Source organism: Bordetella muralis (assembly GCF_965139205.1).
GTDB classification, from domain to species: domain Bacteria; phylum Pseudomonadota; class Gammaproteobacteria; order Burkholderiales; family Burkholderiaceae_B; genus Bordetella_A; species Bordetella_A muralis.
In genome coordinates, this window is record NZ_CBCSIU010000008.1 from 41859 (window position 1) to 98622 (window position 56764).

At 59.4% G+C, this 56764-nt stretch carries 53 protein-coding genes, 2 tRNA genes and 3 pseudogenes (1 of these 58 running past the window's edge); 39 read left to right on the forward strand and 19 right to left on the reverse strand.

Annotated features, from left to right (window positions below; translation table 11 throughout):
* The 10 genes and pseudogenes from hflK to ACNA0I_RS13420 form a co-directional block, all read left to right on the forward strand.
* Positions 1–1184, forward strand: a pseudogene (hflK, locus tag ACNA0I_RS13375) (FtsH protease activity modulator HflK); the annotation flags it as partial.
* 19 nt (positions 1185–1203) lie between these two features.
* Positions 1204–2091, forward strand: a complete 888-nt coding sequence (hflC, locus tag ACNA0I_RS13380) for a protease modulator HflC (RefSeq protein WP_415806502.1) — start codon at positions 1204–1206, stop codon at positions 2089–2091.
* 1118 nt (positions 2092–3209) lie between these two features.
* Positions 3210–4913 carry a group II intron reverse transcriptase/maturase gene (gene ltrA, locus ACNA0I_RS13385; protein ID WP_415806503.1) on the forward strand — a complete coding sequence of 568 codons (1704 nt, stop codon included), beginning with the start codon at positions 3210–3212 and terminating at the stop codon, positions 4911–4913.
* A gap of 240 nt (positions 4914–5153) precedes the next feature.
* Positions 5154–6311, forward strand: coding sequence for an ATP phosphoribosyltransferase regulatory subunit (locus ACNA0I_RS13390; RefSeq protein ID WP_415806504.1), 1158 nt, complete (start codon positions 5154–5156; stop codon positions 6309–6311).
* 78 nt (positions 6312–6389) lie between these two features.
* Complete coding sequence (locus ACNA0I_RS13395) at positions 6390–7685, forward strand: adenylosuccinate synthase (protein ID WP_415806505.1); 1296 nt, start codon at positions 6390–6392, stop codon at positions 7683–7685.
* A gap of 143 nt (positions 7686–7828) precedes the next feature.
* On the forward strand, positions 7829–8374 hold the full coding sequence (locus ACNA0I_RS13400; protein ID WP_415806506.1) for a phosphoribosyltransferase: 546 nt from the start codon (positions 7829–7831) through the stop codon (positions 8372–8374).
* Positions 8375–8694: 320 nt separating this feature from the next.
* Positions 8695–8907, forward strand: a complete 213-nt coding sequence (rpsU, locus tag ACNA0I_RS13405) for a 30S ribosomal protein S21 (RefSeq protein ID WP_012417992.1) — start codon at positions 8695–8697, stop codon at positions 8905–8907.
* Positions 8908–8926: 19 nt separating this feature from the next.
* Positions 8927–11011, forward strand: a complete 2085-nt coding sequence (dnaG, locus tag ACNA0I_RS13410) for a DNA primase (protein WP_415806507.1) — start codon at positions 8927–8929, stop codon at positions 11009–11011.
* Between the two features lie 482 nt (positions 11012–11493).
* Entirely contained in the window at positions 11494–13752 is a 2259-nt protein-coding gene (rpoD, locus tag ACNA0I_RS13415) for an RNA polymerase sigma factor RpoD (RefSeq protein ID WP_415806508.1), read from the forward strand.
* Positions 13753–13767: 15 nt separating this feature from the next.
* A tRNA-Ile gene (locus tag ACNA0I_RS13420) sits at positions 13768–13846 on the forward strand.
* 185 nt (positions 13847–14031) lie between these two features.
* Here the strand turns inward: ACNA0I_RS13420 and ACNA0I_RS13425 are convergent.
* The 4 genes from ACNA0I_RS13425 to ACNA0I_RS13440 all read right to left on the reverse strand — a co-directional run bounded on the left by ACNA0I_RS13425 (position 14032) and on the right by ACNA0I_RS13440 (position 17454).
* Positions 14032–14751, reverse strand: a complete 720-nt coding sequence (locus tag ACNA0I_RS13425) for an SDR family NAD(P)-dependent oxidoreductase (RefSeq protein WP_415806509.1) — start codon at positions 14749–14751, stop codon at positions 14032–14034.
* A 107-nt stretch (positions 14752–14858) separates the two neighbouring features.
* Positions 14859–15617 carry an SDR family NAD(P)-dependent oxidoreductase gene (locus ACNA0I_RS13430; protein WP_415806510.1) on the reverse strand — a complete coding sequence of 253 codons (759 nt, stop codon included), beginning with the start codon at positions 15615–15617 and terminating at the stop codon, positions 14859–14861.
* Positions 15595–16122, reverse strand: a complete 528-nt coding sequence (locus ACNA0I_RS13435) for a 2,4'-dihydroxyacetophenone dioxygenase family protein (protein WP_094820548.1) — start codon at positions 16120–16122, stop codon at positions 15595–15597. Before ACNA0I_RS13435 ends, ACNA0I_RS13430 begins: the two co-directional genes overlap by 23 nt.
* A gap of 126 nt (positions 16123–16248) precedes the next feature.
* Positions 16249–17454 carry an MFS transporter gene (locus ACNA0I_RS13440; protein ID WP_415806511.1) on the reverse strand — a complete coding sequence of 402 codons (1206 nt, stop codon included), beginning with the start codon at positions 17452–17454 and terminating at the stop codon, positions 16249–16251.
* Positions 17455–17647: 193 nt separating this feature from the next.
* Here ACNA0I_RS13440 and ACNA0I_RS13445 point away from each other — a divergent pair, with 193 nt between their 5' ends.
* Both ACNA0I_RS13445 and ACNA0I_RS13450 read left to right on the forward strand, forming a co-directional pair.
* On the forward strand, positions 17648–18241 hold the full coding sequence (locus tag ACNA0I_RS13445; RefSeq protein ID WP_415806512.1) for a BPSL1445 family SYLF domain-containing lipoprotein: 594 nt from the start codon (positions 17648–17650) through the stop codon (positions 18239–18241).
* Between the two features lie 277 nt (positions 18242–18518).
* Complete coding sequence (locus ACNA0I_RS13450; RefSeq protein WP_415806513.1) at positions 18519–19799, forward strand: glycosyltransferase family 2 protein; 1281 nt, start codon at positions 18519–18521, stop codon at positions 19797–19799.
* Between the two features lie 48 nt (positions 19800–19847).
* Here ACNA0I_RS13450 and ACNA0I_RS13455 read toward each other — a convergent pair whose 3' ends face one another.
* The gene (locus ACNA0I_RS13455; RefSeq protein WP_415806514.1) at positions 19848–20168 is read right to left on the reverse strand and encodes a hypothetical protein; all 321 of its coding nucleotides are present in this window, start codon (positions 20166–20168) and stop codon (positions 19848–19850) included.
* Positions 20169–20290: 122 nt separating this feature from the next.
* Between ACNA0I_RS13455 and ACNA0I_RS13460 the strand changes: the two genes are divergently transcribed.
* Positions 20291–20536, forward strand: coding sequence for a hypothetical protein (locus ACNA0I_RS13460; protein WP_094837680.1), 246 nt, complete (start codon positions 20291–20293; stop codon positions 20534–20536).
* A 169-nt stretch (positions 20537–20705) separates the two neighbouring features.
* On the opposite strand, the gene ACNA0I_RS13465 is transcribed toward ACNA0I_RS13460, so the two are convergent.
* Together ACNA0I_RS13465 and ACNA0I_RS13470 are read right to left on the reverse strand one after the other, a co-directional pair.
* Positions 20706–22166, reverse strand: a complete 1461-nt coding sequence (locus ACNA0I_RS13465; protein WP_415806516.1) for an aminotransferase-like domain-containing protein — start codon at positions 22164–22166, stop codon at positions 20706–20708.
* A gap of 329 nt (positions 22167–22495) precedes the next feature.
* Positions 22496–22648, reverse strand: coding sequence for a hypothetical protein (locus ACNA0I_RS13470; protein ID WP_415806517.1), 153 nt, complete (start codon positions 22646–22648; stop codon positions 22496–22498).
* 223 nt (positions 22649–22871) lie between these two features.
* On the opposite strand from ACNA0I_RS13470, the gene ACNA0I_RS13475 reads away from it, so the two are divergent.
* The 3 genes from ACNA0I_RS13475 (at position 22872) to ACNA0I_RS13485 (ending at position 25603) form a co-directional block, all read left to right on the forward strand.
* Positions 22872–22948: transfer RNA gene (locus ACNA0I_RS13475), tRNA-Met, on the forward strand.
* 193 nt (positions 22949–23141) lie between these two features.
* On the forward strand, positions 23142–25151 hold the full coding sequence (locus ACNA0I_RS13480) for a DUF4139 domain-containing protein (RefSeq protein ID WP_415806518.1): 2010 nt from the start codon (positions 23142–23144) through the stop codon (positions 25149–25151).
* Between the two features lie 110 nt (positions 25152–25261).
* On the forward strand, positions 25262–25603 hold the full coding sequence (locus tag ACNA0I_RS13485; protein WP_415806519.1) for a hypothetical protein: 342 nt from the start codon (positions 25262–25264) through the stop codon (positions 25601–25603).
* An 89-nt stretch (positions 25604–25692) separates the two neighbouring features.
* On the opposite strand, the gene ACNA0I_RS13490 is transcribed toward ACNA0I_RS13485, so the two are convergent.
* Positions 25693–26052 (reverse strand): hypothetical protein, encoded by a 360-nt coding sequence (locus ACNA0I_RS13490; protein WP_415806520.1) that lies wholly within the window; start codon positions 26050–26052, stop codon positions 25693–25695.
* Positions 26053–26228: 176 nt separating this feature from the next.
* On the opposite strand from ACNA0I_RS13490, the gene ACNA0I_RS13495 reads away from it, so the two are divergent.
* The 3 genes from ACNA0I_RS13495 to ACNA0I_RS13505 all read left to right on the forward strand — a co-directional run bounded on the left by ACNA0I_RS13495 (position 26229) and on the right by ACNA0I_RS13505 (position 28286).
* A complete protein-coding gene (locus ACNA0I_RS13495; RefSeq protein ID WP_415806521.1) occupies positions 26229–26357 on the forward strand; it encodes an entericidin A/B family lipoprotein in 129 nt (42 codons plus the stop codon).
* Positions 26358–26460: 103 nt separating this feature from the next.
* On the forward strand, positions 26461–26901 hold the full coding sequence (locus ACNA0I_RS13500; RefSeq protein ID WP_415806522.1) for a BPTD_2524 family lipoprotein: 441 nt from the start codon (positions 26461–26463) through the stop codon (positions 26899–26901).
* A gap of 92 nt (positions 26902–26993) precedes the next feature.
* Positions 26994–28286: an aspartate carbamoyltransferase gene (locus ACNA0I_RS13505; RefSeq protein ID WP_415806523.1), complete on the forward strand. Its 1293-nt coding sequence runs from the start codon at positions 26994–26996 to the stop codon at positions 28284–28286.
* Between the two features lie 82 nt (positions 28287–28368).
* Here ACNA0I_RS13505 and ACNA0I_RS13510 read toward each other — a convergent pair whose 3' ends face one another.
* From ACNA0I_RS13510 to ACNA0I_RS13530, 5 genes and pseudogenes are all read right to left on the reverse strand, one after another.
* Positions 28369–29268, reverse strand: a complete 900-nt coding sequence (locus tag ACNA0I_RS13510; protein ID WP_415806524.1) for a recombination-associated protein RdgC — start codon at positions 29266–29268, stop codon at positions 28369–28371.
* Between the two features lie 161 nt (positions 29269–29429).
* On the reverse strand, positions 29430–30389 hold the full coding sequence (locus tag ACNA0I_RS13515; protein WP_415806525.1) for a Bug family tripartite tricarboxylate transporter substrate binding protein: 960 nt from the start codon (positions 30387–30389) through the stop codon (positions 29430–29432).
* Between the two features lie 33 nt (positions 30390–30422).
* The coding region (locus ACNA0I_RS13520) for an alpha/beta hydrolase (RefSeq protein WP_462935937.1) at positions 30423–30818 on the reverse strand (396 nt) is incomplete at its 5' end.
* A gap of 1 nt (position 30819) precedes the next feature.
* Positions 30820–31190: pseudogene (locus ACNA0I_RS13525) on the reverse strand (alpha/beta fold hydrolase); the annotation flags it as partial.
* Positions 31187–31780: an amino acid synthesis family protein gene (locus ACNA0I_RS13530; RefSeq protein WP_415806670.1), complete on the reverse strand. Its 594-nt coding sequence runs from the start codon at positions 31778–31780 to the stop codon at positions 31187–31189. The gene ACNA0I_RS13530 and the pseudogene ACNA0I_RS13525, both read right to left, overlap by 4 nt.
* A gap of 112 nt (positions 31781–31892) precedes the next feature.
* Between ACNA0I_RS13530 and ACNA0I_RS13535 the strand changes: the two genes are divergently transcribed.
* The gene (locus ACNA0I_RS13535; protein WP_415806526.1) at positions 31893–32798 is read left to right on the forward strand and encodes a LysR family transcriptional regulator; all 906 of its coding nucleotides are present in this window, start codon (positions 31893–31895) and stop codon (positions 32796–32798) included.
* A gap of 137 nt (positions 32799–32935) precedes the next feature.
* Positions 32936–33154 carry a hypothetical protein gene (locus tag ACNA0I_RS13540; RefSeq protein ID WP_415806527.1) on the forward strand — a complete coding sequence of 73 codons (219 nt, stop codon included), beginning with the start codon at positions 32936–32938 and terminating at the stop codon, positions 33152–33154.
* Positions 33155–33536: 382 nt separating this feature from the next.
* Here the strand turns inward: ACNA0I_RS13540 and ACNA0I_RS13545 are convergent.
* The 4 genes and pseudogenes from ACNA0I_RS13545 to ACNA0I_RS13560 form a co-directional block, all read right to left on the reverse strand.
* The coding region (locus tag ACNA0I_RS13545; RefSeq protein ID WP_415806528.1) for an MFS transporter at positions 33537–35023 on the reverse strand (1487 nt) is incomplete at its 5' end.
* A 1-nt stretch (position 35024) separates the two neighbouring features.
* Positions 35025–35198 (reverse strand): annotated as a pseudogene (locus tag ACNA0I_RS13550) (MFS transporter); the annotation flags it as partial.
* 225 nt (positions 35199–35423) lie between these two features.
* Positions 35424–36800: a sensor histidine kinase gene (locus ACNA0I_RS13555; protein ID WP_415806671.1), complete on the reverse strand. Its 1377-nt coding sequence runs from the start codon at positions 36798–36800 to the stop codon at positions 35424–35426.
* 115 nt (positions 36801–36915) lie between these two features.
* Entirely contained in the window at positions 36916–37608 is a 693-nt protein-coding gene (locus ACNA0I_RS13560) for a response regulator transcription factor (protein WP_094820762.1), read from the reverse strand.
* 233 nt (positions 37609–37841) lie between these two features.
* On the opposite strand from ACNA0I_RS13560, the gene recA reads away from it, so the two are divergent.
* A complete protein-coding gene (gene recA, locus ACNA0I_RS13565) occupies positions 37842–38909 on the forward strand; it encodes a recombinase RecA (protein ID WP_415806529.1) in 1068 nt (355 codons plus the stop codon).
* A 74-nt stretch (positions 38910–38983) separates the two neighbouring features.
* Positions 38984–39598 (forward strand): recombination regulator RecX, encoded by a 615-nt coding sequence (gene recX / locus ACNA0I_RS13570; protein WP_415806530.1) that lies wholly within the window; start codon positions 38984–38986, stop codon positions 39596–39598.
* Positions 39599–39609: 11 nt separating this feature from the next.
* Here the strand turns inward: recX and ACNA0I_RS13575 are convergent, their stop codons facing one another.
* Positions 39610–40530, reverse strand: a complete 921-nt coding sequence (locus ACNA0I_RS13575) for a LysR family transcriptional regulator (RefSeq protein WP_415806531.1) — start codon at positions 40528–40530, stop codon at positions 39610–39612.
* Positions 40531–40726: 196 nt separating this feature from the next.
* Between ACNA0I_RS13575 and metE the strand changes: the two genes are divergently transcribed.
* From metE to ppa, 11 genes are all read left to right on the forward strand, one after another.
* Entirely contained in the window at positions 40727–43021 is a 2295-nt protein-coding gene (metE, locus tag ACNA0I_RS13580) for a 5-methyltetrahydropteroyltriglutamate--homocysteine S-methyltransferase (RefSeq protein WP_415806532.1), read from the forward strand.
* Positions 43022–43176: 155 nt separating this feature from the next.
* Complete coding sequence (locus ACNA0I_RS13585) at positions 43177–43779, forward strand: DUF2889 domain-containing protein (RefSeq protein WP_415806533.1); 603 nt, start codon at positions 43177–43179, stop codon at positions 43777–43779.
* Between the two features lie 10 nt (positions 43780–43789).
* On the forward strand, positions 43790–44950 hold the full coding sequence (gene sucC / locus ACNA0I_RS13590; RefSeq protein ID WP_415806534.1) for an ADP-forming succinate--CoA ligase subunit beta: 1161 nt from the start codon (positions 43790–43792) through the stop codon (positions 44948–44950).
* Positions 44951–44968: 18 nt separating this feature from the next.
* Positions 44969–45850, forward strand: a complete 882-nt coding sequence (gene sucD, locus ACNA0I_RS13595; protein ID WP_415806536.1) for a succinate--CoA ligase subunit alpha — start codon at positions 44969–44971, stop codon at positions 45848–45850.
* 269 nt (positions 45851–46119) lie between these two features.
* A complete protein-coding gene (locus ACNA0I_RS13600) occupies positions 46120–46827 on the forward strand; it encodes a TerC family protein (protein ID WP_415806537.1) in 708 nt (235 codons plus the stop codon).
* A 272-nt stretch (positions 46828–47099) separates the two neighbouring features.
* The gene (locus ACNA0I_RS13605) at positions 47100–47819 is read left to right on the forward strand and encodes a TerC family protein (protein ID WP_415806538.1); all 720 of its coding nucleotides are present in this window, start codon (positions 47100–47102) and stop codon (positions 47817–47819) included.
* Positions 47820–47930: 111 nt separating this feature from the next.
* A complete protein-coding gene (gene hemC, locus ACNA0I_RS13610; protein ID WP_415806539.1) occupies positions 47931–48872 on the forward strand; it encodes a hydroxymethylbilane synthase in 942 nt (313 codons plus the stop codon).
* Positions 48873–48985: 113 nt separating this feature from the next.
* Positions 48986–49777, forward strand: a complete 792-nt coding sequence (locus ACNA0I_RS13615) for a uroporphyrinogen-III synthase (RefSeq protein ID WP_415806540.1) — start codon at positions 48986–48988, stop codon at positions 49775–49777.
* Between the two features lie 37 nt (positions 49778–49814).
* Positions 49815–51011, forward strand: a complete 1197-nt coding sequence (locus ACNA0I_RS13620) for a uroporphyrinogen-III C-methyltransferase (protein WP_415806541.1) — start codon at positions 49815–49817, stop codon at positions 51009–51011.
* Between the two features lie 3 nt (positions 51012–51014).
* Positions 51015–52631 (forward strand): heme biosynthesis HemY N-terminal domain-containing protein, encoded by a 1617-nt coding sequence (locus tag ACNA0I_RS13625; protein WP_415806542.1) that lies wholly within the window; start codon positions 51015–51017, stop codon positions 52629–52631.
* A gap of 3 nt (positions 52632–52634) precedes the next feature.
* A complete protein-coding gene (gene ppa, locus ACNA0I_RS13630; RefSeq protein ID WP_415806543.1) occupies positions 52635–53165 on the forward strand; it encodes an inorganic diphosphatase in 531 nt (176 codons plus the stop codon).
* Positions 53166–53302: 137 nt separating this feature from the next.
* On the opposite strand, the gene ACNA0I_RS13635 is transcribed toward ppa, so the two are convergent.
* Positions 53303–54235, reverse strand: coding sequence for a LysR family transcriptional regulator (locus ACNA0I_RS13635; RefSeq protein WP_415806544.1), 933 nt, complete (start codon positions 54233–54235; stop codon positions 53303–53305).
* A 124-nt stretch (positions 54236–54359) separates the two neighbouring features.
* Between ACNA0I_RS13635 and ACNA0I_RS13640 the strand changes: the two genes are divergently transcribed.
* The 5 genes from ACNA0I_RS13640 to ACNA0I_RS13660 all read left to right on the forward strand — a co-directional run.
* On the forward strand, positions 54360–55076 hold the full coding sequence (locus ACNA0I_RS13640) for an SDR family oxidoreductase (RefSeq protein WP_415806672.1): 717 nt from the start codon (positions 54360–54362) through the stop codon (positions 55074–55076).
* 239 nt (positions 55077–55315) lie between these two features.
* Positions 55316–56011 carry a fumarylacetoacetate hydrolase family protein gene (locus ACNA0I_RS13645; protein WP_415806545.1) on the forward strand — a complete coding sequence of 232 codons (696 nt, stop codon included), beginning with the start codon at positions 55316–55318 and terminating at the stop codon, positions 56009–56011.
* A 104-nt stretch (positions 56012–56115) separates the two neighbouring features.
* Positions 56116–56247, forward strand: coding sequence for an entericidin A/B family lipoprotein (locus ACNA0I_RS13650; RefSeq protein WP_094820576.1), 132 nt, complete (start codon positions 56116–56118; stop codon positions 56245–56247).
* Positions 56248–56435: 188 nt separating this feature from the next.
* Complete coding sequence (locus ACNA0I_RS13655; protein ID WP_415806546.1) at positions 56436–56693, forward strand: hypothetical protein; 258 nt, start codon at positions 56436–56438, stop codon at positions 56691–56693.
* Positions 56690–56764, forward strand: partial view of a hypothetical protein gene (locus ACNA0I_RS13660; RefSeq protein ID WP_415806547.1) — the 5' portion only. It continues 1323 nt past the right edge of the window; 75 of the gene's 1398 nt are visible here — the first part of the coding sequence; it begins with the start codon at positions 56690–56692; the stop codon falls past the right edge of the window. Before ACNA0I_RS13655 ends, ACNA0I_RS13660 begins: the two co-directional genes overlap by 4 nt.

Sequence of the window (56764 nt, forward strand, 5' to 3'; positions counted from 1 at the left end):
CCCGCGACTTCAACAACCGGGTCGGGTCCTTGTTCGGCCGCAAGGGCGGCGGTGGCAATCGCCCCGGCGGCGGCCGTGGCGGCATCACGCCGCCTTCTCCACGTGGAGCCAAAGTCGGTTTGGGCATCGTCGCGGGGGTCGCGGTGCTGCTATGGTTGGCCAGCGGCTTCTATATTGTCCAAGAAGGCCAGGTCGCCGTTGTAACCCAGTTTGGCAAGTACAAGAGCACGGCCCCGGCGGGGTTCCAGTGGCGCTTGCCGTATCCCATCCAGAGCGCCGAGACGGTCAATATTTCCCAGCTCCGTACGTTTGAGGTGGGATTCCGCGGCGGTTCGCGCAACAAAGTGTTGCCCGAGGCCCTGATGTTGACCACCGACGAAAACATCGTCGACATGCAATTCGTGGTGCAGTATCGCCTGCGGGCCGATGGCGCACCCGACTATCTGTTCAAAATGCGTGACCCGGACGAGTCGGTGCGTCAGGCCTCCGAGACCGCGATGCGCGAGATCGTGGGCAAGAAGCCCATGGATTTCGTCCTGTACGAGGGCCGTACCGAAGTGGCTGTCGAGGTCCAGAATCTGATGCAGCAGATTCTCGATCGTTACCAGTCCGGTATCCAGATCAGTACCGTGGCCATCCAGAACGTACAGCCGCCCGAGCAGGTTCAGGCGGCATTTGACGATGCCGTCAAGGCCGGTCAGGACCGCGAGCGCCAAATCAACGAAGGTCAGGCCTATGCCAACCAGGTGATCCCGCTGGCGGGTGGTCAGGCTTCGCGTATGCTCGAGCAGGCCGAAGGTTATCGTGCCAAGGTCATCGGCGATGCGCGAGGTGATGCCGCGCGCTTTACCAGCATTTTGACCGAGTACCAAAAGGCGCCCAAGATCATGCGTGAACGCATGTATCTGGAAACCATGCAGCAGATCTTCTCGCGCGCCAGCAAGGTCATGGTCGACACCAAGAACGGCAACAACATGCTGTACTTGCCCATCGACAAGATCATCCAGCAAACAGCTCGCGATGCGTCCGGCCAACAGCAGCCGACCGCGTTGCCTGGCGCCAGCCAGCCCAGCGTTCCTCAGCCGCCGACGCGCAGTACCGGCTCGGCAAGTTCGTCCGGCAATCCGGGTAGCAACACTGGCAGCGGTAACAACACGCTGTCTCGCGATCGTCTGACGCGTTAATCCGGAGGAGCCCAAGATCATGCAACGTTTAATGCCTATCCTGGTCGGCCTCGTGCTGGTGCTGGCCGCCTTGTCCTCTTGCGTGTTTGTCGTGCGCGAGCGCGATTACGCTTTGGTGTTCTCGCTCGGTGAAGTACGTACCGTCATCAGCGAGCCGGGCCTTTATTTCAAGGCGCCTCCGCCATTCCAGAACGTCGTGACGCTGGACAAGCGTATCTTGACGATCGAGTCCGACGATGCCGAGCGTATCCAGACCTCTGAAAAGAAAAACCTGCTCATCGACTCGTACGTGAAATGGCGCATCGCCGATCCGCGTCTTTACTACGTGACGTTCGGCGGCAACGAGCGTGCCGCGCAGGAACGCCTGCAGGCTCAGATTCGCGATGCACTGAACGCCTCGGTCAACGTCCGTACCGTCAAAGAAGTCGTGTCGGCCGAGCGTGACAAAATCATGAGCGAGATCCTCACGACGGTGGCTAAGCGCGCCGAGCCACTGGGTGTGCAAGTCGTCGATGTGCGGCTGCGCCGTATCGAGTTCGCGCCGGAAATCTCCGAGTCCGTCTATCGCCGGATGGAGGCGGAACGGACCCGCGTCGCCAACGAGTTGCGTTCCATCGGTGCTGCCGAGAGCGAAAAAATCCGCGCCGAAGCCGATCGTCAGCGCGAAGTCATCCTGGCTGAGGCCTATGCCAAATCCCAGACGGTCATGGGTGAGGGCGATGCCGAGGCCAGCGGCCTGTACGCTGCCGCTTTTGGCAAAGACCCCGACTTCTATACTTTCTACAAGAGCCTGGAAGCCTATCGTCAGTCGTTCTCGAAATCGAGCGACGTGCTGGTGGTGGATCCCAGTTCGGAATACTTCCAGTTCATGAAGAGCTCCACGGGCCAGGCCGCACCGGCCAACTGACCCGGCTGCTTTTCCGAAAACACGCGGTAACCGTAACAGGCCAAAAGGGAAACGCGCAGGCTGCCATCAGGCGCCTGCACAAACCCTCAAACCATGTACAATACCGCGTAAGGTGCGACACGAATCGCTCGTGTCCCAGGTTGATGCCCTGGTAAATCAGCATCGCCCATGGAGGTCGTCGGGCCTCTTTAAACAAATCGGCGCCTTTTGCAGCCCTTGTGGCTGCCCTAGAGAGACGCAGCGCAAGCTGCTGAGTAGTAAAGAAACAGGGCTCGGCTCCAAAGCAGTATCGGCCTTGGGTGAAAGGCACACGGAAACCTCGGTTTCCCATGCTTTTTCACTATGGAGTTTTCTCTTCATAACGAGCGAAATGCTCTCGATTGCCTTGTCACACACACTCACGTGGTGTTGCTGTGACCCGTCATACGACTGACGGTAGCCTACAGTGGCGGGCAGGATCGGTAACGACCCTGTCCGAAGCCCACTTGACAATGTACTCCTGTGTATTCCAACAGTATCCACTGCCGTGAGGCTTGGGATGGATTCTGCCAGCAGCCAGGGCGGATGAGAGGCTAGGCTAGTCCCGCATGGGCAACGTAATGTGAACCATCGTCTGAACCCCCGTGATTATTGAACGGCCAAAGCTGCTTTTGGGCCGTAGCCAAAAGGCATCGTAGCTGGTTGGCCGCGTCTTACGTGCGGTCACGTCGTCATCCAAAGCTACCGGGGGAGAGATGGGTCCTAAACGGGCAGGCGCAACGCTGGTATTGGGTTGCGCCGGTAATCGAGGGAACGTGGTAAACCCCACTCGCCGCCCCAATCGCTCAGGCGACGAAGGCAGGAAAGCCGCAAGGCAATCTGTTGGCGAAGGGGGTAGAGGATCGTGGAGAAAGCGAAGGCCCGCCTGTAATGGGCGGGATAGGGGTTCGAACTTTGCCCCGGCCGAAAGGCAGCAGACTTCCACGTGGTGCAACCGTCGCTGACGGACTGTATCAGTCCAGGTAGCGAGCCATGGTTTTTTTTTTCATGTCTCGTGTTTTTCTACAGGCCCGAAGGGACTCACCATCCCTTCGGGGAGCCGTGCGTCCTCTTAGGGTCTTACTACCCCGAGGTTCAGCATGGAAGAAACTGTTAATCCCAGTTCTGCGTCCTCGCGCGTCCCGGATAGCTGGCCGACCATAGACTGGCGGCGAGTCGTGCGGAATGTGAGGGCTATGCAGATACGTATAGCGAAGGCTACGCAGGCGGGCGATTGGCGTAGGGTGAAAGCCCTGCAAAGATCGCTGGTCCGCTCGTTTTCCGCCAAAGCATCGGCGGTCAGGCGAGTGACAGAGAACCAAGGCAAACGGACGGCAGGTGTCGACCGTGTGCTGTGGGACTCGCCCGAGAGCAAGTGGGAGGCAATCGGAAGGTTGCGGCAACCGGGATATCGGCCTCTGCCTTTACGGAGGGTCTATATCCCCAAATCCAATAGCAAGGAGCGCCCTCTGGGCATTCCTACCATGCGGGACCGCGCCATGCAGGCTTTGCATCTGCTGGCACTGGAACCGGTATCGGAATCGACGAGCGATCCGAACTCGTATGGGTTCAGAAAAGGGCGTTCGACGGCCGATGCGATGGCTCAGATATTCGTCACACTGTCAGGAAGGGCTTCGGCCCAATGGATACTGGAAGCGGATATCAAAGGTTGTTTCGACTGGATCAACCATGAGTGGCTGCTCGCCAACGTCCCTATGGACCGGCGAGTGTTGCGCAAGTGGTTGAAGGCCGGCGTGATTCACAAAGGCCAGTTGCAGCCTACTACTGCTGGTACGCCACAGGGAGGGATTATTTCCCCTACCTTGGCGAATGTGACGCTCAATAAGCTGGAAGCGGACTTGGCAGAGTACCTGGGTACGAAGCTGGGTTGGACTAAGGCCAAACGGTTGAAAGTCCATGTGGTCCGATATGCGGATGACTTCATCGTTACCGGTGCGTCGAAAGACGTGCTGGGTACTGAAGTCAGGCCTTGGATAGAACGCTTTCTTGCGGTTCGAGGATTGCAACTGTCCACGGAGAAAACGCGCATCATCCACATCGATGAAGGCTTTGATTTTCTTGGGTGGAATTTCAGGAAGTACTCTGGAAAGCTGCTCATCAAGCCGAGCCAGAAGAACGTCAAGGCGTTCTATGGCAAGGTCAGGGAAATCATCGGAGAAAACCTGTCGGCTAGGCAGGTCGATCTGATCGCGTTGCTTAATCCAGTATTGCGGGGTTGGTCGCAGTATCACAGCCCCGTTGTGTCGAAGGCGACGTTCAACAAACTAGATGCGCTGATTCGTTGGCGGCTAGTGCGTTGGGCAAAGCGGCGGCATCCCAAGAAGACCATTTCCTGGTCGCTCAAGCAGTATTGGCGAACAGTAGGAGATCGGAGGGGGATGTTCGCAGCACCCGCAGTAGGCAAGGATGGTCAAAGGCAGATGCGCATGCTGTATCGGCTGGTTGATACGGCAATCGTGCGGCATAAGAAAATCAAAGGGGCGTACAACCCTTTTGATCCGAGTTGGGAAGCCTATGGCGAGGCCCTGCAATCGGAACGCCTGTTGCAAAACATGGCGTACCGCAAGCAGTGGGCGACGCTTTGGGTGGATCAGCAAGGACGCTGCGCTTTGTGCGGATGCCCGATGGATATGGAAACAGGGTGGCACGACCATCACCTGGTGTACAAGGTGCATGGCGGGTCGGATGCTCTGTCCAACCGTGTTCTGTTACATCCCGTATGCCACACCCGAGTTCACACGCTTGGGCTATCTGTGGTGAAGCCGGTCCGGAAACGGGCCTAGATGATCCAAATGAGCAAACAGGGTATACTTACCTGTAAGCTACAGGGTCGCGCGTTGCGCTTGAGCCGTGTGCTGGGAAACTAGCACGCACGGTTCTTAGGGGGGGATGGGCCAGCAATGGCCTGTTCCTACCCGACCTAGAAACAATCCTCAGGCGGCTGAGTGGGCTTACGCCCTCTNAGCCGCTTTTGTTTTGCGCGTCGTTCACGCATTTCTTCAAGAGTCTTCAGGTAAATACTCATGGGTAACTGGTTGCTGCCCGAAAGCCTTGCCGACGTACTTCCGGCCGAGGCTCGGCGCATCGAGGAACTACGCCGCGAACTGCTCGATCTTTACCGTAGCTACGGTTTCGAGTTGGTTGCGCCGCCCCTGGTCGAATACATCGATTCATTGCTCTCCGGTACCGGCAGCGATCTGGATCTGCGCACCTGCAAACTGGTCGATCAGCTGTCTGGCCGCACCCTGGGGGTGCGAGCCGACATGACGCCTCAAGTCACCCGCATCGACGCGCATTTGCTGAATCGCGCGGCGGTGACTCGGCTCTGTTATTGCGGTAGTGTCCTGCATGCCCGGGCGGCGGACTTGCTGTCCAGCCGCGAGCTGCTGCAGATTGGCGCCGAAATTTACGGTCATGCCGGTTTTGAGGCCGATCTCGAAATCATTTCGCTCGTCCTGGATACCGTCGCGACGGCAGGTGTTCGTCAGCCGCGTCTGGACCTTTGCCATCCCGGCGTAGTCCGAGCTTTGCTGGAGGCCGATCCGGCAGCCGCAGAGCGCGCTCAGGACATCATCTTGCTGCTGCGCGAAAAAGACATCCCCGGTCTGGCGGATCTGGCTCAGCAGGAGAGCGGCATTCGGGCCGACACCGTCGTTGCCCTGCAGCGGCTGGCGGGTTTGTACGGCGGTCCAGAGATTATCGAACAGGCTCGGCGCGATCTGCCTCTGTTGCCTGGCGTGGCGACGGCTCTCGATGCCTTGCAAAACATTATTGATGCCATCCCTGATGTGGCTTTAGGGGTGGATTTGGCTGATATTGGCGGCTACGGCTATCACTCAGGGGTCACCTTTGCCTTGTACGCAGAGGGGTGGCACGATGCGCTGGTGAGTGGTGGGCGTTACGACGATGTGAGCCGTGCCTTTGGCCGGGCGCGCCCGGCGACAGGCTTTAGCCTGGACTTGCGCAAACTGGCGCGTGGCTTGCCCCCCGCCGATCGTGCGCGTGCTGTGCTCGCGCCTTGGGGGCAGGATTCCGCGCTGGTGGCTGCAGTGCGACAACTACGCCGGTCCGGCGAGATTGTCGTGCAAGTATTACCCGGCCATGAGCAAAGCCAGGACGAATTCATCTGTGACCGTGAGCTGACGTTGCAAGACGGCGCTTGGGTGGTTCGAACGCTGTAAAACTGACTCCCTCTTGTCTGCAAGAGGGCCGCAGGGGGATTTCCGGATTTCCCGAGAAACTCGATATCGATTCGTACAATGAGCAAGAACGTAGTGGTTATTGGCACCCAATGGGGTGACGAAGGCAAAGGCAAAATCGTCGATTGGCTGGCGGAATCCGTCGCAGGCGTGGTGCGCTTCCAAGGCGGTCACAACGCCGGCCATACGCTGTGGATCAATGGCAAGAAAACCATTTTGCGCCTGATCCCTTCGGGCATCATGCATCCTGGTGTGACCTGCTTCATCGGCAACGGTGTCGTGCTGTCGCCCGAGGCGCTGCTGAAGGAAATCGAAGAGCTCGAAGCTGCCGGTCTGGATGTGCGTTCGCGCTTGCAGATCTCCGAAATCTGCCCGCTGATCCTGCCGTACCACATCGCTGTGGACCAGGCGCGCGAAGCCCGCAAAGGCGAGGGCAAGATCGGCACCACTGGCCGTGGTATCGGCCCGGCATACGAGGACAAAATCGCCCGCCGCGCGCTGCGTGTGCAGGATCTCTTCAATCCCTCGTTGTTCGACGAAAAACTCGCCGAACTGCTGGATTACCACAACTTCGTGTTGACCAAATACCTCGGTGCCGAGGCCGTGTCGGCCGAGCAGGTGCGTGATCAAGCCATGGCTTTGGCGCCGGCTATCGCGCCCATGGTGAAAGACGTTTCCAGCAATCTGTACGCCTTGCAGCAAGCCGGCGAGCGTCTGTTGTTCGAGGGCGCACAAGGCGCGCTTCTCGATGTGGATCACGGCACCTATCCGTTCGTCACCAGCAGCAACTGCCTGGCAGGTGCGGCTTCGGCCGGCGCCGGCGTAGGCCCGCAGTCGCTCGACTACGTGCTGGGGATCACCAAGGCCTATACCACCCGCGTGGGTTCTGGCCCGTTCCCGACCGAGCTGGTCGACGAAGTCGGCACGCGTCTGGCCACCATCGGCAAGGAATTCGGTTCGGTGACTGGCCGTCCCCGCCGTTGCGGCTGGTTTGACGGTGCGGCGCTCAAGCGCTCGGTGCGTTTGAATGGCATCAGCGGCCTGTGCATCACCAAGCTCGACGTGCTCGATGGTCTGGAAAAAATCCAATTGGGCGTCGGCTATCGCGTCAACGGCGAATTCCGCGACGTGCTGCCCTATGGCGCCCATGCCGTGGCCCAGGCCGAAGCCGTCCTCGAGGAGTTGCCCGGCTGGACCGAGTCCACCGTCGGCATCACCGAATTCGACAAGCTGCCGGCTGCCGCGCGCCGCTATCTGGAACGCGTCTCCGAAGTCTGCGGTGTGCCGATCGACCTCGTATCTACCGGTCCGGACCGTAACGAAACCATCGTGCTGCGTCACCCGCTCAAGGGCTGAGACGTACGCAATGAGGCACGGCACGCCATTGAGGCATGCCGTGCGAATCCGATTTCAGGTCAAGCGCCAGTCGGGTTATGATTCCAAGCCGCCGTCGGCTATCGTCGATCGCGGCTTTTTTGCATTTCTAGGAGACCTTTTCCATGAGCACACCTGTCGACGATGATAGCCACGTGTGGGTGACTTGGGAGAAATACAACCGCCTGATCGAACGCCTGACGCTGCAGGTGTATCAGTCAGGGTGGGAGTTCGACCTGATTCTATGCCTGGCGCGCGGCGGCGTGAGGGTGGGCGACGTGATGTCGCGTATTTTCGATGTACCGCTGGGCATCCTGGCAACCAGCAGCTACCGCGAGGCTGCCGGCACCAAGCAAGGCGAGTTGGATATCGCCAAGTTCATCACCATCACGCGTGGCGCTCCCGCGGGGCGGGTGTTGCTGGTGGACGATATGGTGGATACGGGTCTGACGTTCAACCGGGTGCGCGAGCATTTGCAGGAGCAATTCCCGGCGATCACCGAATTGCGCAGCGCGGTGTTATGGTGGAAGGGGCATTCCAAGGCGATTCCCGACTATTACGTGGACAAGCTGCCCACCAACCCCTGGATACACCAGCCCTTCGAGGACTATGACAGTCTGCGTCCGCATCAGCTCGAAGCCTGGATTCGCAAGGGATCGACATCCACTTGAGGCTGGCGGGCAGGGCGGTTTTCCCGAGGGATCGCCCCGTCGCTATGGATGAGTGTTGTATTGGTCCGGTGCGAGTAGTATCAAAATACTCAAACCGTGTTAGAATCTCGGGTTATCGCTAAACCCCATAGGGGGGTGCCAGGGTGCACGGGCGTGGTTTATTGCAGTTTTTTGCTTGGCGGCTCGCTGTTATCGGGGCCCCGGGCTCAAAAAACGAGCCTGAATAGGGCAGAAACCTATCAACAAACCATGCCAGGCTTGCAGTCAGCGCGCCCTGTGTTTTCAACTTTTTTGTTACCCCAAGCAGGCCTACTACTTTTATGCCTATTGTCCGACTGAAGGAAAACGAACCGTTCGAAGCCGCCCTGCGCCGCTTCAAGCGCACCATCGAAAAGACCGGTTTGCTCACCGAGCTGCGTTCGCGCGAGTTCTACGAGAAGCCCACGGCTGAGCGCAAGCGCAAGCATGCCGCCGCGGTCAAGCGCCACTACAAGCGGATTCGTAGCCAGCAACTGCCCCCCCGCATGTATTGATTTTTGATTCCCGAATTTATTGATTCCAGAATCATTTATTCAAGACTTACTCGCCCGGGTCGATGTCGCAGACGTCGTCGGGCGATATGTGCAGTTGCGAAAGGGTGGGGCCAATTTACTTGGCCTGTGTCCTTTTCATAACGAGAAAAGCCCGTCGTTTACCGTCAGCCCGACCAAACAGTTCTACCATTGTTTCGGTTGCGGCGCGCACGGTACTGCCATCACCTTCCTGATGGAACACACGGGCGCGAGTTTCCCCGAGGCCGTGCGCACGCTCGCCGGCTCGGTGGGAATGACAGTCCCCGAAGAAGACCGCAGTCCTCGCCAGCAGGCTGAATCGGCGCGCCGCAAGGCCGAAACCTCACGTCATACCAAGGTCCTTGATGCTGCCCAGGCGCATTATCTGCAGCAGTTGCGCGCGTCGCCTGCCGCCATCCAGTACCTGAAACAACGCGGTTTGACCGGCGAGATCGCAGCGCATTTCGGGCTGGGCTGGTCGGGTACCGACCGCCACGGTTTGTCCAAGGTCTTCGAGCATTACGATGATCCGACGCTGGTCGAAGCCGGGCTTGTCATCGAGTCCGAGGATGGCCGTCGCTACGATCGCTTTCGCGAACGGGTGATGTTCCCGATTCGTAACGCACGCGGCAGTCTGATCGGCTTTGGCGGGCGCATCATCGGCAAGGGCGAGCCCAAATACCTGAATTCGCCCGAAACCCCGCTGTTTTCCAAGGGCCAGGAGCTCTATGGGCTCTGGGAGGCGCGCCAGGCCATCCGCAAAGAAGGGCAGGTAATCGTCGTCGAAGGCTACATGGACGTGGTGGGGCTGGCCCAGCAGGGTATCGCCCACGCTGTCGCCACACTCGGTACGGCGACCACGCCAGATCATGTCAAGAAGCTCCTGCGGGCCAGCGACAAGGTCGTCTTCAGCTTCGACGGCGATGGCGCCGGTCGACGGGCTGCCTGGCGAGCTTTGCAGGCGTGTCTGCCTGTCTTGCGGGACGACATATCGATTCGTTTTCTGTTCCTGCCCGCCGAGCACGATCCGGATTCCTACGTTCGCGAGCTGGGGGCGGAGGCGTTCCGGGCATGCCTGGGCGAGGCGACGGCGTTGTCGCGCTTTTTGCTCGAGGAACTCGCCTCTCGGCACAACCTGAACGAAGCAGAAGGCCGCGCCAGCTGCCTGCACGAGGCCAAACCCCTGTTGGCGGCCATTCCGGAATGTGCTCTGCGCCTGCAAATCGAGCGTGAGATGGCGCGCCAGGTGCAATTGACGCCAGAAGAAATGGCCCAAATCCTCGCCCAGGCGCCCGCACGTCCGTTTGCGCCGCCAGGCGCAGGCAAGCCTGCTGCAAACAAGCCGGCCGGATCGGCCTCTGCCGCGTCGCCGCCCGCAGCGGGTGCTTCAACTACCCCATCCTCGTCCGCCGGAGCCGAGGGTTACGACCCGTTTGATGTGCCCCCGCCGGATTTCGACTACGAGCCAGTCGGCTTTGGTTACGATGATCTGCCGCCGCCCGACATGGCCTTTGATGCGCCAGCCCCAGATACGGGCTGGCGGGACCAGGGCAGCTCAAAGGGAAACTGGCAGGGCAAGAAAGGTAACTGGCAAGGCGGCAAAAAAGGCGACTGGAAAGGCAAGCGCGACAATGACATTGGCGGGTACGAGGGGCGGCGTACCATGCCGTCCATGGCCAAACGGCTGCTGGCGCTGTTGCTGGCTCACCCGGAATTAGTCGATACCATGGGAGACCAGCAGCTTGAAGTCCTGGACAAGGGACCCCATCTAGGATTGGTCAGAGACTTGATCATGCTGGCCCAAAGAAGCGGTGCGCGCCACGTGGGCGCGTTGCTGCAGGCTGCCGATCCGGATTCCGACCTGGCCACGGTGTTGAAAAGCATGCGTGCGGATCTGCTTGCCCAGGAAGACCTGCCCGAGCCTCAAACCGAATGGGATGACGCGCTACGGCGTATCGAATTCGACGCGGCGCGTGCAGAAATGGCCAAATTGGCCGAGACGGGTTTGAGCAGCGCAGACGCCCTGCAGCGTTACCAGGAACTGTCCGCGCGGATAGTGGTCTTAAAACATAGTGGTATCCGTTAATTACGGTACAATTAAAGGTTTTCCAGCGGTATATCGTGATCAACTGCGACGCTCTATAGGGCGGGCGTGTCGGTTACGTTTATTTTGCCGCCGGAGTTGTTACAATTAAAGGTGGCGAGTACGCAAGTCCGGCCAGGGTTTGGCCAGCGGTGTTGAACAGATGGGGCTGTGTCTATTGCAGCAGCGCGGGGTGAGAGATCCCCTCAGACTGCCAGCCTGTCGCAGGCAAGACAGCCCATCACAATGCCCGGAAACCCCAGCCGGAACGAGTTTGCGATACGAGGTGCTCCTGGGCTGAGGCCAGAGGGGGGCATCTGTGGGGTCCGATGAGCGGCCCGCGTTACAGACAATGTAGCGCACGCGATTTCAGCGCGCTTGCCTGTTTTACCCGCATCGACCGGATCGCGGCGCTTTGGCGCGCGCGGCCGGCCCTTGTGGTGCAATAGCCCCAATCACGGGTTGCGACGACCACGGAAGCGACTATGACCAGAACATCAGGCAAAACCTCCCCTGCAAATGATGCGACCGACACGCCGGTCAAAACGGCCAAGCGTGCCGTCAGCATGGCAGCGGAAAAAGCGCCTGCCAAAGCGGCAGTGAAGGTCTCTAAAACAGCAACGAAAACCGCTGCCAAGAAGGCAGCAAAACCCGCAACCGGAGAGAAAGCGGTCAAGGCAACGCGCACGAAAAAAGCCGAAGACAAGCTGGCTGATCTGATGGGCGGCGGTGCCCGGCCATCGAGCGGCCGTCGTCCTGGGCGTCCCGCGAAAAACGCGAACAACGACAACGACAGCTTCGACGATCCGATGGACGGCGAAGGCGAGGTCCTGCCTGATCTCAAGCCGCCCAAGCGCGGCGGCAAGCGTGGCAAGGCCGATCCCAAGGATCTGATCGCCCGCGGTCCCGTTTCGCCCGAGGAATACGAAGCCCGCCGCAATCGCCTCAAACAGCTGATCAAGCTGGGCAAGGATCGCGGCTATCTGACCTATGGCGAAATCAACGATCATCTGCCCGATGACCTGGTTGACGCCGAAGCCATCGACGGCATCATCAGCACGTTCAGCGACATGGGGATCGCGGTCTACGACCAGGCCCCCGACGCCGAAACGCTGCTCATGAGCGAAAACGCCCCGGTTGCGTCCAACGACGACGACGTCGAAGACGAAGCCGAAGCCGCGTTGACCACGGTGGACTCCGACTTTGGCCGTACGACGGATCCTGTGCGTATGTACATGCGCGAAATGGGTTCGGTCGAGCTGTTGACGCGCGAAGGCGAAATCGAAATCGCCAAGCGTATCGAAGACGGTCTGAAGCACATGGTGATGGCGATCTCGGCCTGCCCGACCACCATCAACGAAATCCTCAACCACGTCGCGCGTGTGCGTGACGGGCAAGCCCAGATCGACGAAGTCGTCGACGGCCTGGTCGACCCGGAAGACGGCGAAGAATACGCCGGCGCAGGTGTGACGGCTGAGGAAGACGAGAGCGATGACGGTCCCGCCGGCGGTATGTCGAGCAAGCAGCTCGAAGACCTGCGCGTCAAGGCCTTGGCCAAGTTCGACGAGATCGCCAAGCAGTTCGCCACGATGCGTCAGTCGTACGAACAGGACGGCTACAAGTCCGACGTGTACGTCAACTCCCAAGAAGCCATCCTGAACGAGATGATGGGCATCCGCTTTACCGCCAAAATGGTGGAAAAGCTGGCCGACACGCTGCGTGCGCAAGTCGAGGAGGTTCGCCAACTCGAACGCGCCGTGCTGCACACCTGCGTGGATCGCGCAGGCATGCCGCGCAGCCATTTCATCAAAGTATTCCCGGGTCAAGAAACCAACCTGGAATGGGTGTTGGCCGAGGTCGCCGCGGGCCATCCGTATTCCGAGACGCTCGAGCGCCAGGTCCCCGCGGTCCAGGAACTGCAGCAAAAGCTGATCGACCTGCAAACGCGCGTCGTGCTGCCGCTCAAGGACCTCAAGGACGTCAACAAGCGCATGGCCACCGGCGAAGCCAAGGCTCGCAAGGCCAAGCGCGAAATGACCGAGGCCAACTTGCGTCTGGTGATCTCGATCGCCAAGAAATACACCAACCGTGGCTTGCAGTTCCTGGATCTGATCCAGGAGGGCAACATCGGTTTGATGAAGGCCGTGGACAAGTTCGAATACCGTCGTGGCTACAAGTTCTCCACGTACGCAACGTGGTGGATCCGTCAGGCCATTACGCGTTCGATCGCCGACCAGGCACGTACCATCCGTATTCCGGTTCACATGATCGAAACGATCAACAAGATGAACCGTATCAGCCGTCAGATCCTGCAGGAAACGGGTGGCGAGCCCGATCCCGCGACGCTGGCGCAAAAGATGGACATGCCTGAGGACAAGATCCGCAAGATCCTCAAGATCGCCAAAGAACCGATCTCCATGGAAACGCCGATCGGTGACGATGATGATTCGCACCTGGGTGATTTCATCGAAGACACGGCTACGTTGGCGCCGTCCGATGCGGCATTGCATGGTTCGATGCGCGATGTCGTCAAAGAAGTGTTAGACTCTCTGACCCCGCGTGAAGCCAAAGTTTTGCGTATGCGTTTCGGTATCGAAATGAGCACCGACCAGACTTTGGAAGAAGTGGGCAAGCAATTCGATGTTACGCGTGAGCGCATTAGACAAATAGAGGCTAAAGCGCTGCGCAAGCTGCGCCACCCCAGTCGGGCCGACAAGCTCAAGAGCTTCCTCGAAGGGCAATAAGCAGTCAGTTTTAAGGGCCCTCTAGCTCATGCTTGGTTAGAGCAGCGGACTCATAATCCGTTGGTGCTCGGTTCGACTCCGAGGGGGGCTACCAAGTAAATATGCGGGTTTCCGGCTGGTTCGGAAACCCGCATTTTTTATGATTAGCTGGTACGGCTAGGTGCCAGCTATCTAACTATTACCTCCCCGGATCGCATCCTTGATCTCTGCCAGCGCATTCCGGATCTTCATCGAATTCCTGGCGCAATCACGCGCTGATTTCCTGCGCGCCAACTGAGCTCAGACGACCAAATATCCCCCATCAACCGGCATCACCACACCCGTCATAAATGACGCCGCGGGCGAGCACAAGAACGCCACGCCATGGGCCACATCCTGCGGCGTGCCCCAACGACCCAGCGGCGTACGAGACAGAATGGGCTGCGCACGCTGAGGGTCATCCTGTAGCGCCTGCGTCAGCGCCGTGGCAATCCATCCGGGTGCAATCGCGTTGACACGAATTCCATCCTTGGCATAGGCAATAGCCAAGGATTTCGTCAGCTGCGCCACGCCACCTTTGCTCGCTGCATAGCCGGGCACCAGACCGCCGCCAAAAAAACTCAGCATTGACGCTGTATTGACGATGCAGCCGTTGCTGGCTTTGAGCAACTCGCGCGCGCCGGCGCACATGCGCATGGTTCCGCTTAGATTGACGGCTACGACTTGATCAAACACATCGGGATCGAGTTCCTCGCCGCGTTTGATGATCCCTGCACAGTTCACGAGCATATCCAATGCATCGATCTGCGCGAATACGGCATTGACTTGATCCGGCTTGGTCACGTCGGCTTCGATGACCCGTACATTGTCATCCAGAGATCCGTCACCCCGGCCCAAGCCAACCGCAAACACCTTTGCGCCGAGCCGTGCCAGCACATTGGCCACGCCCGCGCCGATACCTTGCGTGGCGCCGGTCACCAACGCCGTTTTCCCTGCATACAAATCCTTGGCGAATGTCATATCGCACTCCTTTCTTTTGCTTTGTTGTAGAGCCGGTGGGTCGTCAAAATCCTGTTTCCTGACGCGCTCGTGCACGCGACGAACCACGCGTCATGGGATCACAGCGATCAATACGTGGCTCGGCCTCCAGACAGATCGAACACTGCACCGGTGCTGAACGTGCAGGACGGTGAGCACAGCCAGGACACCAGTTCAGCCGCTTCCTGGGCTTCGCCTAATCGTGCCATCGGGCTCTTGTTGATCATGTTTTGCACATGCTCGGGTGTCATCTGCTCCAATAGGGCAGTACGGATGGCGGCCGGGGCAATCGCATTGACCAGCACACCGGTCTGGGCGAGCTCTTTGCCCAGTGACTTGGTCAAGGCCAGTACACCGGCTTTGGACGCGCTGTAGGCTGATGCGTTCGGGGTGCCTTCCTTACCTGCCAGCGACGCGATATTGACGATGCGGCCATAGCCGCTCGTACGCATGGCAGCCGCGACGGATTGGCATACGTGAAACACGCCCACCAGATTCACATCGACGATGCGTTGCCACACAGTTGGGTCATAATCGATGAGCGGTACGGTGGGGCCCGAAAAACCGGCGCTGTTGACCAGGATGTCTACACGGCCAAACTGCGTTTGAACCTTTGTCAATGCCGCTGCAATGGTATCCGGCCGCGTTACGTCGACTTCGCAAAAGCGCGCGGCGGCATCTGTGCCAGGTTTCAGATCCCAGTTCACCACAGTGGCGCCAGCACGCTGCAATTGCGTGGCAATCTCGGCGCCAATCCCGTTGCTGGCACCGGTAACGATGGCGATCTGGCCGGTGAAGTCGTACTGCGCCCTGGATCGGTCGTGATCAGCGGATGAACTGCTTGACATAGTCCGCCCCTAATCCCACGGCCTCGAAATGTCGTTTACACATGTCGATCTTGGTGAAGACGTCTTCGTAGCCGTTGCCTTTGCCCCAGGGGTCGGTGTAGTACATCACGCCATTGACCTGGAAATAGGTAATCATTTCTTCGCAGTCTTCGGGCACATAGAGGGTGTGGGTTTCGCCTGGCGGCTCGAACACATACGAGCCTTCTTGGGCCCACCAGTCGTGCTCCAGATATTTCCATTTGCCTTTGAGTACGAAGCCATGTACGGCCTGCGGGTGGCGGTGCCGGCTCAACACGCCGGACTTGCGAACCTTCAGCAGATTCATCCAGTAGCCCTGGCTGGCGTTCAGACAGAGCGGACGGAACCAGACGTTCTCCGCCTGCGGAACCCATAGCCGCTCGTCTTTGGGGATGGCGCTCTCCACCACAATCTCGGGTAATGCCTCTACCGGGTTAGGGTATTGATAAGGCATCATCGGGTTGGCATCTTTGTTATCAACGGGCATCACACCGCTCCTTTGTCCATAATATAGACTATATGATTATAATATGGACATTATAAAGCGGCCGTTCTCAACCTGAAAGTGTCCTTTGTAGGTGTAAACCCTTTATTTTGAAGGGGAGTGAGCCGATCAGGCAGGCTGTACTAGCGCGACGCGCTTTCTGAGCCACAACGTCAACCCCAGGTTCAAGATGGCTAGCGCAGTCAATACAAACAGCGTACCCGTCGCGCCTATATGGGTGATCAGCGCGCCGCATACCAGCGGAGTGAACGCCTGGCACAGGAGCGAGGACCGGGCGAGTTTGCCCATCACGGAGGCAAGCATGGTTGGCGCAAGCAAGGCCAGCGGCAAGGTGCCGCGCACCAGTGCGCGCAGGCCGTTTCCTATGCCGTAGCACACCATGCCGAGTGCAGCCACTTGGGGGCTGATCAGAATCAATAGCAATCCCGCTGCGACAAAGCCCGCAGAGAGCAATCCCATCCAGATCGGATGCAGGCTTTTGATGCTGAATGTGATCACGCGCATGGCCACCATGCTCGGGCCGATCAGTGCACTGAGTGCGATGGCCGAGGCCAGGCTATGCCCGGCGCCTTGCAAGAGCGCAATGATCTGTACGGATACTGCCGTCATCAATATGGCGGCAATGGAAAACACGCTTGAGAGCAGCCAATAAGTACCGCGTGAGACGCTGCCCGATGGGACCGCAGCTTGAATGTTTTTCTTGTGAACGGGCGAGGCCGCATCAGTCGCTGTGTCCCGCGGGAGAGCTTTCAAGTAGAGCGGAGCCATCGTGACCGCCAGCACGCCCGCGTAAACCCAGCAGGTCATGCGCCACCCGAGCGGTTCGACCATCCAGGCCAGCACCGGCCAGACGACGGTCGTCGCAAAACCTGCGATGAGTGTGATCGCGTTAATGACGGCTCGAGCTCGTTGTCCATACATGATCCCCAGCGTTGTGAACAATGGGTCATATAAACCACCCGCCATGCCCACTCCGATGAGCGCCCAACCGATTACGAATACGGCAATATTGGGAGCGAGCCCGATCACACATAGCCCGGCCGCAACGATCCAACTCGATCCGATGAGCACCTTGCGGCCTTGCCGACGCGCAATATAGACATTGGCTCGCGGTGATAGCAGCGCCGATACCAGTACACCGATCGTCAGCGAACCATAGATCCAGGTCATGGACCATCCGGTATCGCGATGAATGGGCTCAGCCAGAACGGCCAGCAAAAAGAAAGAGCCGCCCCAAATCAATATCTGGGCGATACCAAGCAACATGCTGTCAAAGAACGGTAACGCTGCTTGTTGCGGCTTATTCGGGCGCACGCGCCGCTCCAGGGGGCTTCGGGATGAAGTATGGTATCAGGCATGTACGTAACAATTGATTACCCTAAGCCATGATTGCCCTGATTACGAATTGCCTTGTTGCGATTGGCAGGGATGTCTTGCAGGCTCACGCAAATTGGCTGGCAACAGGCGAGTAGAGTGAAAGGCTCATCAATAACAACTGGAGCGTCTCATGCTTAATACATTCCCGACGATGCGTCGCGCTGCGATGGCGGCGATGACGGTTGCAGTGGCTGGGCTCGTATTTTCCGGCTGCACCACGACCCCGGACAAAGCTTCGGCCAGTGCCGCTGAGCAGAGGCAGGAAATCAACAGCGGAACGGACGCTACGCTGACCAAGTTGTACGAGGCGTCGCCGCAGTCCAAGGCCCTGGTCGAGCGTGCCAAGGGTGTGCTGGTGTTTCCGTCTGTGTTGAGTGCCAGCTTTATCGTAGGCGCGCAGCATGGTAAGGGCGTACTGCGGGTGGGCGGCGTGGACTCCGGGTACTACAGCACCACAGCGGGCTCGATAGGGTTCCAGGCGGGTGCGCAGTCTAAGGCAGTCATTTTGCTGTTCATGACGGACGAGGCCTTGCAAAAATTCCGCAATAGTGATGGATGGACAGTAGGCGCGGATGCGACGGTGGCTGTTGCTCATGTGGGGGCGAACGGCAGCATTGATACCAATACCGCTCAGCAACCCATTGTTGGTTTTGTTCTCAACAATGGTGGGCTGATGGCAGGTGTTTCGCTGGAAGGCGCGAAAATTGCCAAATTAGACCTCTGATAGGGGGCGCCCCGGNGGGGCGCCCGTCTTCCCGTTTTGCAGATCGTTTTTTGTAGGAAATGGCCGCCAGCCTTGCCAGACTGGCGGCCATTTTTTGCGTTTAATGGGTGGTATTAACCAGTGATATTTAGACTTCTCCCGTGATAGTATTGTCCGAATACATCAAGGTGTGAGATTTTCTGGGCTGTCACGAAATCGTTCACTTTGGCTCGTGTATCGGCGCAGCCCCGGGGACAGGGCTGTAGACAAAGCAAGCTCACTTTGATGGTCGGTATCCGTGTTTCTGGTCTACGTTCTCTACGTCGCTGCGATTGGCATCAGTGTCATCTCTTTGCTGAGCGTGATCCTGCGTTTGATTTCGCTGCGGGAATACCGTCCGACCGGCTGCGTGCCAGTGTCAGTCATTCTGCCGCTGACGGGCGAGGCCCGATCGTTCGGAACGTTACTCGAGGCCCTCAATAAGCAGACGCTGCGTCCCGCCTGTTTGCTCGTCACCGTCGAGTCCGAGCAGGATCCCGCTTACGCCAGGGTTCAGGCCGAAGCTCACAACGCAAATTTTCCGATCAAGCTGGTCGTTGCGGGCCCAGCCACCCATCAGGCACAGAAATGCCGCAACCAACAAGCCGCACTGGATCAGCTGGACCCGGAGATCAAAGTCCTCGTCTTGATGGATGGCGATATCGTGCCCGACTCGGAGTGGTTGGGTGGCCTGGTCTGGCCGATCATTTCGGGGCAATACGACATCATTAGCGGCCACCGCTGGCAGCAAGTCGCCGAACACCGCCTCGGCGCGCATTTTGTCACGGCCGCTGACCGTGCGATCACCTTGTTACCGCGCATAGAGTTGGACTGCGCTTGCGTGACGTGGGGCGGCAGCATCGCCATGACGACGCAGATCGCGCAGCGACTGGATTTGCGGTCATTATTTGATCGTGTGCTTTCCGATGATTTGGCCCTGGCTCGCCGTGCTGCTGAACTGGAACTGCGCGTGGGTACGCATAAATCCTTGCTGGTGCCGTCGCCGAACCGGCAATCTTTTGTATCCGCGTGGCATTTCGCGCGCCGGCAGTATCAGATGTGCCGCATCTATCGGCCGGCATTGTGGCGGCTGGGGTTGTGTGTGGTCGGCCTGCGCTTGTCCGGGTGGGGGACGGCGATGTGGTTTACCGTGATGGAAGATACTGCCATGTGGGTGCTGGCATCGCTGGTGACCCTTGGCGGCCTCAAGCAATACGGGATCAGCGAAGTGTCCCGTCAGGTGGATATGCCCGACCCTTGGTCTGTGCGGCTGGTTCAAATCGTATTGGGCTGTCTGCAGCCGATTGTGGATGTCTTTCACCTGAGCGTGATTGCCGCGGCGCATTGGGCGGGCCGCGTGCGATGGGGGCATGTGACGTATCGCGTATTAGGCCCGGACAACATTCAGGTCGAGGCGCGAGAGCCGTTTGGGGGCAGGCGTCCGCTTGAGCGGGATTACGCGCCGAATCTCGGTGATTGGGAGTTGGCTGAGATTGCCGCCCAGGGCACAGAAAATCCGCCCGTAGGCGGAGCCTCTTGATGCTTGCTTGCAAGACGCAATCAGGGTGATTGCGCTACGTCGCTTTGTTTACGAGCCCGATTTTTGTTCTGACGGTGCGGGCACCGGTAACGCTTCGCACGTGAAGTCAATGGTCGCTTCTTTGGGCATCAATCCCGTAGCGTGATTGGATGTCACCTTGGGCTGCGTCATGCGCCGGTTCATCGACGCACAATGGGCCTCGGCCTGTTCACGGGCAATATGTTTGACTTCGACCCACGTCTGCCATTTTGCGCCTGCGTTATACGTCACCTGGTACGTATCGGGTCCGGTGGGCGTGGTTTTGCTCATGCTGGTGCAGGCAGCGAGCAGCGAAAACGTCAAAATATAAGTGAGCGGGCGAAGCAGCATGGGGATTCCACGAATAAGATCAGTGCTATTACAAAGCACAGAGATGCTCTGTGCAAGTGCGATAGCTATCATTGGCGGGCATGCTAGCATGCCCGCCAAGCGTCATTCTTCACGAGGTTTTCATGGATATTCAAGAACAAATCGCGGTTATCGTGCACACGATTTCGCATCAGGGCGGGCGCATCGATGCGTTGAACTCGGTCCTCTCATCGATGCTGCATCTGGCCAAATCGTCGCCCGGTCTGCGCGAGGCGATCGAGGCGCAGTTGGAACAGAACTATTCCAGCTTGTTGGCGCGTTCTGAAAATCCGCAATACGTGGCGGGTTTTGAAAGCGTGCGTGACAGCGTGCTGGCCGCCGTCAAGTAACCAGCTCCGACGGACATCGCTCGACTTACCCACAGCTTCTGTGGACAACCCTTGGGATAGCTTGGGCAAAGAAAGAAAATGTCCTTGTAGAGCAAGGGTTTACCCCTGGCGGTTAAAACCTGACATCAATGAGCAAGAATCGGGCCAGTGTCAGGTCTGACGGTCGAGGCTAGCCCGCCTCGGCCACGATATCGCCGAGCGTGCGCATGGCCTGGGCCATCTGCGGCGTATAAGGCGAGCCGCAGCTCAACCGCAGGAAATGGCTGTAGCGGTCAGAATTGGAAAACATGGTGCCAGGGGCGATGCGTATTCCATGCGCCAGGGCGCGTTCAAAGACCTTGGTGCTGGATCGTTGGCCAGGCATTTCCACCCATAGCAACATGCTGCCTTCGGGCATGCTCAGGCGAGTACCAGGCGGAAAATATCGGGCCACATCTTCGGCAATGTGCTCGCGTTGGCTCTTCAACTGGCGGCGTAGACGGATCAGATGGCGATCATAGGCTTTGGACGCCATGTATTCGGCTACGGCCACCTGGGCCAGGGGCTCATTTGATCGGCTTTGCGCAAACTTCAGCATGGCGACTCGGGCAGCCCAGCGGCCGCCCGTCATCCATCCCAAGCGCATGCCAGGCGCCAGGGTCTTGTGCATTGAGGCGCAATAAATCACATTGCCGGTGTGATCCCAGGATTTGATGGCTGGCCGCAATTGATTGTCATCGCAGAGCAAGCCATAGGTGTCGTCTTCGATGAGGGCAATCTGATGGCGTTCGCACAGCCTCACCAACCGAGCTTTTTCGGTATCCGGCATGACGCAACCCAGTGGATTTTGAAAATTGGGCACGACAACGACGGCGCGCAGGTGAGGGTGTGTTTGCAGCGCCAATTCCAGCGCATCTACCGACAGGCCGTGTTGCGGGCTGGTTGGAATCTCAAGCGCGCGCATGCCCAGGCTTTCCAGAATCTGTAGCAGGCCGAAGTACACCGGGGATTCGACGGCAACGGTATCCCCCGGACGGGCAACCGCCCGCAGCGCCAGGTTGACAGCCTCGATGCAGCCGTGGGTGACCACGATATCGTCCGGCCCCAGGTTCATGCCCAATTCCAGGGCGCGCCGCGCCAGGACGGTACGCAGTTCCGGATGGCCATGGGGCGGTACATGATCGACCAGCATGGAAGGGTGTTGGCGCACTGCGCGGATCATGGCCTGCTTGAGCGCTTCGGCCGGATACTGTTCGGGCGCGGCTGCGGCAAGGGCCAGATTGATGCTGGTCGTGTGCCGTTCGCACTGAGCGATAAATTCCGAGACACGATCATGGATCCCCACATAATTGGCGGGGCCGGGCAACACTCCGAGATCAGGTTCGGACGCTGGCAGCATGACTGTGCGATGCTTGGCGCGCACAAAATACCCCGAGCGCGGGCGGGCTTCGATCAGGCCATCGTCTTCGAGTTGCCGGCAGGCCTGCAGCGCCGTTGACAGGCTGACGCGATGCGTACGGACCAGGTTGCGCACCGATGGCATACGCTCGGCGGGCGCCAATACACCGTTATCAATAGCCCGGCGATAGTGATCGGCCAGCCGTTGGTATAGGGGCTGCTCGTGGGTAGGCTGAACTTGAGGGGAGGTCATAGGCACATCCATCTCAGCATCATGAGCCCGATCGGGCCAAACCGTAATACACAGTTTGCGGGAAAGACGACCATAACAGATCCCCAAAACGCTGTCTGTTACGGCACAGAAAACGAGCCTGTGTGTCTGTTGCGATGAAAGGGGCGCGCGTAATCTGACTGAACGGTTCAGGGCGGTTTTTCAGGGCGGTTTTTGCCGCCGGGCCGTCCCAAGGCAAAAACGCCCCCCTCGGGGGGCAGCAAGCCGAAGGCGCGGCGTGGGGGCTTTTTTTCCGCCGGGCCGCCCCAAGGCAAAAACGCCCCCTCGGGGGGCAGCAAACCCAGCCTGAGCTATTCCCACAGGAGCGCCATCATGACCAGCAGCAGCGACCCCGACACCAGTACATCTGGCTTGACGAAAGAAATCATCTTGCCCCCCGGCGCGACACAGATGGTGCACGGCATTCGTGGCACGGTGCTGATCTGCGTGACGGGCAGTGTCATCCAGCGCCAATCCATCCCTCGTGACGGCGACGCCATGCCGTACATCGCCCAGTCGCCGTTGCGGCAGGGGGAGTCTTACGTGTTCGAAGACACTCACGCGATCCTGCTCAGGTCGGAGGGGCTGACACATCTGTTATGTATCCGGCCACGCTCGGCTTGGCGTGTATGGGCCAGACAATTGATGCAGCGCATCGAATATTATGCTATGATTACAAACATCAGACGCGGGGTGGAGCAGTCTGGCAGCTCGTCGGGCTCATAACCCGAAGGTCGTAGGTTCAAATCCTGCCCCCGCAACCAAATTTAAAGCGCTCCCGTGCGAATTTCGCCGGGAGCGTTTTGTTTTTTCGACTCCGGACACGGTTCTTCCTTAGTCCAGGTCACGTCGATTTCAGCGTTGGCCTGCCACGCTCGTGGTGCACCGCTGCGAACACCATGGCGCGCGGCTATAGTACGACCTGAAAATCAGCGCATAGGGCGTGCAGGAGGAATCATGTTCCATCGTACCGTCGTAAGCTTGTGCATCGCGACATTGGTGCCGATGAGTGTTTGGGCGTCAGATAATAATGGCTCGATACGCGAAATCAGACTCTCGTCGGGCGGCCTGGCTGAGATTGTCAGGGCGGCGCCGGTGGGCCAGGATGGCACCATTCGTTTGGAGGTGCCGCTCGATCAGGTCGACGATATTTTGAAAAGCCTGGTGCTGAATAGCTCGACGGCTTCGGTATCGGGATTTTCGTTGACCGGGCCCAGGCCGCTCGAGGAAAGTTTCAAGGGCCTGCCGTTTCCGCCTCAGGCGCTGGCTTCGGTACCGTCGCTATTGACCGCATTACAGGGCGCAGCCGTTACGGTGACGAGTAATGGCAAGACAGTGCAGGGCAAGGCGTTGGGAGTCGAGCCGCGCAAAGGCGCCGATGGCGCTCAGTTCTTTCTCTTGTCTGCGCTGACGTCCGCGGGCACGGTCGCGACGCTGGCGTTGTCGCAAGACGCCTCTGTCAGTGTGGATGACGCTGCGCTGAGGGACAAGCTGGTCGAAGCCGCCGACGCGATTGCACGTGCCAAGAACGATCGATCGCGCGTGATCAATATCCATGTAGCCGGCACGTCGAATAACAATGTCGACGTCTCGTATGTGATTGCCTCTCCCATTTGGAAGACGGCATATAAGGTGGTGGCGCAGGATGATGGCAACGCCCGGTTGCAGGCCTGGACAGTATTGGAAAATGCCAGTGGCGAAGACTGGAAGCACGTCAAAATCGTGTTGAGCTCTGCCGATCCCGTGACGCTCAGGCAGCGCCTGCACCAGTTGTATTGGAAAAAACGCTACGATCTGCCAATCAGTACAGCCGCGACCAATGTGCCCAGAGCGGATACGGGAAATTTGGCGAATCGTGAGCAAGCAGCGCGTGCTGCCGAGCCGGCAGCGTCGGCCCGGATGAGAGCGATTCGCCCCGCGCCTGCCGCACCGATGCTGGAGGCAGCTGCCCCGGCACCCATTGCAATGGCGGATCAATACGGCGGAGCCGTGGCGTCCACGCAGGACAGCACCGCGGCGAGTGAAAGCGATATTTCCGCCACGTTCGCGTTGCCGGGCACGTACGATCTGGCTAATGGCGACACGTTGTCCGCGCCTATCGTTGATGCTGAGGTGCCGGCCACGATGGTGTCTGTGTATCAGGCGGGCGCGTCGTCACCCCATCCCGTGGCTGCGTTGATGCTCAAGAACACGACGGGTGTCAGCCTGCCTGGCGGCATCCTCACGATTTATGACGCGCAGTCCGGGTATGTCGGCGATGCGCAACTGGCAGGGTTACCCAACGAGGATACGCGTCTGGCCAGCTTTGCTACCGATCGGAAGGTGAGCATTACCGAGGATCAAAAGCCGGCCGATGAAGTCGTTGAGATCAAGATGGTGGACGGGTTACTGCGCTTGACGCAAAAGTCGCGGATCGTGACGCGGTACACCGTTTCTGGCGCGCTGGACGGCGAGCGTGTTGTCGTCATCGAGCATCCCATTCGGCCGGGGTGGACGTTTTCATCGCCTGCAAGCGACGGCAAAACCGCTACCCACCATCGGTTAAAGACCACTGTCGCGGCTGGCAAGGAACAGACATTGGAAGCCGTGGACGAACAGTTGCAGCGCAATGCTTATGCGGTGGTTGATACTGCACCCGACATGTTATTGGCGTGGTCGGCCTCCAGTCCCGACAAGGCCTTGGCGGCGAAGCTGGTCCAGCTGGCCGAGGCGCGCAGAAAGCAGATCGATGCACAGGCCGCTCTGCAAGCGTTGGACGACGCACGGGAGCGCTTGGTGAATGAGCAAGAGCGCATTCGGCAGAATCTCGGCGCGGTGCCGGGAAGCAGCGATTTGAGTACGCGCTATCTGAAGCAGCTGGAGAACAGCGAAAACGAAATCCGCGGATTGAATGACAAGCGGGCCGCACTAGAGGACGACGTTCACAGTCTCGAAGGCAAAGTGCTCCAGATTCTCAGAACGTTCTGAGGCTGAAGCCATGTTTGTCTTGGGGTAAATCCCACTGTAGCAGCCGCGCCGGGCATGGGATACCATGCCCAGGCGGATCATCAGCTTTCTCTTCTCAGGAGACGTGTCACATGGGTACAGCCAAGTATGATCATCCAGGCTATATCGCGGATATAGGCGCACAGGGACAGTACTATGTGGGCGTATGGTGCCCACATGGTTATCCAGCGCATGTGCATATAGGTGACGCTGCCTCGGCCGCGGATTCGGTGGATGCCAGCTTGCGGCTGCGTATTCCCGATGGGGCATTCCAGTCGCTATCTGACGATTTTGAAACGCTATGCCGGCGTGCTATCGGCCAGGCGCTGAATACGGGTCTGCTAAAGACCGGGTTAGGGGGCTTTCAAGAGACACGCCTGGCGCTGGAAACGGAACCGTGGTCTGGGCCGATGCAGGCCGCGGCCAAACAATAGGCACTCGATGATGGGCAGGGCTCGCCGCATGTGGGCAGCCCTGTTGCCTTATTGAATCAGTGCGCGGCGCCTGCCGCAGCAGTGACTAACTATTGGGCCTGTTTACCCGGCTGGCCCAGCATGGCCACCAAAGCCTGTTTCAGATGCGGCGAAAAGATCGGCACTGTGTGCGATACGCCATCCCGGTCGGTGCCTTCTTTCAAGGTGACCGATTGCCCTTCGAAAATTTCCGGCGCTTTGCGCATCTCGACGTAGCGGGCGAGCAGGGCATCGACCTGGTCCTGTGCGACGCTCAAAGGGGACGCGCCGGCCAGCCGCCGGGCGGTATGGGCCTGCAATACACGATGCAGATCATCGATGAATAATGCCAACGCAGCTGAGCCCTGGGCGGGCTGTTGCCAACCCCAGCCTTGGTCCGAATTGCCGGGCGTAGAAGAAGAATGTCGCATACCGTCATCCTACCTTATGAAAGCTTTGGCGTGTATGACACAGTGTGCGCCGTTGGCGCGCTGATTTGTTTGGCGATTTGTTAAAAAAACGTGCATGATTACCGGGCCGGGGATCTGAAGTCCGGCGCCAGGGTCAGTGGGTCTGGCCTCGATGATAAGTCGTCATAGGAGAACTCATGAAGAATCGCATTTTGCTCGTCGTCTTGCTTGCTGTGTCAGCCATCTCGGCGGGGTGCAATACGGTTGCAGGAGCAGGCAAGGACATCGAGAAGGGTGGTGAAAGCATTCAACGCGCCGCTGATTGAGGTGGGCCGCCGCCGCTCACATGTTTCGTGGGCGGCACGCCGCGTGACGTGCGGCCAGTGTGATGCATAATGCCACCATTAGTACTATCTAGTGGGAATGACTATGCGCACTTTGGGTCTGGCAGGGTTGACCATGGCCGTTGTCTTGAGCGGCTGCGCCAGTAAAGGTTTATTGTCCGGCGATCCTCCGGGAGCGACAGAAACTTTTTCGGTACAGGCAGATGTCCAGGCGGCGCATCGACGCGCGGGCGAGTATGTACGTGTGTGCCATGAAGAGCGCGCCCATCCTTATGGCGTTGTGTACCAATCGCATCAGAGCCTGGGGGAAAAGGGCGCCCCCAACGAGATTCAGATTTTCAAGCAAACCGAGCCTGCCAAAATCCTGGAAATCATTCGAGCCCAATCCCAATCAGACAGCCCGAATGCGTCGAACGTCACTGTCATGGTCCTGGGAGAGGGGCAGTGGGATCAAGCCGAGATCCAGGCAGCCAGGGCTTCGATCCAGAGCGCAACCCCGGTATGCCGGCCGTTGGACAACAAATAACGCTCCTCGAAGCACGCTAGAAAATCGCTTGCGACGTACGAAATCCTGGGTTTAATATACGCATTGCGTACATTAGCAACCCAGGGGCCGCCATGTCCATTTCCCAGCAAGCCTTTCTACGCGACGCGATGCGTCGCCTCAATCTGACTCGTGATGTTTTCGCCACCCGTATCGGTGTGAAAAGGCGTGCGCTCGACACGTGGCTCCTGCCAGAAGGATCGCAAGAGTTTCGTGCGATGCCCGAGGTGGTCGAGCGTTTTGTCAGCGAAATCGTGCAAAACAGTGCCTTGCTCGAGAAATATACGCAGAGCGCACAGGTGGGCCCGCTGCGCGAGCGGATCTCCGTGAACGGCAAACACCAATTACTGTCGGTAGATCAATTTACGCGCGAATCGGTCGAGGACCTGTTTCGCGTGGCGGATTTGATGCAGCCTGTTGCTCGCCGGCAAAAAGTATCTCGAGTTCTGGAAGGGGCGGTGCTGGGTAATCTGTTTTTCGAGGCCAGTACGCGTACGCGCGTGAGTTTCGGTTCCGCATTCTGCCGCCTGGGCGGTTCGGTGTGCGATACCACCGGGTTTACTTTTTCCTCGATGGCCAAGGGCGAGTCGATTTACGACACTAGCCGCGTCATGAGCGGCTACGTCGACGCCATGGTGATTCGTCATCCCGATAAAGGCTCTGTCGCCGAATTTGCGCAGGCTACGAATATCCCCGTCGTCAATGGGGGCGACGGTCCCGGTGAGCATCCCAGCCAGGCGCTGTTGGACCTGTATACGATTCTCACCGAGTTTTCGCGTCTGGGTAAGCTGCTCGATGGCGCTCATATTGCCATGGTCGGCGATTTGAAATACGGGCGCACGGTGCATTCGTTGATCAAGCTATTGGCCTTGTACAAGGGCATCAAGTTCACCTTGATTTCTCCTCCTGGCCTGGAAATGCCGGACTACATCATCGAACAGGCCAGCCGCAACGACAATGTGATCGAGCAGAAAAGCAGCCTGGCAGAGGGCTTGACGGGCGCGGATGTAATTTATGCGACGCGCGTGCAGAAGGAGCGTTTCGCCCACGAGGAAAGCGAAGGCTACACGCCAGAGTTTCAGATCAGCCGCGCGACGATCGACGCGCATTGCGGACCCGACACGATTGTCATGCACCCGCTGCCGCGCGACAGCCGGCCAGGCGCTAACGATCTGAGCACGGATCTGAATGACGATCCGCGTCTGGCGATTTTCCGTCAAACGGATAACGGCATTCCGATCCGGATGGCGATTTTCGCAGTGCTGCTGGGGGTGGAAGGTCTGGTGCAGCATTCGATGCGCGACGTGACGTGGAAACATCCGTCGCATATCGGCCCGGACGATTCGATTTTTCACGGGCTGGATTGATTGTCCTTGCAGGCGGCCCGGCGGTAAAAGCAATGCAATGCCCCAAAGGGCTGGGTTCAACCCCCAGCCTTTGGGGCGTTTTTTAGATACGCTTTTCGCCGCCGAGGGCCTCGGTCAGGTCGGCCAGCAATTTGGCCAGTTCGCCCGTCATCAATGCCATGTCGGAATCGAATTTTTCATCGTCATTTTGCATGACGGTGTCGTTGCCTTCCTTGAGGACGTCCAATGGCGCAATACGCTTTACGTCGAGGGCTTCGGTCAGCACAAAGGACACGCGATCGGCCCAGGTCAACGCCAAGCGGGTGCATTGTTTGCCTGACTGAATGTGGCGGCGCACGTCGTCGACGTCGATGGAATGTTTGACATAGCGAATGGCGGCACGGCTTTCGCCCGAGGCGCGCAATTCGGTGTCCTGATCGATGCTGAAATTGCTAGGGGCCTCGTCAGCGGCCAGCCAGCCGGTCATGGCGGCGGCGGGCGATTGGGCGACGTACAGATTTTCCAGCGGCAGCGGGTCGATGGTCTTGACCAGCAGGCCGATGACTTCATCGGCCTTGGCCGAGGCGGCGGCATCGATTACCAGCCAGTGGTTGACCGGGTCGATCCAGACACGCGTGTCGCGATAGACGCTGAAGGCCTTGGGCAAGAGCTCGTCGGTGACGCGCTCTTTGATTTCCTTCATTTGCTTGCGGCCGGGCTTGTAGCCTTGTTGCTCTTCGATTTCCTGAGCGCGGGCGCGAGCGACCTGGTTGACGACCGTGGTTGGCAGCAATTTTTTCTCGGCACGCAGGCTGAGCAAAATCTGCTGATTGACGGTGTGTGACAGCGCAGCATTTTCGCGGGGCGAAATCCAGCCCACGCTTTGCATTTCGAGATTGTTGCCGGATTGATAAGCATGCCGCGCCAAGCTTTCTTCAAGCTGTTCGCCGGTCAGCGTCCACGGTGCGGATAGTCGGTAGATCTTGAGATTCTTGAACCACATGGCGTCGGGCAAAAGGGTTGATTCTATACGACCCTTGCCCGACTCGCCGGCAGGTCTGTGCTTTTCTTGTGTATCTCAAGGCGACATCGGGCCGGCTCTCGATGCTGGGTTCCTGCAGGCGCTGGCCGTGTAACGCCCGGCCAGTGGGGCTGCGTTTATGGTTAGAGATCGACTTTGACTTTGCCGGATTTCACGAGGGCTGCGACCTCGCGAATTTCGGACAACAAGGCCGTTTGCAACATCTCGGGTGTACCCCCTGTCGGGGTGAATCCTTGTTCGCCCAGCTTGCGCCGGACGTCCTCCGTTTGCAGTGCGCGGTTTACGCCCTGATTCAGCGCGGCGACGATTTCCGTGGGCGTCCCCGCGGCACAATAGGTGCCGAACTGGATTTGTGCGGAAAATCCCTGGTAGCCGCTTTCCGCAACAGTGGGGATGTCCGGATATTTGGCTAAGCGTTCTGAGTTGGTGACGGCCAGGACGCGTAGCCGGCCGCTTTTCAAGTAGGGCTCGACGGCAGCGACGGTGGCCACGACCACTTGGATTTGACCGCCCAGCAAGTCCGTCATCATGGGGCCAGTGCCTCGGTAGGGCACGTGCAGCATGTCGATGCCGCAGGCGGCCTGCATGAGTTCGGTGGCGATATGTTGGGGCGTGGCGTTGCCAGGCGTGCCAAAGGTCAGATCCTGAGGGCGAGCCTTGGCTTGTTCGACCAGTTCTTTCAAGGTCTTGGCCGGCACGTCGGCGCTCACTGCGACCATGTACGGCGAGCGCGCGATCGGACATACCGGCGCCAATTGTTGGAGCACCTCTTCAGGCGGTCTGGCGTAGTAGCGTACCGAGGGGACCAGGCCTGCAAATAGCAAGATACTGCCGTCTTTGGCGCCGTTGGCAGTGTAATCGGCGCCTAGCATGCCGCTGGCTCCTGGCTTGTTTTCGACGATGACGGGGCGGTTCATCGCAGGCTCTAGCGAGGCGGCAATTACGCGCCCCAGTACGTCGGTGCCGCCGCCTGGCGGAAAGGGCACGACGACGCGCAACGGTGCCTCACGCGTCCACGCTGGTTGAACGAGTCCTGCAGCCCCTAGGGCGGCGGCATATTTGAGTAGGGTTCTGCGATTCATGGTTTGTCTCCTCCCTTGGGCGGGAATCGTGCTTTATGCAGAGGCTGGCGAGAAAAAGCCGCACAACGCTTGAGCCACGGTGCCGGGGGCTTCCACGGGCAACATATGGCGCTGTCCTGCCACGATCTGCAATTGCGATTGCGGCAAATCGGCTGCCAGGGCTGCGCTCATGCGCGGCGTGGAGCCCACGTCATCGCTGCCTGTCATGACCAGTACCGGGCAACGGATCGCGTGTGTATCGATCAGACGATCACCTGTGGCGAACATCCGATACGCATGCAGAAAGCTTGTGCGATCGTTGGAGAGCAGGCGCCGTCCGATTTCCTGGACGCGAGCTTCGTGGCTCTGCCGGTAGGCAGGGGTGAACCAGCGCGCCAGAGAGACTTCTGTCGAGGCCTCAGCGTCCTGCGTCGCCGACGCATCGAGCCGNGCGCGCACGGCGGTGGCTTCGGCCTCGGTGCGTTGATAGACGGTGCTCAGCAGTGCGAGCCGCTTGACGCGTGCCGGCCTGGTCGCGGCGTAATGGCCTGCGATCAGGCCTCCCATGGAATAGCCCAACAAATGAACCTCATTCCAGCCGACGTGGTCCAGTACCTGGTCCAGTTGTATGGCGAAATCCTCTGGTGCGACGGCAGCTCGTAGTGGAGCGGCCTGTCCGTGACCGAGGAGGTCGTAACGCAAGACCTCAAAATCCGGTTCCAGGCACGGGGCGAGATCATTCCACAAGTGATGATCGAGGCCCACGCCATGCAATAGAACTAAGGGCTCGCCCTCGCCTGATCGACGCTGCGCAGCGTTCATTCTGCTTGCGCCTCTTGTTCCAGTTCTTTCAAATCGGAATAGCGATTGCCGATGCGGTGATGCGGACGGCCGGCGGTGGCCGCGCCCAAGGCGATCACGATTTCATCGGGGGCCGGCGCGTCATAGATGCAGGTCTGTACGGTCAGATAGTGAGAACGTAAGCCTTCGTCTTGCTTATGCATCATCGGGATCGAAATGACGCAACCCGGACCGCCTCGCGTGTTGGTGAAACTCAGGTAGCTGGAGCCTTCTACCGCGTTGCGATAGGCGTTGCCAAAGCGCAAGGTATGAATCAAGGCGGACGCATGTTCGACTTCGCCCGAAGTGCCGACGACGGCTGCTTTACCGTAGGCCTCGATCGCATCGGCCGACCCTGCGTGACGCAGGATCTCGCCGACCAGTAACTCGCCCAGTGGCGGTGCGGCGGCGAGGATTTCCGGACGCAGATTTTCCTGGAACGGCTTGTCGGCCCACGGGTTACGGATCACGGCGGCGGCCACGATCATCACCAGCGGCTTTTCGGCGGCTTTGCCCCCTTCGATCAGGGTCTTTTCTACGTAGCTAACGACTTTGCGAACTTGCACGGACATGCTGGCTCCCGGTTGAACGATGCGTGCATTGTTGGCGCTGCAGTCCAGTTTTAGCAATCTAAAATAATTCATGTTAATTTCGGAAAATCCGAAATTAGACAGATGGCACATCATGTCTGCTCCATTAAAAATTCAACATTTGCGTCAGTTCGTACTGGCGGCCGATCTCGGTAGTTTCCGGGATGCGGCCCAGGGCACTTTTCGTTCACAAGCGGCGGTTTCGGCAGCGATGCAGGACCTGGAACAACAGATTGGCGCGCCGCTGTTCGAGCCTGGCAAACGTGCGCGCTTGACGCCGTTGGGGCAGACGTTGCTGCCGTCATTTCGAGAGTTGCTGGCTACGCATGACCGTGTGCAGGACGGGGCGCGGCTCTATGCGATGGGGTACCAGGGGCCGGTGTCATTGGCGGTGATGCCTTCATTGGCAGATGAGTGGCTGCCGCGATTGGTAGCGCGTTATGCGCAGCGTCATCCCGACGTGCGAATCCGTGCGGTGGATGAGTCGTCTCCCAATGTGCATCGTCTGGTGCAGTCGGGGGATGTCCAAGTGGGTGTGGCAGGCCAATTGCCGCGTACGGATGAGTTGGCGTTCACCCCCGTCGCGCGCGATAGTTTTGGCCTGGTTTGCCGCAAGACGCATCCCTTGGCGCGGCGCCGCAGTATTCCGTGGTCTGCGTTGGCTGGCGAGCGATTGATTGCGAATGCGACGTTTGCCACGCTAAAGGGCCGCAAACTCGGCGCCGGGGTGGATGATCCGGCGATGGATATTTCGAATCGAGCTTCTTTGTTGGCCAGTGTGGCGGGAGGGCTCGGGGTGACCGCATTGCCCGTACTGGCTCGACCGCCAGCGAGTACGGGCTTGGCGTTTGTGCCTTTGGTTGAGCCGGTTGTCGAGCGTATAGTCGGCGTGTTGACGCGTCAGGACGAGACGCTCTTGCCTTCGGTAGCAGCGATGCATGCGCTGGCGTTGCGTTCGTTAGCCCAGTTTACGCGGCGCAAAGGGGCTACTTTGTATTAGCGGGCGGACGCTGCGTCGCACAATGGATCGGCAGCGTTTTCACGGGCAGCGTAGTGCGACGCGTTCTGTCACTGACAGAAGCCGGACCTTCTGGTATCGTCCGCCGCATCGTCATTGATGAATAAAGGATGATAACGATGAAACTGGCGACGCTTGTGGGTGCGGTGCTGATCGCAGTGGGTGCGGCGGCATTGGTGTACAAGGGTTTCGACTACACCAGCGAAGAAACCGTGTTGCAAATCGGTTCGGTCAAGGCGACGGCGGAAACGGAAAAATCGGTATCGATTCCGACCTGGGCTGGTATTGCTGCGATTGTGGCGGGTGTGCTGGTGATCGGCTTCGGCCGCCGCCGTTGATGTCTTGGGGCGGCCCGCCCCAAGACAAAAAAAAGGCCCGGCTTAAAAAAGCCGGNCCTGGCAGGGTCACACAATGCTACGCCGTTAAAGGCTCGCGGGGGGCGTAGCATCGGTGTCAGAGAACTGGCCCTGCAATTGCCAGACTGGGGATCAAACGTCCAGCAATGTAGGGCAAGGCCGTGTTCTGAGGTTCCAGTCTAATCTCGGCGGTCTGACATCGTCCTGAATCTCCGCTAGATAAAAAAACCGCGGCTGCTGCTGCGGCTTGCCGTCTCCGACTGCAGCGCTTTGAGCCATTGGAGCTGATCAAAAAAAAAGCTCCCGAAGGAGCTTGGAAGAGCCAGACAGGCGCAGCAGTCCTGCCTGGCGGGGGAAAGCGGTGTCAGTCGTTGATGTCCACGTCTTTGGTTTCGCGGACAAACAAGGTGCCGATGACCAGCGTCATGACGGCGATGATGATCGGATACCACAAGCCGTCGTAGATGTTGCCCGTCGCAGCCACGATCGCAAAAGCGACCGGGGGCAAGAAGCCGCCGAACCAGCCGTTACCGATGTGATACGGCAAGCTCATCGAGGTGTAGCGGATGCGGGTGGGGAACATTTCGACCAGCATGGCGGCGATCGGGCCGTATACCATGGTCACGAAGATCACCAGAATGGTCAGCAGGACCACCACCATGACCTTGTTCATTTGTGCCGGATCCGCCTTGGCCGGGTAGCCGTGGCTGCGGATCGCGTTGGTCAGGGCGGTTTTCAGCTCGGCAGACTTGGCCTTGAACTCATCCGCAGACATGTCCTTGCCTTCGAAGGAAGGAAACTCGTCATTGCCGATTTTGACCTTGGCCACGGTACCGGCAGGGGCTGCCTGGTTGGCGTAGTTCACTGAGTTGCCCGCCAGGAATGACTTGACCACATCGCATGAGCTCGTGAATGACGAGGTGCCCACCGGATTGAACTGGAACGAGCACGTGGCCGGGTCCGCAATCACAGTGACCGGTGCCGATGCCTGGGCTTTTTCGAGCGCGGGGTTGGCGAAGTGGGTCAGCCCCTGAAAGATCGGGAAATAGGCCACCGCGGCGATCAAGCAGCCCGCCATGATGATCGGTTTGCGGCCGATGCGATCAGACAGCGAGCCAAAGATCAGGAAGAACGGCGTGCCGATCAACAGGGCCAGGGCGATCAGGATGTTGGCCGTGTTGGCGTCGACTTGCAGCGTCTTGGTCAAGAAGAACAAGGCGTAGAACTGGCCGGTGTACCACACCACGGCTTGGCCGGCGGTCAGGCCCAGCAGCGCGATGATCACGACTTTCAGGTTTTTCCATTGGCCGAAAGACTCGGTCAGGGGAGCTTTGGAGCCGCGGCCTTCTTCTTTCATGCGTTTGAAGGTCGGCGATTCATTGAGCTGCATCCGGATCCACACCGAGATGCCCAGCAGCACTACCGAGATCAGGAACGGAATGCGCCAGCCCCAGGCTTTGAAGGATTCTTCGTCCATCAGGCCGCGTACGCCCATGATGACCAGCAGGGACAGGAACAAGCCCAGCGTGGCCGTGGTCTGGATCCAGGCGGTGTAGGCGCCGCGACGGCCTTGAGGGGCGTGTTCGGCCACGTAGGTGGCTGCGCCGCCATATTCGCCGCCCAACGCCAAGCCTTGCAGCAGCCGCAGCACGATCAGAATCGCGGGGGCGGTGATGCCGATGCTGGCATAGCTGGGGAGCACGCCCACGAGGAACGTGGACAGGCCCATGATGACAATGGTGACCAGAAAGGTGTATTTACGGCCGACCAGGTCGCCCAGGCGGCCAAAGACCAGGGCGCCAAAGGGGCGTACCGCAAAGCCTGCCGCGAAAGCCAACAGCGCGAAAATGANCGCGGCCGTGGGATTTACACCAGAGAAGAAGTGCCCCGCAATGATGGCCGCAAGCGAGCCATAGAGATAAAAGTCATACCACTCGAATACCGTGCCTAGCGACGACGCGAAGATCACGCGCCGTTCGTCTTTGGTCATCGGGCGCGGGCCCGCGGATGGGCCTGGGCTGGCCATCGATGCTGTGCTCATGATGTCTCCTCGTTTTGGACCGGTGGTGATCCACCGTGCCGGCTCGTTTCCGGTATGTTCCGGCATTAGGGCTAGTAGAAAGGTAGAAAACGAGACTGACGGGGTTCTGACGGGATGCTTACTTGAATCTTAATTTTGAAACCAAATGTATTTTTTTGGCGTTTTTCCCGGGATTTTGACCGGGTTCGGAGCGATCCGTCAGGGATATCCCTAGCTAGGGAATTGAATATTTTCGGGCCGCCCGTGTAAGGGAAACAACACACGGATGCATGCGCCGGGCAGGTCCGAGTGTGCGGTGCCTTCGAGGATTTCCACTTGCGCATGATGTTTCTGAGATATTTCGCGCACGATGGCCAATCCCAGGCCGCTGCCCTCGGCCCGGGTCCCCAGTACACGATAAAACCGGTCGAAGACGCGTTCGCGTTCTTCGAGAGGGATGCCGGGGCCGGAGTCTTCGACTTCCAGGATGGCATGAGAGGCAGAGTTGCGGACACGTACGGTGATATGTCCCCCCGATGGGGTATAGCGCAGCGCGTTGTCCACCAGATTGTTGAGCAGCTCGGCCAGCAGGATATCGTTGCCCGCAATCATGAGCGGCATGTCCGTGCCTTCAAATCCTAGATCGGTGTTCAGGGAGAGCGCTTGATGCACCCACTGCAACGTCTGCTCATGTGCAATGGCGTTCAGGTCGGTAGGCGCCAACTCGACCGAATGCGGATTCTCGGCACGCGCCAGCAATAACAGCTGATTCACGAGACGCGTGGCGCGTTCCGAGCCCATAATCAGTTGGCGCAGACTCGCTTGCATTTCGTCGGGACTGGCGTCTCGCAGCGCCAATTCGGCCTGCGTGCGCAACCCCGCCAAGGGCGTTTTCAATTGATGCGCGGCATCTGCGACAAAGCGTCGTTGCGCCTGCACGTTGGAGGACAAGCGATCCAGCAATTCATTCATGGCGCTAACCAGCGGCGCAATTTCCGACGGGGCGGCGCCTTCGTCGATGGGCGATAGATCGTCCGGACGGCGGGCGCGCAGGCGTTGTTGCAGGGCGTTCAGGGGGGCGACACCCCGTGACAGTCCGAACCACACCAGCAGCACCGCGATGGGCAGCACGATGAATTGCGGAATGATGACGCCTTTGATGATGTCATTGGTCAGTTCGGTCCGCTTTTCCATGGTTTCGGCAACCACGAGCAGCACGGGCTGAGTTTGCGGGATGTGTAAATCGACCCAGGTATAGGCCAGTCGTACGCCGAACCCGCGCAACGTGTCCTCTGCATACAGCACGATACCGGGTTGCGGTGGGCCGAGATCGGGAGGCAAGGGCAGGCCTTTGTCTCCGCCCAGTACCTCGCCGTGACTGCCTTGGGCCAGCCAGAACACGCTGTCGGTTTCGCCGGGATGCAGCACGTCGCGGACGGAGTCGTTGATGTCCAGGACAGCGCGTCCGCCTTGCGCATGCACATGGCGTGACAGAATGTGCAGGTTTTGCGCCAGCACCCGATCGTAAGGGACGTTGGCGATATTCTGCGCCACCACGTAGGTGATGGCCACGCTCATTGGCCACAGCAGGAACAACGGCGCCAGCATCCAGTCGAGGATTTCTCCCAGCAACGATCGCTGAGGGGGCGCGAAGCTGGGGCCTTTCGCCCCGCCACGCATGGCGTCCAGGGCTTCTTGGTTCAGCGACTCGCGCGCGGCCGGCTCAGTGGGTGAGGTGGCTGGCGGCACCTTGGTCCCGTTCAAGGCAATAACCCAGGCCGCGTACCGTGATGATCTTGACTCCGCTAGGCTCGAGCTTTTTACGCAATCGATGCACATAGACCTCGATGGCGTTGGTGCTGACCTCTTCGCCCCATTCGCACAGGTGGTCGACGAGCTGGGTCTTGCTGACCATGCGGCCACTGCGAGTCAGCAGGATTTCCAGCAGGCTGACCTCGCGGGCGGACAAATCCAGGGTCTGGTCATCGACCAGCGCGACACGTCCGGTCTGGTCAAACACCAGGCGGCCATGGCGCAACAAGGTGGCTCCGCCGCCCGCGCCGCGCCGTGTCAGGGCACGCACGCGGGCTTCCAGCTCGGATAGAGCAAAGGGTTTAGCCATGTAATCGTCGGCACCCAGATCCAGGCCTTTGACGCGTTGCTCGACGCTGTCTGCCGCCGTCAGGATCAGAACCGGCATCGCAGAGTTGCGCGCACGCAACCTGCGCAGGACTTCCAGCCCGGTGAGCTGGGGGAGTCCCAGGTCTAAAATGAGCAGGTCAAACGGCTGGGCGGCGAGGGCGGAATCGGCGGCGGCGCCGTCGCTGACGGCGTCAACGGCGTAACCATTGTGGCGCAATGAGCGGGACAGGCCATCGGCCAGGATGCTGTCGTCTTCGGCGATAAGGATGCGCATGCAGTGAAAGCGGGGCAAGAGCCGTTAAGGGCGCACGACATCAGGACGATATCGCGTGCAGGCATTCTGGCACAGCCTCAGCTAATTTGCCCATCCAGGGAATCCCTGGAAAAATTTGGCACACTGGATTTATATACAGTACAATCGAATGCAATAATCGCCGCTTCGACGTGCAGCGCTTTGCCGCGCGTTAAACCTCACAGCGTCAACATCATTTATCCACGGGAAACCACATGGACGACAAAACCAGCAAAGCAGCCGCCTCGGAAAAGGCCAAGGCGCTGGCAGCCGCGCTTTCGCAAATCGAAAAGCAGTTTGGCAAAGGCTCGATCATGCGTTACGGCGATAACGAAGTCGAACACGACATCCAGGTCGTGTCGACGGGCTCGCTGGGGCTTGATATCGCATTGGGCGTGGGTGGCTTGCCGCGTGGGCGTGTGATCGAGATCTACGGCCCTGAATCGTCGGGCAAGACCACGCTCACGCTGCAGGTCATCGCAGAAATGCAAAAAATCGGCGGCACCTGCGCGTTCATCGACGCGGAACACGCGCTCGACGTGCAGTACGCCTCCAAGCTGGGCGTCAATCTCACCGATCTGCTGATTTCGCAGCCCGATACCGGCGAGCAGGCCCTGGAAATCACCGACGCCCTGGTGCGCTCGGGTTCGGTGGATCTGATCGTGATCGACTCGGTCGCCGCGTTGGTGCCCAAGGCCGAAATCGAAGGCGAAATGGGCGATTCGCTGCCCGGTCTGCAGGCTCGCCTGATGAGCCAGGCGCTGCGCAAACTGACGGCTACCATCAAGCGCACCAATTGCATGGTCATCTTCATCAACCAGATCCGGATGAAGATCGGCGTCATGTTCGGCAACCCGGAAACGACTACCGGTGGTAATGCCCTCAAGTTCTATTCCTCTGTGCGTCTGGACATCCGCCGCATCGGCTCCATCAAAAAGGCCGAAGAAGTCGTCGGTAACGAAACGCGCGTCAAGGTCGTCAAAAACAAGGTGTCGCCTCCGTTCAAGCAGGCCGAGTTCGACATCATGTATGGCGCCGGCATCTCACGCGAGGGTGAAATCATCGATCTGGGCGTGCAAGCAGGCGTGGTCGACAAATCGGGCGCATGGTACAGCTACAACGGCACCCGCATCGGTCAGGGCAAGGACAATGTCCGTGAATACCTGAAAGAGCATCCCGAGCTCGCCATCGAGATCGAAAACAAGGTGCGTGAAAACCAAGGCATCGTCAGCCGTGCAGCGACGTTCCCGGCTAGCGAGGCCGAGACTACCGACGCAGAATGATTCGTCAGCGGGGAGCTTCGTGGCCACGTCGCGGCTCGTCTTCACGCGAACCTGACGACGGGGGATTCGAGACGATGAAGACCTCTGGTACAGGGAGGGATGGCGAAAATCGCCGGACACTGTCTGCACCAGAAGACGAGTTCGAAACCCGAGGCAGACGCACGGCTCGGGACGATGATTTCGAGACGCGAGGCAAACACGAGCCCCGGGATGATGATTTCGAGACCTTGGGCAAACCTAAACCGCGTGGGCCTAGCCTGAAGGCTCGCGCGGTGGGTTATCTGTCGCGCCGCGAATACGCGCGCAATGAATTGGCGCGCAAGCTCCAGCCTTATGCAGAGGATGCTTCCGACATTGAGCCAGTGCTCGATGCGCTGGAAAAGGAAGGCTGGCTATCTACCGAGCGATTTGCGCATAGCCTGGTGCATCGTCGTGCCGGTCGGCAGGGTACTGCACGCATTGTGCAAGAACTGCGTCAGCACGGCGTTGCCGAGGATCAAGTCGCACAGTTGCGCGACGATCTGCGCGCAACCGAGTATCAGCGTGCGCTTGAGGTGTGGCGCAAGCGTTTTTCCACAAAGCCCAGCGATCGTAACGAGTATGCCAAACAGGCCCGCTTCCTCGCGGGCCGAGGCTTTGCTCATGATGTGATCCGTCGCCTGTTGGGTGACGAGCGGGACGATGATTAATCAAAAGCGGTTCAATTTTTCGCTGACCGTATACCGTCCAGGGTTTTAAAGCACGTCTCTCGTGCAATAGCCAGGAAATCATTAATGTAAGGCGCATCGATATCCTCGGTTCGCACGGCGGCGTACAACGTACGCCACACACCCTGCGGTCCCAGGTGGCACAGCCGCAGCCAGCCTTGATGCAAATATTCTGTCAGCGCCCAATTGGGCAGTGCAGTCACGCCGCGATTGCTGGCGACGAGTTGCACAATGATGGGTGTCAGCTCTGCCTTGCGTACCGCGGCCGGCTCTACGTCTGCGGGATCCAGAAAGGTCGTAAAGACGTCCAGCCGCTGTCTGTCCACGGGATAGGTGATCAGGATCTGATCCGCCAGTTGCTCGGGCACGATGTGTTTGCTGGCTGCCAAAGGATGCGATTCGGAGACAGCCAGTACCAACTCGTATTTGAATAAGGGCAGGTATTCCACCGCGTCGAGTTGCTGCGGATCCGATGTAATCACCAGATCCAGATCGCCCCGTACCAGTGCGGGCAATGGGGCAAACGAAAACGCGGCCGACAGGTCCAACGCGACATCCGGCCACTGGCCGCGAAAAGCGTCCATGCTCGGCATAAGCCATTGAAAACATGAGTGGCAATCGATCGCCAGATGCAGCCGTCCGGTGCGGCCCGCCGCCAGCCGTTGTAGCTCCCGCTCGGTGGCCCGGATCTGCGGCAAGACGTCATCGGCCAGCGCCAGCACCCGCAGTCCGGCCGTAGTGAGGCGGGCAGGGCGGGTACGGCGATTGAGCAGCGGGGTGCCCAGGCGGGTTTCGAGGTCGCGCAATTGATGAGATAGCGCCGACTGCGTCAGGTGCAGACGATCAGCTGCCTCTTGCAGGCTACCTCCGTCGCGGATTGCCGAGAGGGTTTCTAGATGACGGATTTCGAGCATGGATCAGTCGTATACAGAGCGGGTAAATAACAAATATGAGCGACATGAAACCTGTGTAGGCCATGCATGAATCACACTCATTTTATTAGTATGAGAAATTTTCAATAAATGTATGTTGAGATTGATTTTGACGCAAATTAAGTTGGAGGCAGAATAGCATGCGAGTTGAATAAAATTTGTTGAATCGGATATCTATATGACTATAGTTCATAATTTGGGCTTTCCCCGTATTGGCGCCCAGCGCGAACTCAAGCGCGCGGTCGAGGCCTATTGGGCTGGCAAGCAAAGCGCAGCGGATCTGGAGCAAACTGGTCGCGAACTGCGTGCCGCGCATTGGCAGCGTCAGGCGTCCACGGGCGTTCAATTCGTACCGGTAGGCGATTTCGCCTGGTATGACCATGTCCTGGAATGGACCACGTTGCTGGGGGCAGTGCCGGCGCGTTTTGGCCAAGCCGATGGTCAGCCTGTCACGGTGGATACACTGTTTCGCATGGGACGCGGGCGTGCGCCGTCGGGCACGCCGACTGCTGCCTGCGAAATGACCAAGTGGTTCGATACCAACTATCACTACATCGTGCCGGAACTGGTGCCGGGCCAGACGTTCCGCATCGCGCGCGAATACCTTTTTGAGCAGGTCAAAGAAGCGCAAGCCTTGGGCTATCAGGTCAAGCCTGTCATTCCGGGCCCGTTGACCTGGCTGTGGCTGGGCAAGGGCGATGCGTTTGCCGATGGGGCGGGGGACACCGCCAAGCTGCAATTGCTGGATGCACTGTTGCCGGTCTATGCCGAGGTATTGGCGCGCTTGGCTCAGCAGGGCGTGCAATGGGTACAAATCGACGAGCCGATTCTGGTGCTGGATCTGCCGCAAGCCTGGCGTGATGCGTACCTCAAGGCGTACGAGCGCCTGGCGCAGGCGCCGGTCAAGCTCTTGCTGGCCACCTATTTTGGCGGCCTCCAGGACAACCAGGAAACCGCTTTGGCCTTGCCGGTAGCCGGCTTGCACATCGATCTCGTGCGCGCGCCTGACCAGTTGCCGCGCATCGCCGCTGCCTTGCGTCCGGACCAGGTGCTGTCTGCCGGCGTGATCGATGGCCGCAATATTTGGCGCACGGATCTGGATGCTGCGCTGAGCGCTTTGACACCCGTTCGCGAACAATTGGCCGACCGCCTGTGGCTGGCCCCGTCGTGCTCTTTGCTGCACGTGCCGGTGGACTTGGCGAGTGAAACGGATCTGGATGCCGAACTGAAGAGCTGGCTGTCCTTTGCTGCGCAAAAACTCGATGAGCTGAGCGTGCTCGGCCGGGCGCTGGATAACGCCCAGGCGTCCGATGTCAGTGCGGCTTTGGCAACTCAGCGTGCCGCGCTCAAGGCACGCAGCGAATCGCCCCGCATTCACAACCCCGCTGTGATTCGCCGCATGGCAGACGCTGCCAAGGTCACGCGTGACCGCGCTCCGTTTGCAGATCGTATTGCACAGCAACAGCAATTGCTGAAACTGCCGTCGTTCCCGACGACCACCATCGGTTCGTTCCCGCAGACCGCCGAGATTCGCGCGCTGCGTCGCGACTGGAAATCCGGCGCGCTGAGCGATGCCGCCTACGAGGCCGCGATCCGCAAGGAAATCGAGGCGGTCATCCGATTCCAGGAAAAAATCGGCCTGGACGTGCTGGTGCATGGCGAGCCTGAGCGCAACGACATGGTCGAGTACTTTGGCGAACTGCTGGCCGGTTTTGCCTTTACGCGTAACGGCTGGGTGCAGAGCTATGGTTCGCGCTGCGTCAAACCGCCGATCATTTTCGGCGACGTCGCTCGCCCCGCCCCGATGACTGTCGGTTGGTCCTCGTACGCGCAATCGCTGACCGATAAGCCCGTCAAAGGCATGTTGACTGGGCCAGTGACGATTCTGCAATGGTCATTCGTGCGCGATGACCAACCGCGTGAGCAGACCTGCCGCCAATTGGCATTGGCGCTGCGCGACGAGGTCGTCGATCTCGAGATGGCTGGCGTGCGAGTCATCCAGATTGACGAGCCGGCCATTCGCGAGGGGCTGCCCCTGCGTCGCGGCGATTGGCAGGCCTATCTGGATTGGGCGGTGGATTGCTTCCGGTTGTCGACCGCCGGCGTGGCAGCGGATACGCAGATTCATACTCACATGTGCTATGCCGAGTTCAATGACATCATCGAATCCATCGCCGCGATGGACGCGGACGTCATCACCATTGAAACCTCGCGCTCGAACATGGAGCTGCTGAAAGCCTTTGAGGATTTCCGTTATCCCAACGATATCGGCCCGGGTGTGTACGATATTCACTCGCCCAACGTGCCGGACGTGGATTGGATGGTCGGCCTGATGCGCAAGGCGGCGGCTCGCTTGCCGAGCGAGCGCCTTTGGGTCAACCCCGACTGCGGTCTGAAGACCCGTGCATGGCCTGAGACCGAGGCCGCGCTGGTAGGGATGGTTGACGCAGCCCGCGCGCTGCGCGCAGCCTGATCCGTCCCGTTTTAAACCCCAGGAGGCCAGTCGCCCGGCCTTCCCTGGGAGAGTAGTGGGCAGGGGCAGGGGGAAGCGGCGTTTCCTCGAGCCCTGCGTTATACTTCCCTGGATTTGCTGCTTTGCGTCAAAGACTTTGAAGTGCAGGCCCCTTAATGCCCTTGCCACCGTCGACAGTTTCTCGCCATCCTTTGCACACGCGTTCCATACGCGTGCAGTCCTACGGGCGCGACGATGGTTTGTGGGACATCGAAGCTGAGCTTATTGACTTCAAGTCCTACGATTTCCCCAAGCACAACGGGGAAGTCTTCGAAGCAGGCCGCCATATTCACCACATGCATCTGCGCATCACCATCGATGAGGCTTTTACCATTGTGGCAGCTCAGGCGGCTTACGACGCGGCACCCTACGAACGGCAGTGCATGAACATCGACACCGCCTATGCGGGTTTGGTGGGCATGAACCTGCTCAAAGGGTTTCGGCGCCAGGTCAAGGAACGCTTCGGTCGTACGGCAGGCTGTACGCACATGACCGAGCTTTCGCAGGTGCTGCCCACCGCGGCAGTCCAATCCATGGCCAACCGGCGGCGCCAGAACAGCAATCCGGACATACGCCCATTTCAGCTGGATGGCTGTCATGCCTTGCGCACTGACGGCCCGGTGGTGCTTGAGCATTATCCCAAGTGGTACACCGGGGATAGCGCTGAGGCGTCGGCGGGCGCAGATTCCGATTCCCCCTCTTTTTCTCATTCGTCCTGACAGGTAACACATGAAAATCCACGAGTATCAAGGCAAGGAACTGCTAAAGCAATTTGGCGTGCCTGTGCCGCGCGGGATCCCCGCATTTTCCGTCGACGAGGCTGTGGCTGCCGCTGAAAAGCTGGGCGGACCGGTATGGGTCGTCAAGGCACAGATCCATGCTGGCGGCCGTGGCAAGGGCGGTGGCGTGAAGCTCGCCCGTTCGATCGACGACGTGCGCAAGCTGGCTGGCGAGATCCTGGGCATGCAACTGGTCACGCACCAGACCGGCCCGGAAGGCCAAAAGGTCAATCGACTGTACATTGAAGACGGCGCCGACATTCAAAAGGAATACTACGTGTCGCTGGTCACTGACCGTGCCACGCAGAAAGTCGCCATCATCGCTTCCAGCGAAGGCGGCATGGACATCGAGGAAGTCGCTCACTCGACGCCCGAAAAAATCATCACCGAATACATCGATCCGCAAACCGGCCTGTTGGCTGACCAAGCCAAGAGCGTCGCCGAATCCATCGGCCTGACCGGCGGTTCGGCTGACCAAGCTGCCGACGTGTTCCAAAAGCTCTACAAGTGCTACATGGACACCGACGCCTCCTTGGTCGAGATCAACCCTCTGAACTGCGACAGCAAGGGCAACATCATCGCCCTGGACGCCAAGTTCAACTTCGACCCGAACGCCTTGTTCCGTCACCCGGAAATCGTCGCCTACCGCGACCTGGACGAAGAAGACCCCGCCGAAGTCGAAGCCAGCAAGTTCGACCTGGCCTACATCCAACTCGGCGGCAACATCGGCTGCCTGGTCAATGGCGCTGGTCTGGCCATGGCGACCATGGACACCATCAAGCTGTTCGGCGGCGAGCCGGCCAACTTCCTGGACGTCGGCGGCGGCGCGACCGCTGAAAAGGTCACCGAAGCCTTCAAAATCATGCTCAAGAACAAGGGCGTGCAGGCCATTCTGGTCAACATCTTCGGCGGTATCATGCGCTGCGACGTCATCGCCGAAGGCGTGATCGCTGCTTGCAAGGCCGTCAACCTCAACGTACCGCTGGTCGTCCGCATGAAGGGCACCAACGAAGAACTGGGCAAGAAAATGCTGGCCGACTCGGGGCTGCCCATCATCAGCGCCGACACCATGGCCGAAGCGGCCACCCGCGTCGTAGCCGCCGTCAAATAAATTGCCAAGGATTCACAAATGTCGATTCTGATCAACAAGGACACCAAAGTCATCACCCAGGGCATCACGGGCAAGACGGGCCAGTTCCACACCCGTATGTGCCGTGAATACGCCAATGGCAAAGCCGCCTTCGTGGCCGGCGTCAACCCCAAGCGTGCCGGCGAGGACTTCGAAGGCGTGCCCATTTTCGGTAGCGTGAAAGACGCCAAGAGCGAAACCGGCGCCACCGTTTCGGTCATCTACGTGCCGCCCGCCGGCGCCGCCGCCGCCATCTGGGAAGCCGTCGAGGCGGAGCTGGATCTGGTCATCTGCATCACCGAAGGCATCCCGGTCCGTGACATGCTGGAAGTCAAAAACCGCATGAAGGCCATGAACAGCAAGACCCTGCTGTTGGGCCCGAACTGCCCCGGCCTGATCACCCCCGATGAAATCAAGATCGGCATCATGCCCGGTCACATTCACCGCAAGGGCCGCATCGGTATCGTCAGCCGCTCCGGCACGCTGACGTACGAAGCCGTCGGTCAAGTCACCGAATTGGGCCTGGGCCAATCCAGCGCTGTCGGTATCGGTGGTGACCCCATCAACGGTCTGAAGCACGTCGATGTGCTCAAGCTGTTCAACGACGATCCCGATACCGACGCCGTCATCATGATCGGTGAAATCGGTGGTCCGGACGAAGTCAACGCCGCACAATGGGCGAAAGACAACATGAAGAAACCCGTGGTCGGCTTCATCGCCGGCGTCACGGCGCCTCCGGGAAAACGCATGGGCCACGCCGGTGCGTTGATCTCGGGCGGTGCCGACACGGCAGATGCCAAACTCGAAGTCATGGAAGCATGCGGTATCCGTACCACGCGCAACCCGTCCGAGATGGGCAAACTGCTGAAGTCCGTGCTGTAACAGCCTGAGGCTTCCAGCATGTAAAAAGCCCGCCTCGATTGGCGGGCTTTTTACCGTTCGGGCGTCGATTGTGTTGTCTCGCCCTTTTTGCAAAATATAATAACGAGCCGGTATTACGCGTACACTCCCATAAAAATCGTCAGGCGCCAAGAGCGTCCGGCATCCGGCAACGGCCACTCATCAGCTCGCAACTACCAAGATGGCCGCCACCCGTACGCAACCAAGAAAAGCATCAACTCACACCTAGGGGATCGCTAGGAAAGAGAGGAATGGAACTTACATCAGCAGCATTTTGGATTGCCCTATTACAGATTATCTGGGTCAATATCCTGTTATCCGGCGACAACGCCGTGGTGATTGCGCTCGCCGCGCGCTCGCTGCCCGCAGAGCAGCAGAAAAAGGCGATCACGATTGGCTCAGCGGCCGCGATCATCATGCGTATCGTGTTGACGCTGGTTGCCGCCAAGCTCCTGTTGCTGCCGTGGCTCAAGCTCATTGGCGCACTGCTGTTGGTCTATATCGGCGTGACACTCCTGTTGCCCGAGGGCGACGAGGATGGTGATGGCAAGCAGCATGGCACCTTGCTCTCTGCGATCCGCACCATCATGATCGCGGACTTGGTGATGAGCCTGGACAACGTCGTTGCGGTGGCCGCCGCCGCGATGGGTGATACCACCCTGCTGGTAGTCGGGTTGGCAATCAGTATCCCGCTGGTCATTTTTGGTAGCACCTTGTTGTTGAAGGTGATCGAGCGTTTCCCTCTGATCGTGTGGGTCGGTGCGGCATTGCTGGGTTTTATCGCGGGCGAACTGCTGGTAGGCGATCCCGCCTTGCATGATTCGGTCATCAGCATTGACAACGCCTTGGGCGTGACAGAGCATCAATTGGCGTTGATAACCGGTGCGATCGGCGCTATTGTGGTTTTGGCCATTGGAAAAATTTTACTTTCCCGACGTCAGGCGCTGACACAAAGCTGAACTACAATACCGGCTTTGGCACAAAAACTGCCGCGTTTTGACGCGGCAGTTTTTTGCCGCCGACCGCCTTAAGGCAAAAAAACGCTCCTCTGGGGGGAGTAAGCCAAAAACGCGGTGTGGGGGCTTTTTTTCCGCCAAACCGTCATAGGCAAAAGCTCCCTGCTGAGTAGCAGGCGAGAGATGCGGCGGGAAAGGTGCCGACGTGGGGACGGTGTTGACCTGATCGCGGTCAGTTCGCTCCGTCCAAATTGTCATTCCGAGGGGGATAGCAAGTGTTAGAGTTTCTACAAACAATAAGCTGGGCTGCAGTATTCCAAATCATTCTTATCGACATTCTGTTGGGTGGCGATAATGCCGTCGTGATTGCGCTGGCTTGCCGCAATCTGGCGCCCAAGCAACGCATGCAGGGCATTTTGTGGGGTACGGCCGGTGCAATCATCCTGCGCGTCGTACTCATCGCATTCGCCCTGACGCTGCTCGCTATCCCCTTCCTCAAGGTCGTGGGCGGTCTGCTGCTGGTGTGGATCGGCGTCAAACTCCTCATCCCCGAGGACGACGGACACGACAACATTACAGGCAGCACCTCTATTGCCGCTGCCGTCAAAACCATCATCGTGGCCGACTTTGTCATGAGCCTCGATAACGTCATCGCCATCGCCGGCGCGGCGCAAAACGCCCACGAAGGCCACCAGATCGGTCTGGTCGTGTTCGGCCTGATCGTCAGCGTACCCATCATCATCTGGGGCAGCACCCTGGTGCTCAAGCTGATCGATCGCTATCCGCTGGTCGTGACGCTCGGCGCAGCACTGCTGGGCTGGATTGCCGGCGGCATGGTGATTACCGACGTTGTTGTCGAAAATCAATTCGGCCCTCAGCCTACTGCGGTTAAAATCGCTGCAGAAGTCATCGGCGCATTGATTGTTGTAGTCTTGGGGCGGTGGCTTGCTAGTCGTAAAACTGCCTCCAAGGAATCTACTCATGAGTCTGCGTAAAAGCGACAACCCCGAATCCGGCCTGAGCCTGCTGCAAGGCCTGGCAATATTGGCCATCATCGGGGTGATCGCCACGGTGATCTTTTCCAGCCTGGGCAATTAAGTCTGCCCGTGTCTGCACCGCAACGCCTCGTTATCGCGACCCGCGCCAGCCGGCTTGCCCTGTGGCAAGCCGAGCATGTGCGCGATCGGTTGCGTACTCTCTATCCCGACTGTTCCGTCGAACTGCTCACGTTGACCACGCGGGGCGACCAGATACTGGATCGCACTCTGTCCAAGGTCGGCGGCAAAGGGCTCTTTGTCAAAGAACTCGAAACGGCTTTGCTAGATGGGCGGGCCGATTTGGCGGCTCATTCACTCAAGGACGTCCCGGTTGACTTGCAGGCGCCATTCGAACTGTGCGCTGTGCTCGAACGAGCCGACCCTCGGGACGCTTTCGTTTCCAATGACTATGCGACCTTGGCCGATCTGCCGGCCGGGGCCGTCGTTGGCACCTCCAGCCTGCGGCGGGAGTCGCAGATCCGGCGGCGCTATCCTCATCTGCAGGTCAAACCGCTGCGCGGCAATCTGGATACCCGCCTGGGCAAACTCGATCAGGGCGATTACGCCGCGATCGTGCTGGCCGCGGCGGGTTTGCAACGCCTGGATCTAGGTCACCGCATTCGCAGCCTGCTGGATCCGGCCGATAGCCTGCCTGCAGCCGGGCAGGGCGCGCTAGGCATTGAAATCCGTGACGATCGTGATGATCTGCGCGCCTGGCTGGCGCCGCTCGTCTGTGACCAGACCACAGCTTGCGTGTTGGCCGAGCGTGCCGTGTCCCGGACTCTGGGCGGCTCGTGCCAAGTCCCGCTGGCGGCATATGCCGTGCTCGATGGCGACAACGTCGTGCTTCGGGCATTGGTGGCCTCTCCTGATGGCAAACAATTGATTCAGTCCCAACATACCGGGCCAGTGGCGCAGGCCGAGCAGATCGGCGAAGCCGCGGCGCAAGCCTTGCTCTCCAAGGGCGCGGCCGCCATCCTGGCTGCCTTGCAAGACACGTCTGCCGACTGAGGCTGGCTCATGCCAGTATGTTGTGAGGTACGTCCGGATTCACGGCTGAGCTTGGCAGTCAGGTATGGCGAGTGGAGGCGGCCTTTTCCGGGATACATACAGGAGGGGTGTCTATGTCGCATATCGCCATTCTGACTCGCCCTGCCGGCCGTAACGACGCGTTGGCGCAGGCGCTCGGCGCAGCCGGTTGGCAGACGCTGGATCTGCCTGCGCTGGAACTGCGCCCCTTAGCGGTTGCCTCAGCAGATCTGCCTTTGCCGCAAGACTTTGATTTAGTCATCTTTGTCAGCGGTCATGCGGCGCGGACGTATTTGAACCAACTGCGGGATCTGGCGGGGCAGACCGACTGGCCCGCTGCCGTCTCTGCCGCGACGGTGGGACCGGCGAGCGCGCGTGCCTTGCGCGAAACACCAGGTTTTTGCGCCAATACAACAGTATTCTGTCCGCCGCCCGCAGCATCTACCCATGATTCTGAAGCCCTATGGCAGGTATTGCGCGCGCAAGACAGCCTGCCCAACAGGGTGCTATTGGTACGCGGCACTCAGGGACGGGATTGGCTGGCCGACCAACTAGAGGCCGCGGGGGCGCAGGTACGGCGGCATGCTGCCTATGAACGCCAGCCGGCTCAGTGGCTGCCATCCGCCGTCGAGCAACTGCGAAAATGGGCGCAAATGAGGGAAAAAACGACCTGGCTGCTGACGAGTGGCGAAGGACTCACCGCCGTAGAGGCCCATATCCATGAGGCCGGTCTCGCCGATTGGTGGCAAGCCTCCGACTTTATCGTGACCCATCCCACACTGGCGCGGCGGCTGCAGCAAGGCCTCGCTGGCAAGGTCACGGACGCAATGGTAAAAATCTGCTTGCCGGCCGATGATGCGATCCTCGCGGCCTTTGTTGCGGCTTGAATCGAAGTTTTGGCATTTCACCGAATACAATCGCGTCATGACAGACCAGACTCCTGACACTGCACCTGCCGTCAATTCGGCAGCTCCGGGCGCAGCTTCGCCCGCCAAACCGGCATCCGCCCCGGTTAAAAAGTCGTCCCGTGGGGCAGGCTTATTGGGCGTGGCGTTGATCATCGTGCTCCTGGTGGCCGTTGGCCTCGGGTGGGCGCTATGGCTGCAGCGCAAGCAAGCCGACGCGGCCGGCCGTGAAATAGCGACTCGCCTGGCCACGCTGGAAGACGCAGTCGCGCAAAGCCGCAAAGACGCGCGCGAGGCCTTGACCCTCATTCAAGGGCAAAGCGGCCAGGTACGCAGCCTGGAAGCACAAGCCCAAGAGGCCAAGACCCGCTACAACGATCTGCAACAAGCTTGGGAAACCTTCAGCGGCGGGGCGACAGACGAGATTCTCGCCAACGACGTCGAGCGCCTCCTGGTACTGGCGAATCAGCAGTTGCGCCTGGCAGGCAACGTCAACAACGCCATCGTTGCGCTCGAAACTGCTCAGACGCGCCTGGCGCAGGCGGCGCGTCCGCTTTTCGCAGGTCTTCAACAGAGCATCAATGGCGATATCGATCGCCTCAGAGCTGTTGCGACCGTCGATATTCCAGCACAAACTGCGCGTATCGATCGTCTGGCAGGTCTGATTTCCAAGGCTCCTTTGCTGGTCCCGGACGCTTCGGCTCCTGGCGCCTCGAGCGACACGCAACCCAAACCGGCGACGGCGCCAATCCAATCTCCGGCTGATGATCCTCGCCATCAATTGCCCGCGGATGCCGCGTGGTGGCAGCGTTGGCGTGCCGAGATCGCGTCCTGGCCCGGCCGGGCTGGCAGCACGCTGACGCATGAGCTTGGTGACTTGATCAGCGTGCAACGCGTCGATCAACCGGCTGCCTTGTTGTTGTCCCCCGAGCAGGCCGAACAGGTGCGTGGCGCCTTGCGTCAACGTCTGATGACGGCGCAATTGGCCATGCTGATGCGTCAACCCGAGGTCTGGAAGAACGAGCTCGCCAATGTCGAGAACGTGCTTAGCATTTACTACGATGGCCGCGCCGTGGATACCCAGTCGGCATTGCGCTTGACGCATGAGCTGCAGAATATCGATATCGCAGTGCGCTTGCCGGATGTCGGTGATAGTCTGGCCAGCGTAGCCGCCTTGCGCGCTGCTGGGTTTGATTCGCCAGCCAAACAGGACTAACGCATGCGTACTTGGTTCTGGACTCTGCTGCTTCTTATCGTCGCCGTCGCTTTGGCGGTGGTGCTGCGCTCTCATACCGGCAATGTCATTTTCCTGGTGTCGCCGTGGCGCATTGAACTGTCGTTGACGCTGTTCGTGCTGCTGGTGGTGGGCATATTCATCGCGCTGTACGTGGGCTTGCGCCTGCTGGCCTGGTTGTTGGCCATTCCGGATCGTATGCGTGTCTGGCGCGGCCAACGTGCCCAGGCGCGTGATCACGTACTGCTCGAACGTGGCTGGACAGAGCTCCTGGAGGGGCGCTTTTCTCATGCCGAGAAAAATCTGACCAAGCTGTTGGGGCAGACGCGTGTCGAGAGCCGGCGCGTGTTGGCGGCGCTGTCGGCGGCGCGGGCGGCACACGGGCTGGGCGAATTCGCTCGCCGGGATCAGTTGCTGGAATCCGCACGTGAGCACGCCTCGGGCAATACCGGTTTGCAAGAAGCCATCGCCACGGTTGCGGCTGATCAACTGCTGGATCAAGGCCGGGCGCAAGACGCTTTGGCGGTGTTGACGCCATTGCAGGACGGCGGAGCCCGTCACTTGCACACGATGCGCCTGTTGTTGCGTGCCGAGGCGGCGCTGAATCATCATGACCGTGTCTTTACCCTGGCACGTGGGTTGGTGCGTCGCAATGCATTGTCCAAGACCGAGGCCGAGGGCCTGATCGATCGATCGGGTGCAGCGCGTTTGCGCGTCGCTGCGGCCTCCGGTACGGAAGCCTGGCGCAGCGTCTGGAAAGACCTCAAAAACGAAGAGCGCGTCTTGCCGGAAATTGCCCTGGCAGGCGCCACGGCATTCGAGGCTGCGGGCGAACCCGCCGAGGCTGCTCGCATTCTGGAGGCGGCCGTCCCGGTCCACTTCACCTCGTCCTTGGTGGATGCCTATGCGCGTTGCGAGCCCGACCAGGTACCTCGCCGTCTTGCCAAAGCCGAAGCTTGGCTGCAAAAGCGTCCCACCAATGCGGATCTGTTGACCGCATTGGGCATGCTGTGCCTGAATGGCCAGTTATGGGGGCAGGCAGAGCGCTATTTGCAGCGCAGCCTGGCGCTGCGCAACGATGCGCGTACGCATGCTTTGCTCGGCAGCCTGTACGACCGTTTGGATCGTCCTGCGGACGCCGTGAGCCATTGGCGCTTGGCCACGGTCGCGACCATGGCGTTGCCGGTATTGGCCGGCGATCCGGCGTTGCCTGCAGCAGATACGGATGCCGATCCCCTGCATCTGGATGCCGAGGGTGAATATTCCGCCTATCCGCCGGAGGCTACGATCGCTGCAGCGCCCGCCGTGTCCCAGCTCGAAGACGCGCCCCTGTCGGTCCCTGCCGACTATGTGCTGGATCCTGATGCTCGCGTTCTGGAACGCGAGGCGTCAAACGCGTTGGAGCCGGATCCTCCGGCCGTCGCGCCTGCCCGGTCCAACATCGATATCGAAGACTACTTCGATAGCGCACCCATACCCGTGCCTGAATACGATGTATCGGAGCCCACATACGTCACCCCGCCGTCCACGTCGCCTGACCAAGGCAAATCAGACAAGCGGGATGATGGAAAATCTCTTCCACTTTCAGATAAACAAGGTTGAACCATGAGTCTCGATCGCGTCTCTCCCGGCAAGAATCTGCCGGAAGACTTTAACGTCATCATCGAAATCCCCATGAATGCCGACCCGGTCAAATACGAGGTCGACAAAGACAGCGGCGCCGTATTCGTGGATCGCTTCATGCTGACGGCCATGCACTATCCGTGCAACTACGGCTATATCCCTCAGACCCTGTCCGAGGATGGCGACCCAGCCGATGTGCTGGTGTTGACCCCGTTCCCGATTCAAGTCGGCGCCGTCGTGCGTTGCCGCGCGTTGGGCGTGCTGGAGATGGACGACGAGAGCGGCGGCGATGCCAAACTGCTGGCCGTGCCGGTCGACAAGCTCTATCCTCCCTATCGCAACATCAAGTCGTACGAAGACCTGCCGGCCGAGGACATCAGCCGTATCCAGCACTTCTTCGAGCATTACAAAGACCTGGAAAAAGGCAAGTGGGTCAAGGTCAAGGGCTGGAAGGGCGTAGACGCCGCTCGCGAAGAAATCGTGCGCAGCGCCGAGCGCTACAACAAGGGCTGATTTTTCCCTGAACTGAAGCCCCGTCGGGCCGCGATGCAGACCATGCATCGCGGCCCGATGTCTTTTGCCGCCCGGCCGTCTCAAGAAAAAATGGCCCCTGGGGGCCGCAAGCACAAGGCGCCGCACGGGCCACCCAGTCAGTCGGCTAGCTGCATATTCCTGCAAACAGCCAGGATAGTGTCGCGCAGCCAGCGATGGGCGAGGTCCGCGTGAAAGCGTGGATGCCAAATAGCAGATACCTTGATTCCCGGCGTGCGCACCGGTAGTTCGAAATGCTGAAGGCCTGCACTCCTGGCGTTATCGCCCGTTGCCCCATTGACGAGGCACGAGCGCGGGACAAGCCCGATGAAATCTGAATAGCGGGCGATCCGCATTGCGTTGGCGTAGCTGGGCACGACCATGGCAACCGTTCTTCGCAAACCCAACTGGCCCAAGGCATCGTCCACTGGGCCAGAAAATTGGCCCTTACGTGATACAACCACATGCGGGTAGCCAATATAGCGGTTGGCGGTCACGTCCGACGGCGCTAAGAGCGGATGGCCGGTTCGACAAATACCGACGAATCGGTCTTGAAAAAGCAGTCGAGTTTTCAATTCCGGCGCCTTGGTTCCGATCACCCCAACCTCCAGGTCGATCATTCCTTCCCGTAGGGGCTGTGCATCCTTATCAGGCTTCTGGACAAAGCGGATACGAACACGGGAAGCGGAGTGAGCGATGGCGGTCATCAGGGACGGGCCGACCAGATCGACAAATCCGTCGTTTGCCCGAATCGTGAACGTCCGCTCCAAGGTGGCAATGTCCAAGGCTTGATTAACCGGCTGCAGTACGGCTCGCGCGTTGCGTGCAAGTTCATGTACACGCCCGGTGATTTGCTCGGCGTAGGGGGTTGGAACCAGTGTCCTGCCAGCTTGTACGAGTAGCTGATCCCCTGTGGCCGCCCGCAGCCTGGAGAGCGTTCGGCTCATGGCTGACGGGCTGAGGCCGAGCCGGTGTGCCGCTCTTGTCACGTTGCGCTCAGTGAGCAGCATGTCCAACGAGCTAAGGAGGTTCAAGTCCACGTTCTGCGTCATAGCCAGCTCCTGAATTCATCTGTGCATCAGATGCAATCAATTATTGCATTTGATGCGTCTGGTGCAGAGCACCAATTCCCCCCAAAATCAATGCATATTCAATTGTTTGAAAAAGGGCACAGCGATGACACACTCAATTAGCGATGAATCTCAACCCAGCGTTTTGCTCGTCGGCGCTTCGCGCGGCCTCGGGGCTGCCATGTCCGCGGAATTTCTGAAAAGAGGATGGAATGTCGTCGGCACCGTTCGGGGGAACGGCAGAACCGCGCTGCACGATTTGGCCGATGCTTACGAAGGCCGGGTCGAGATCGAGCAGCTCGATATCATCGAACAGCACCAGGTCGCCGCGCTGCACGATCGCCTTTCGGGCCGCAGCTTCGACATCCTGTTAGTGAATGCCGGAACCGCGAACGCCAACCAGGACGAAACCATTGCCGAGGTTTCTACGGACGAGTTTGTGCGAGTGATGGTCACAAACGCACTCGCGCCCATGCGAGTTGTAGAAGCCTTGCAGGATCTGGTTCCCGCTCATGGCCTGATCGGTGTCATGTCCTCCGGACAAGGCAGCATCGCCAGCAATGAGAAAGGCGGGCATGAAGTCTATCGCGGCAGCAAGTCGGCCCTGAACCAATACATGCGCAGCTACGCCGCTCGTCATGCAGGGGAGTCGCGTGCATTGTTGTTGCTGGCTCCGGGCTGGATCCGTACCGCGTTAGGCGGGCCGGATGCGCCGGCCAGTCTTGAAGAAGCTATCCCCGAGATCGTGAACGTGCTGCTCTCAAAACAAGGAAAGCCCGGTTTGGAGTACTTGGATCGCATGGGGCGAACCGTCCCGTGGTGAAGCGCTGGTTGTCGCGCAATCGCCGGGCAATGTGATCCGGGTTTTCACCGGGGGGCCGAAAAAGGTGTCAGCGGCCATACAGCAAAAAGGGATAAACTCGTGCATTCGTTTTTTCTTACCGCCGGGCCTGCCTGAGGTAACAAGCATCTTTCGGGTGCGAGGGCAACAAACCGATGGCGTGGCGCGGGGGTGTTTCTTTGCTGGCAGTGCCGGCACGCATTCAAGAAGGTCAAGAGAACATGGACTACGTATTCCCTCCGTCGCCGCCCGTTGCCGTGCCTGTTGCCGGCAGCGGTGCGTTGGTTCCGGTGCGCCGCATCTATTGTGTGGGCCGTAACTACGCCGAGCACGCCAAGGAAATGGGCTTCACTGGTCGCGAAGACCCGTTCTTTTTCAGCAAGCCCAACGACGCCATCCTGTCGATCGCCGACGGCGAAACTGGCGCCACGCCTTACCCGCCCAAGACCAGCAACCTGCATTATGAAATGGAGCTGGTCGTCGTGCTGGGCAAGGGCGGCAAGGATATCCCTGTTGACCAAGCTGGCGAGTGCGTGTGGGGCTACGCGTTGGGTCTGGACATGACCCGCCGCGACCTGCAAGGCGAGGCCAAGAAACAAGGCCGCCCCTGGGAGGTCGGCAAAGCCTACGACCTGTCCGCGCCTATCGGTCCCGTTCATCCGCGCAGTGTCGTCGGTACTCTCGAAAAGGGCGCTATCTGGCTCGACGTCAATGGCGAGCGCAAGCAGTCCAGCGACATCTCGCAGATGATCTGGAACATTCCCGAGAGCATTGCTTATCTGTCGAGCCTGTTCGAGTTGAAAGCCGGCGACTTGATCTTCACCGGTACTCCTGAAGGTGTGGGTGCTGTGGTTCAGGGTGATGAGCTCGTGGGTGGTGTCGAGGGTCTGGGCGAATTGCGCGTGCGCATCGCCTGATTGTCAGGTTTTTCACGGCCAGGTGCCGAGAGCTGGGTCTCTCCATGCGGGGGTACTCAGCGCTAACTCGTATGCCTCGTGTACTTTAAATCCGGAGTTTCATCATGCGCGGACGAGTCATGCTGACGGCGCTGATCGTATTTGGCGTCGTACTGCAAGGCTGCAACACCATGGCAGGCATGGGCAAGGATATGTCCGCTGCCGGCCAAGCCATCAGCACGGCTGCAGAAAAATAAAGCTTCACGCTTGTTGCGACAACGGCCCCTTCGGGGGCCGTTGTCGTTGCTGCAAACGAAAACAAGCAGCTCGTTTTGTAGCGCATGCCAGGCGGTGTGAGCATTTTGCCCACCTCGGCATCTACGAATAGCCGGGATCTCTGCGAGGTTTCACACTACGGCCTCTGTTGATTGAAGAGGGGTCCGGCATGATCCAGTGTATTTCCCGCCAGCGTGGCCAGGGGATGACCGAGTACATCATCGTAGTGGCGTTGGTCGCGGTGGCAGCCATTGCGGTCTATCAGTTATTTGGCCAGGTAGTGCGCGCACAGACCGCAGCGATGGTACGTGAAATCGCGGGCGAAGACGGCACTGCCGAGTCGCGCACCGCTCAGTCGGCTGCGGACAAGTCCACGACACAGACCAAGACGCGTACGCTGAAGTCGTTCACGGGGCATGGCAAATGACGGACGCGATCGCGCTGAAGCACTGCATCGTGATGCGTGGGCAGGCGTTGCCGCTGGTACTGGGGTTGATC

Bases quoted from the DNA above. Each gene is read 5' to 3' on its own strand.
- hflC (WP_415806502.1), top strand. From the start codon at position 1,204: ATGCAACGTTTAATGCCTATCCTGGTCGGCCTCGTGCTGGTGCTGGCC.
- ltrA (WP_415806503.1), top strand. From the start codon at position 3,210: ATGGAAGAAACTGTTAATCCCAGTTCTGCGTCCTCGCGCGTCCCGGAT.
- ACNA0I_RS13390 (WP_415806504.1), top strand. From the start codon at position 5,154: ATGGGTAACTGGTTGCTGCCCGAAAGCCTTGCCGACGTACTTCCGGCC.
- ACNA0I_RS13395 (WP_415806505.1), top strand. From the start codon at position 6,390: ATGAGCAAGAACGTAGTGGTTATTGGCACCCAATGGGGTGACGAAGGC.
- ACNA0I_RS13400 (WP_415806506.1), top strand. From the start codon at position 7,829: ATGAGCACACCTGTCGACGATGATAGCCACGTGTGGGTGACTTGGGAG.
- rpsU (WP_012417992.1), top strand. From the start codon at position 8,695: ATGCCTATTGTCCGACTGAAGGAAAACGAACCGTTCGAAGCCGCCCTG.
- rpoD (WP_415806508.1), top strand. From the start codon at position 11,494: ATGACCAGAACATCAGGCAAAACCTCCCCTGCAAATGATGCGACCGAC.
- ACNA0I_RS13425 (WP_415806509.1), bottom strand. From the start codon at position 14,751: ATGACATTCGCCAAGGATTTGTATGCAGGGAAAACGGCGTTGGTGACC.
- ACNA0I_RS13430 (WP_415806510.1), bottom strand. From the start codon at position 15,617: ATGTCAAGCAGTTCATCCGCTGATCACGACCGATCCAGGGCGCAGTAC.
- ACNA0I_RS13435 (WP_094820548.1), bottom strand. From the start codon at position 16,122: ATGCCCGTTGATAACAAAGATGCCAACCCGATGATGCCTTATCAATAC.
- ACNA0I_RS13445 (WP_415806512.1), top strand. From the start codon at position 17,648: ATGCTTAATACATTCCCGACGATGCGTCGCGCTGCGATGGCGGCGATG.
- ACNA0I_RS13455 (WP_415806514.1), bottom strand. From the start codon at position 20,168: ATGCTGCTTCGCCCGCTCACTTATATTTTGACGTTTTCGCTGCTCGCT.
- ACNA0I_RS13460 (WP_094837680.1), top strand. From the start codon at position 20,291: ATGGATATTCAAGAACAAATCGCGGTTATCGTGCACACGATTTCGCAT.
- ACNA0I_RS13465 (WP_415806516.1), bottom strand. From the start codon at position 22,166: ATGACCTCCCCTCAAGTTCAGCCTACCCACGAGCAGCCCCTATACCAA.
- ACNA0I_RS13470 (WP_415806517.1), bottom strand. From the start codon at position 22,648: ATGACACTGCCCGTCACGCAGATCAGCACCGTGCCACGAATGCCGTGC.
- ACNA0I_RS13480 (WP_415806518.1), top strand. From the start codon at position 23,142: ATGTTCCATCGTACCGTCGTAAGCTTGTGCATCGCGACATTGGTGCCG.
- ACNA0I_RS13485 (WP_415806519.1), top strand. From the start codon at position 25,262: ATGGGTACAGCCAAGTATGATCATCCAGGCTATATCGCGGATATAGGC.
- ACNA0I_RS13490 (WP_415806520.1), bottom strand. From the start codon at position 26,052: ATGCGACATTCTTCTTCTACGCCCGGCAATTCGGACCAAGGCTGGGGT.
- ACNA0I_RS13495 (WP_415806521.1), top strand. From the start codon at position 26,229: ATGAAGAATCGCATTTTGCTCGTCGTCTTGCTTGCTGTGTCAGCCATC.
- ACNA0I_RS13500 (WP_415806522.1), top strand. From the start codon at position 26,461: ATGCGCACTTTGGGTCTGGCAGGGTTGACCATGGCCGTTGTCTTGAGC.
- ACNA0I_RS13505 (WP_415806523.1), top strand. From the start codon at position 26,994: ATGTCCATTTCCCAGCAAGCCTTTCTACGCGACGCGATGCGTCGCCTC.
- ACNA0I_RS13510 (WP_415806524.1), bottom strand. From the start codon at position 29,268: ATGTGGTTCAAGAATCTCAAGATCTACCGACTATCCGCACCGTGGACG.
- ACNA0I_RS13515 (WP_415806525.1), bottom strand. From the start codon at position 30,389: ATGAATCGCAGAACCCTACTCAAATATGCCGCCGCCCTAGGGGCTGCA.
- ACNA0I_RS13530 (WP_415806670.1), bottom strand. From the start codon at position 31,780: ATGTCCGTGCAAGTTCGCAAAGTCGTTAGCTACGTAGAAAAGACCCTG.
- ACNA0I_RS13535 (WP_415806526.1), top strand. From the start codon at position 31,893: ATGTCTGCTCCATTAAAAATTCAACATTTGCGTCAGTTCGTACTGGCG.
- ACNA0I_RS13540 (WP_415806527.1), top strand. From the start codon at position 32,936: ATGAAACTGGCGACGCTTGTGGGTGCGGTGCTGATCGCAGTGGGTGCG.
- ACNA0I_RS13555 (WP_415806671.1), bottom strand. From the start codon at position 36,800: ATGCTGGCGCCGTTGTTCCTGCTGTGGCCAATGAGCGTGGCCATCACC.
- ACNA0I_RS13560 (WP_094820762.1), bottom strand. From the start codon at position 37,608: ATGCGCATCCTTATCGCCGAAGACGACAGCATCCTGGCCGATGGCCTG.
- recA (WP_415806529.1), top strand. From the start codon at position 37,842: ATGGACGACAAAACCAGCAAAGCAGCCGCCTCGGAAAAGGCCAAGGCG.
- recX (WP_415806530.1), top strand. From the start codon at position 38,984: ATGAAGACCTCTGGTACAGGGAGGGATGGCGAAAATCGCCGGACACTG.
- ACNA0I_RS13575 (WP_415806531.1), bottom strand. From the start codon at position 40,530: ATGCTCGAAATCCGTCATCTAGAAACCCTCTCGGCAATCCGCGACGGA.
- metE (WP_415806532.1), top strand. From the start codon at position 40,727: ATGACTATAGTTCATAATTTGGGCTTTCCCCGTATTGGCGCCCAGCGC.
- ACNA0I_RS13585 (WP_415806533.1), top strand. From the start codon at position 43,177: ATGCCCTTGCCACCGTCGACAGTTTCTCGCCATCCTTTGCACACGCGT.
- sucC (WP_415806534.1), top strand. From the start codon at position 43,790: ATGAAAATCCACGAGTATCAAGGCAAGGAACTGCTAAAGCAATTTGGC.
- sucD (WP_415806536.1), top strand. From the start codon at position 44,969: ATGTCGATTCTGATCAACAAGGACACCAAAGTCATCACCCAGGGCATC.
- ACNA0I_RS13600 (WP_415806537.1), top strand. From the start codon at position 46,120: ATGGAACTTACATCAGCAGCATTTTGGATTGCCCTATTACAGATTATC.
- ACNA0I_RS13615 (WP_415806540.1), top strand. From the start codon at position 48,986: ATGTCGCATATCGCCATTCTGACTCGCCCTGCCGGCCGTAACGACGCG.
- ACNA0I_RS13620 (WP_415806541.1), top strand. From the start codon at position 49,815: ATGACAGACCAGACTCCTGACACTGCACCTGCCGTCAATTCGGCAGCT.
- ACNA0I_RS13625 (WP_415806542.1), top strand. From the start codon at position 51,015: ATGCGTACTTGGTTCTGGACTCTGCTGCTTCTTATCGTCGCCGTCGCT.
- ppa (WP_415806543.1), top strand. From the start codon at position 52,635: ATGAGTCTCGATCGCGTCTCTCCCGGCAAGAATCTGCCGGAAGACTTT.
- ACNA0I_RS13635 (WP_415806544.1), bottom strand. From the start codon at position 54,235: ATGACGCAGAACGTGGACTTGAACCTCCTTAGCTCGTTGGACATGCTG.
- ACNA0I_RS13640 (WP_415806672.1), top strand. From the start codon at position 54,360: ATGACACACTCAATTAGCGATGAATCTCAACCCAGCGTTTTGCTCGTC.
- ACNA0I_RS13645 (WP_415806545.1), top strand. From the start codon at position 55,316: ATGGACTACGTATTCCCTCCGTCGCCGCCCGTTGCCGTGCCTGTTGCC.
- ACNA0I_RS13650 (WP_094820576.1), top strand. From the start codon at position 56,116: ATGCGCGGACGAGTCATGCTGACGGCGCTGATCGTATTTGGCGTCGTA.
- ACNA0I_RS13655 (WP_415806546.1), top strand. From the start codon at position 56,436: ATGATCCAGTGTATTTCCCGCCAGCGTGGCCAGGGGATGACCGAGTAC.